General features: G+C 64.4%; 57 protein-coding genes, 1 pseudogene and 1 riboswitch (2 of these 59 only partly in view). Of the genes and pseudogenes, 26 read left to right on the forward strand and 32 right to left on the reverse strand.

What is annotated here, in order from left to right; translation table 11 throughout:
• From E5X34_RS13740 to E5X34_RS13750, 3 genes are all read right to left on the reverse strand, one after another.
• On the reverse strand, positions 1–311 hold the 5' portion of the coding sequence (locus E5X34_RS13740; protein ID WP_126064161.1) for an acetyl-CoA carboxylase carboxyltransferase subunit alpha. Its footprint begins 640 nt before the window's first position; only the first 311 of its 951 coding nucleotides appear in the window; the start codon lies at positions 309–311; its stop codon lies off the left edge, out of view.
• 101 nt (positions 312–412) lie between these two features.
• Positions 413–1,327, reverse strand: coding sequence for a site-specific tyrosine recombinase XerD (locus tag E5X34_RS13745; RefSeq protein ID WP_292565353.1), 915 nt, complete (start codon positions 1,325–1,327; stop codon positions 413–415).
• A 13-nt stretch (positions 1,328–1,340) separates the two neighbouring features.
• Complete coding sequence (locus tag E5X34_RS13750; protein WP_042643428.1) at positions 1,341–1,493, reverse strand: hypothetical protein; 153 nt, start codon at positions 1,491–1,493, stop codon at positions 1,341–1,343.
• 190 nt (positions 1,494–1,683) lie between these two features.
• Between E5X34_RS13750 and E5X34_RS13755 the strand changes: the two genes are divergently transcribed.
• Genes E5X34_RS13755 through E5X34_RS13765 form a run of 3 tightly spaced genes read left to right on the forward strand, consistent with a single transcriptional unit; the run spans position 1,684 to position 4,372 of the window.
• Positions 1,684–2,313 carry a shikimate kinase gene (locus tag E5X34_RS13755; RefSeq protein ID WP_126064163.1) on the forward strand — a complete coding sequence of 210 codons (630 nt, stop codon included), beginning with the start codon at positions 1,684–1,686 and terminating at the stop codon, positions 2,311–2,313.
• Positions 2,310–3,479, forward strand: a complete 1,170-nt coding sequence (gene aroB, locus E5X34_RS13760) for a 3-dehydroquinate synthase (RefSeq protein WP_292565357.1) — start codon at positions 2,310–2,312, stop codon at positions 3,477–3,479. The genes E5X34_RS13755 and aroB overlap by 4 nt, the downstream gene beginning before the upstream one ends.
• The gene (locus E5X34_RS13765) at positions 3,476–4,372 is read left to right on the forward strand and encodes a transporter associated domain-containing protein (RefSeq protein ID WP_292565360.1); all 897 of its coding nucleotides are present in this window, start codon (positions 3,476–3,478) and stop codon (positions 4,370–4,372) included. Before aroB ends, E5X34_RS13765 begins: the two co-directional genes overlap by 4 nt.
• A 27-nt stretch (positions 4,373–4,399) precedes the next feature.
• Here E5X34_RS13765 and E5X34_RS13770 read toward each other — a convergent pair whose 3' ends face one another.
• The 3 genes from E5X34_RS13770 to E5X34_RS13780 are packed head-to-tail and all read right to left on the reverse strand — an operon-like array spanning position 4,400 to position 9,236.
• Positions 4,400–5,944, reverse strand: a complete 1,545-nt coding sequence (locus E5X34_RS13770) for a SpoVR family protein (protein ID WP_292565363.1) — start codon at positions 5,942–5,944, stop codon at positions 4,400–4,402.
• Between the two features lie 12 nt (positions 5,945–5,956).
• Entirely contained in the window at positions 5,957–7,267 is a 1,311-nt protein-coding gene (locus tag E5X34_RS13775; RefSeq protein WP_292565366.1) for a YeaH/YhbH family protein, read from the reverse strand.
• A 19-nt stretch (positions 7,268–7,286) separates the two neighbouring features.
• Positions 7,287–9,236, reverse strand: coding sequence for a PrkA family serine protein kinase (locus E5X34_RS13780; RefSeq protein WP_042643762.1), 1,950 nt, complete (start codon positions 9,234–9,236; stop codon positions 7,287–7,289).
• A gap of 293 nt (positions 9,237–9,529) precedes the next feature.
• Between E5X34_RS13780 and E5X34_RS13785 the strand changes: the two genes are divergently transcribed.
• Positions 9,530–10,336 (forward strand): alpha/beta hydrolase, encoded by an 807-nt coding sequence (locus E5X34_RS13785; RefSeq protein ID WP_292565369.1) that lies wholly within the window; start codon positions 9,530–9,532, stop codon positions 10,334–10,336.
• Here the strand turns inward: E5X34_RS13785 and E5X34_RS13790 are convergent, their stop codons facing one another.
• Positions 10,337–10,639 carry a BolA family protein gene (locus tag E5X34_RS13790; RefSeq protein WP_127865739.1) on the reverse strand — a complete coding sequence of 101 codons (303 nt, stop codon included), beginning with the start codon at positions 10,637–10,639 and terminating at the stop codon, positions 10,337–10,339.
• 136 nt (positions 10,640–10,775) lie between these two features.
• Between E5X34_RS13790 and E5X34_RS13795 the strand changes: the two genes are divergently transcribed.
• The 4 genes from E5X34_RS13795 to E5X34_RS13810 all read left to right on the forward strand — a co-directional run bounded on the left by E5X34_RS13795 (position 10,776) and on the right by E5X34_RS13810 (position 15,475).
• Positions 10,776–11,399: a J domain-containing protein gene (locus E5X34_RS13795; protein ID WP_042643766.1), complete on the forward strand. Its 624-nt coding sequence runs from the start codon at positions 10,776–10,778 to the stop codon at positions 11,397–11,399.
• A 123-nt stretch (positions 11,400–11,522) separates the two neighbouring features.
• Positions 11,523–12,509, forward strand: coding sequence for a cobaltochelatase subunit CobS (cobS, locus tag E5X34_RS13800; RefSeq protein ID WP_292565373.1), 987 nt, complete (start codon positions 11,523–11,525; stop codon positions 12,507–12,509).
• 54 nt (positions 12,510–12,563) lie between these two features.
• Complete coding sequence (gene cobT / locus E5X34_RS13805) at positions 12,564–14,462, forward strand: cobaltochelatase subunit CobT (protein ID WP_292565376.1); 1,899 nt, start codon at positions 12,564–12,566, stop codon at positions 14,460–14,462.
• Positions 14,459–15,475, forward strand: a complete 1,017-nt coding sequence (locus tag E5X34_RS13810) for an esterase-like activity of phytase family protein (protein ID WP_292565380.1) — start codon at positions 14,459–14,461, stop codon at positions 15,473–15,475. The genes cobT and E5X34_RS13810 overlap by 4 nt, the downstream gene beginning before the upstream one ends.
• Positions 15,476–15,503: 28 nt before the next feature.
• On the opposite strand, the gene E5X34_RS13815 is transcribed toward E5X34_RS13810, so the two are convergent.
• The 5 genes from E5X34_RS13815 to rpmB all read right to left on the reverse strand — a co-directional run bounded on the left by E5X34_RS13815 (position 15,504) and on the right by rpmB (position 20,214).
• Positions 15,504–16,313, reverse strand: a complete 810-nt coding sequence (locus E5X34_RS13815) for a hypothetical protein (protein ID WP_292565383.1) — start codon at positions 16,311–16,313, stop codon at positions 15,504–15,506.
• A 218-nt stretch (positions 16,314–16,531) separates the two neighbouring features.
• The gene (locus E5X34_RS13820; protein ID WP_292565385.1) at positions 16,532–18,307 is read right to left on the reverse strand and encodes a GtrA family protein; all 1,776 of its coding nucleotides are present in this window, start codon (positions 18,305–18,307) and stop codon (positions 16,532–16,534) included.
• 86 nt (positions 18,308–18,393) lie between these two features.
• The gene (locus E5X34_RS13825) at positions 18,394–19,065 is read right to left on the reverse strand and encodes a hypothetical protein (RefSeq protein WP_292565387.1); all 672 of its coding nucleotides are present in this window, start codon (positions 19,063–19,065) and stop codon (positions 18,394–18,396) included.
• A gap of 58 nt (positions 19,066–19,123) precedes the next feature.
• Positions 19,124–19,810, reverse strand: coding sequence for a queuosine precursor transporter (locus E5X34_RS13830; protein WP_292565389.1), 687 nt, complete (start codon positions 19,808–19,810; stop codon positions 19,124–19,126).
• A gap of 107 nt (positions 19,811–19,917) precedes the next feature.
• Positions 19,918–20,214: a 50S ribosomal protein L28 gene (gene rpmB / locus E5X34_RS13835; protein ID WP_040989302.1), complete on the reverse strand. Its 297-nt coding sequence runs from the start codon at positions 20,212–20,214 to the stop codon at positions 19,918–19,920.
• 257 nt (positions 20,215–20,471) lie between these two features.
• On the opposite strand from rpmB, the gene E5X34_RS13840 reads away from it, so the two are divergent.
• From E5X34_RS13840 to E5X34_RS13850, 3 genes are all read left to right on the forward strand, one after another.
• On the forward strand, positions 20,472–21,263 hold the full coding sequence (locus tag E5X34_RS13840) for a DUF3108 domain-containing protein (RefSeq protein WP_292565391.1): 792 nt from the start codon (positions 20,472–20,474) through the stop codon (positions 21,261–21,263).
• 87 nt (positions 21,264–21,350) lie between these two features.
• Entirely contained in the window at positions 21,351–22,238 is an 888-nt protein-coding gene (locus E5X34_RS13845; protein WP_292565394.1) for an EamA family transporter, read from the forward strand.
• Positions 22,235–22,912 carry a lysoplasmalogenase family protein gene (locus E5X34_RS13850; RefSeq protein ID WP_292565397.1) on the forward strand — a complete coding sequence of 226 codons (678 nt, stop codon included), beginning with the start codon at positions 22,235–22,237 and terminating at the stop codon, positions 22,910–22,912. The genes E5X34_RS13845 and E5X34_RS13850 overlap by 4 nt, the downstream gene beginning before the upstream one ends.
• Positions 22,913–22,952: 40 nt before the next feature.
• Here the strand turns inward: E5X34_RS13850 and E5X34_RS13855 are convergent, their stop codons facing one another.
• The 3 genes from E5X34_RS13855 to gloB form a co-directional block, all read right to left on the reverse strand.
• Positions 22,953–23,246 carry a hypothetical protein gene (locus E5X34_RS13855; RefSeq protein WP_292565400.1) on the reverse strand — a complete coding sequence of 98 codons (294 nt, stop codon included), beginning with the start codon at positions 23,244–23,246 and terminating at the stop codon, positions 22,953–22,955.
• Between the two features lie 102 nt (positions 23,247–23,348).
• Positions 23,349–23,777, reverse strand: a complete 429-nt coding sequence (locus E5X34_RS13860; protein WP_292565404.1) for a cupin domain-containing protein — start codon at positions 23,775–23,777, stop codon at positions 23,349–23,351.
• A 42-nt stretch (positions 23,778–23,819) separates the two neighbouring features.
• A complete protein-coding gene (gene gloB / locus E5X34_RS13865) occupies positions 23,820–24,587 on the reverse strand; it encodes a hydroxyacylglutathione hydrolase (RefSeq protein ID WP_292565407.1) in 768 nt (255 codons plus the stop codon).
• Between the two features lie 137 nt (positions 24,588–24,724).
• Between gloB and E5X34_RS13870 the strand changes: the two genes are divergently transcribed.
• The 3 genes from E5X34_RS13870 to E5X34_RS13880 all read left to right on the forward strand — a co-directional run bounded on the left by E5X34_RS13870 (position 24,725) and on the right by E5X34_RS13880 (position 28,285).
• Positions 24,725–25,501, forward strand: a complete 777-nt coding sequence (locus E5X34_RS13870; RefSeq protein ID WP_292565409.1) for a methyltransferase domain-containing protein — start codon at positions 24,725–24,727, stop codon at positions 25,499–25,501.
• Between the two features lie 101 nt (positions 25,502–25,602).
• The gene (locus E5X34_RS13875) at positions 25,603–27,426 is read left to right on the forward strand and encodes an ABC transporter ATP-binding protein/permease (RefSeq protein WP_292565411.1); all 1,824 of its coding nucleotides are present in this window, start codon (positions 25,603–25,605) and stop codon (positions 27,424–27,426) included.
• A gap of 58 nt (positions 27,427–27,484) precedes the next feature.
• Positions 27,485–28,285 (forward strand): DUF1194 domain-containing protein, encoded by an 801-nt coding sequence (locus E5X34_RS13880; protein WP_292565414.1) that lies wholly within the window; start codon positions 27,485–27,487, stop codon positions 28,283–28,285.
• Between the two features lie 14 nt (positions 28,286–28,299).
• Here the strand turns inward: E5X34_RS13880 and E5X34_RS13885 are convergent, their stop codons facing one another.
• The 3 genes from E5X34_RS13885 to E5X34_RS13895 all read right to left on the reverse strand — a co-directional run bounded on the left by E5X34_RS13885 (position 28,300) and on the right by E5X34_RS13895 (position 31,268).
• Positions 28,300–29,229, reverse strand: a complete 930-nt coding sequence (locus tag E5X34_RS13885) for a glycosyltransferase family A protein (RefSeq protein WP_292565417.1) — start codon at positions 29,227–29,229, stop codon at positions 28,300–28,302.
• Between the two features lie 258 nt (positions 29,230–29,487).
• On the reverse strand, positions 29,488–30,102 hold the full coding sequence (gene metW / locus E5X34_RS13890; RefSeq protein ID WP_292565420.1) for a methionine biosynthesis protein MetW: 615 nt from the start codon (positions 30,100–30,102) through the stop codon (positions 29,488–29,490).
• Entirely contained in the window at positions 30,099–31,268 is a 1,170-nt protein-coding gene (locus tag E5X34_RS13895; protein WP_292565422.1) for a homoserine O-acetyltransferase, read from the reverse strand. Before E5X34_RS13895 ends, metW begins: the two co-directional genes overlap by 4 nt.
• 94 nt (positions 31,269–31,362) lie before the next feature.
• Positions 31,363–31,440, reverse strand: a riboswitch (SAM riboswitch).
• Between the two features lie 155 nt (positions 31,441–31,595).
• Here E5X34_RS13895 and E5X34_RS13900 point away from each other — a divergent pair.
• From E5X34_RS13900 to E5X34_RS13915, 4 genes are all read left to right on the forward strand, one after another.
• A complete protein-coding gene (locus E5X34_RS13900) occupies positions 31,596–31,850 on the forward strand; it encodes a hypothetical protein (RefSeq protein ID WP_292565425.1) in 255 nt (84 codons plus the stop codon).
• On the forward strand, positions 31,847–32,278 hold the full coding sequence (locus E5X34_RS13905; RefSeq protein ID WP_292565428.1) for a hypothetical protein: 432 nt from the start codon (positions 31,847–31,849) through the stop codon (positions 32,276–32,278). The genes E5X34_RS13900 and E5X34_RS13905 overlap by 4 nt, the downstream gene beginning before the upstream one ends.
• Before the next feature lie 192 nt (positions 32,279–32,470).
• A complete protein-coding gene (gene hisC / locus E5X34_RS13910) occupies positions 32,471–33,574 on the forward strand; it encodes a histidinol-phosphate transaminase (protein WP_292565431.1) in 1,104 nt (367 codons plus the stop codon).
• 5 nt (positions 33,575–33,579) lie between these two features.
• On the forward strand, positions 33,580–34,515 hold the full coding sequence (locus E5X34_RS13915; RefSeq protein ID WP_292565433.1) for a prephenate/arogenate dehydrogenase family protein: 936 nt from the start codon (positions 33,580–33,582) through the stop codon (positions 34,513–34,515).
• Between the two features lie 119 nt (positions 34,516–34,634).
• Here E5X34_RS13915 and E5X34_RS13920 read toward each other — a convergent pair whose 3' ends face one another.
• Together E5X34_RS13920 and E5X34_RS13925 are read right to left on the reverse strand one after the other, a co-directional pair.
• Positions 34,635–35,579 carry a sugar kinase gene (locus E5X34_RS13920; protein WP_292565436.1) on the reverse strand — a complete coding sequence of 315 codons (945 nt, stop codon included), beginning with the start codon at positions 35,577–35,579 and terminating at the stop codon, positions 34,635–34,637.
• Between the two features lie 7 nt (positions 35,580–35,586).
• The gene (locus E5X34_RS13925) at positions 35,587–36,585 is read right to left on the reverse strand and encodes a DUF2125 domain-containing protein (RefSeq protein WP_292565438.1); all 999 of its coding nucleotides are present in this window, start codon (positions 36,583–36,585) and stop codon (positions 35,587–35,589) included.
• 116 nt (positions 36,586–36,701) lie between these two features.
• Between E5X34_RS13925 and E5X34_RS13930 the strand changes: the two genes are divergently transcribed.
• The 3 genes from E5X34_RS13930 (at position 36,702) to E5X34_RS13940 (ending at position 39,047) form a co-directional block, all read left to right on the forward strand.
• Positions 36,702–37,223: a gamma-glutamylcyclotransferase gene (locus tag E5X34_RS13930; protein WP_292565439.1), complete on the forward strand. Its 522-nt coding sequence runs from the start codon at positions 36,702–36,704 to the stop codon at positions 37,221–37,223.
• A 115-nt stretch (positions 37,224–37,338) separates the two neighbouring features.
• Positions 37,339–38,286: an aldo/keto reductase gene (locus tag E5X34_RS13935; protein ID WP_292565441.1), complete on the forward strand. Its 948-nt coding sequence runs from the start codon at positions 37,339–37,341 to the stop codon at positions 38,284–38,286.
• A 140-nt stretch (positions 38,287–38,426) separates the two neighbouring features.
• On the forward strand, positions 38,427–39,047 hold the full coding sequence (locus E5X34_RS13940) for a LysE family translocator (protein ID WP_292565443.1): 621 nt from the start codon (positions 38,427–38,429) through the stop codon (positions 39,045–39,047).
• 4 nt (positions 39,048–39,051) lie between these two features.
• On the opposite strand, the gene E5X34_RS13945 is transcribed toward E5X34_RS13940, so the two are convergent.
• Positions 39,052–39,846, reverse strand: coding sequence for a 1-acyl-sn-glycerol-3-phosphate acyltransferase (locus E5X34_RS13945; protein ID WP_292565444.1), 795 nt, complete (start codon positions 39,844–39,846; stop codon positions 39,052–39,054).
• An 81-nt stretch (positions 39,847–39,927) separates the two neighbouring features.
• Positions 39,928–40,830, reverse strand: coding sequence for a LysR family transcriptional regulator (locus E5X34_RS13950; protein ID WP_292565447.1), 903 nt, complete (start codon positions 40,828–40,830; stop codon positions 39,928–39,930).
• 101 nt (positions 40,831–40,931) lie between these two features.
• Here E5X34_RS13950 and E5X34_RS13955 point away from each other — a divergent pair, with 101 nt between their 5' ends.
• Entirely contained in the window at positions 40,932–41,552 is a 621-nt protein-coding gene (locus tag E5X34_RS13955) for a pyridoxamine 5'-phosphate oxidase family protein (protein ID WP_292565449.1), read from the forward strand.
• Here E5X34_RS13955 and E5X34_RS13960 read toward each other — a convergent pair.
• From E5X34_RS13960 to ftsE, 3 genes are all read right to left on the reverse strand, one after another.
• Positions 41,549–42,277, reverse strand: coding sequence for a YdcF family protein (locus E5X34_RS13960; RefSeq protein ID WP_292565451.1), 729 nt, complete (start codon positions 42,275–42,277; stop codon positions 41,549–41,551). The genes E5X34_RS13955 and E5X34_RS13960 overlap by 4 nt on opposite strands.
• 157 nt (positions 42,278–42,434) lie before the next feature.
• The gene (locus E5X34_RS13965; protein WP_292565454.1) at positions 42,435–43,421 is read right to left on the reverse strand and encodes an ABC transporter permease; all 987 of its coding nucleotides are present in this window, start codon (positions 43,419–43,421) and stop codon (positions 42,435–42,437) included.
• Complete coding sequence (gene ftsE, locus E5X34_RS13970) at positions 43,414–44,073, reverse strand: cell division ATP-binding protein FtsE (RefSeq protein WP_040998894.1); 660 nt, start codon at positions 44,071–44,073, stop codon at positions 43,414–43,416. The genes E5X34_RS13965 and ftsE overlap by 8 nt, the downstream gene beginning before the upstream one ends.
• Positions 44,074–44,253: 180 nt before the next feature.
• On the opposite strand from ftsE, the gene E5X34_RS13975 reads away from it, so the two are divergent.
• The 3 genes from E5X34_RS13975 (at position 44,254) to E5X34_RS13985 (ending at position 46,065) form a co-directional block, all read left to right on the forward strand.
• Entirely contained in the window at positions 44,254–44,889 is a 636-nt protein-coding gene (locus tag E5X34_RS13975; protein WP_292565457.1) for a hypothetical protein, read from the forward strand.
• Positions 44,890–45,067: 178 nt separating this feature from the next.
• The gene (gene hpt, locus E5X34_RS13980; protein WP_095816886.1) at positions 45,068–45,610 is read left to right on the forward strand and encodes a hypoxanthine phosphoribosyltransferase; all 543 of its coding nucleotides are present in this window, start codon (positions 45,068–45,070) and stop codon (positions 45,608–45,610) included.
• An 83-nt stretch (positions 45,611–45,693) separates the two neighbouring features.
• Positions 45,694–46,065, forward strand: a complete 372-nt coding sequence (locus tag E5X34_RS13985) for a response regulator (protein ID WP_126081027.1) — start codon at positions 45,694–45,696, stop codon at positions 46,063–46,065.
• Here the strand turns inward: E5X34_RS13985 and E5X34_RS13990 are convergent.
• Entirely contained in the window at positions 46,048–47,001 is a 954-nt protein-coding gene (locus tag E5X34_RS13990; RefSeq protein ID WP_292565460.1) for a DMT family transporter, read from the reverse strand. The two genes, E5X34_RS13985 and E5X34_RS13990, sit on opposite strands and share 18 nt — an antisense overlap.
• Before the next feature lie 210 nt (positions 47,002–47,211).
• On the opposite strand from E5X34_RS13990, the gene E5X34_RS13995 reads away from it, so the two are divergent.
• Entirely contained in the window at positions 47,212–48,096 is an 885-nt protein-coding gene (locus E5X34_RS13995; RefSeq protein ID WP_292565462.1) for a LysR substrate-binding domain-containing protein, read from the forward strand.
• 74 nt (positions 48,097–48,170) lie between these two features.
• On the opposite strand, the gene E5X34_RS14000 is transcribed toward E5X34_RS13995, so the two are convergent.
• The 6 genes and pseudogenes from E5X34_RS14000 to argH form a co-directional block, all read right to left on the reverse strand.
• A complete protein-coding gene (locus E5X34_RS14000) occupies positions 48,171–48,545 on the reverse strand; it encodes a glyoxalase superfamily protein (protein WP_292565465.1) in 375 nt (124 codons plus the stop codon).
• A 32-nt stretch (positions 48,546–48,577) separates the two neighbouring features.
• The gene (locus E5X34_RS14005) at positions 48,578–51,166 is read right to left on the reverse strand and encodes a TIGR02302 family protein (protein ID WP_292565467.1); all 2,589 of its coding nucleotides are present in this window, start codon (positions 51,164–51,166) and stop codon (positions 48,578–48,580) included.
• Positions 51,167–51,280: 114 nt separating this feature from the next.
• Positions 51,281–52,221, reverse strand: a pseudogene (locus E5X34_RS14010) (threonine/serine dehydratase).
• A gap of 29 nt (positions 52,222–52,250) precedes the next feature.
• Positions 52,251–53,519 carry a diaminopimelate decarboxylase gene (lysA, locus tag E5X34_RS14015; RefSeq protein ID WP_292565470.1) on the reverse strand — a complete coding sequence of 423 codons (1,269 nt, stop codon included), beginning with the start codon at positions 53,517–53,519 and terminating at the stop codon, positions 52,251–52,253.
• A gap of 54 nt (positions 53,520–53,573) precedes the next feature.
• On the reverse strand, positions 53,574–53,780 hold the full coding sequence (locus E5X34_RS14020; protein ID WP_127253283.1) for a lipoprotein: 207 nt from the start codon (positions 53,778–53,780) through the stop codon (positions 53,574–53,576).
• A 120-nt stretch (positions 53,781–53,900) separates the two neighbouring features.
• On the reverse strand, positions 53,901–54,683 hold the 3' portion of the coding sequence (gene argH / locus E5X34_RS14025) for an argininosuccinate lyase (protein ID WP_292565473.1). 618 nt of this gene lie beyond the right edge of the window; only the last 783 of its 1,401 coding nucleotides appear in the window; its start codon lies off the right edge, out of view — the gene reads right to left on this strand; the stop codon is at positions 53,901–53,903.

Consider the following 54,683-nt stretch of genomic DNA (forward strand, 5'->3'; position numbering starts at 1 on the left):
CGGGCGAAGCCGCCGACGATCGCCTGGTCGTCGCCGAAATTGCGGTCGCCCGCCAAGGGCGTGAAATCGGTGAACAGCCCTTTGATGTAGTCGACGCAATGCGGGCGGTCGGGATGGCGCGCGACCTGCACCTTTTGCCAGGGGGTGAGCGCCTTGTAGAGGTCGCGCAAGGCGTCGCGCGAACGCTTTTCCAGCCGGCTGATCTCTTCGGCGACATCGACCGCCTCGCCGTTCTCGGCAAGCTTCTTCAGCTCGAGGATCTTGAGCTCCAGATCCTGCACCGGCTTTTCGAAGTCGAGGTAGTTGTACATGCTTGAGCGGACCGATCCGTCGGAAGGCGAAATGGCTGGCGGAACCGCTGAAATGCCGGCTCCGGGCGGTGGAACGTCGCCCTCACATAGCGATATGAGGCCTAGTCGGCAAGCGGATGATGATCGTTGACCAGCCGCACCAGCCGCTCCTCCAGCACATGGGTGTAGATCTGCGTGGTCGAGATGTCGGCATGGCCAAGGAGTTGCTGAACGGCTCTGAGGTCGGCGCCGTTCTGCAGGAGATGGCTGGCAAAAGCATGGCGAAGCACATGCGGCGAGATTTTCGCCGCAGCTATCCCCGACCGAGCGGCCAAGCCCTTGAGATCGCGGGCGAAAACCTGCCTGGAAAGATGGCCGCTGTCGGAGGAGGCGGGAAACAGGAACGGGCTCTCGGCAAAGGCCGGGCGCTCGGCCCTTGCGGCAAGCCAGGCGCGCATGGCCGCGCGCGCCTTGGCCGACAGCGGCACCATGCGTTCCTTGTCGCCCTTGCCGCGCACCATGAAGAAGCGGTCGTCGCGCAACGCCACCGTCACCGGCAGGCCGACCAGCTCCGACACGCGCAGGCCCGTGGCGTAGAGCACCTCGACCAGCGCGTGCAGGCGCAACGCCGCCATCCGGTCGCCATCCGGACCAGCTTCGCCGGCTTCCTGCGCCGCCCGGTCGAGCAGGCGGCCGGTCTCGGCCTCGCTCATCGTCTTCGGCAGCGGCCGGCCCTTGCGCGGGCTGTCGAGCGTGCCGGTCGGGTCGTCACCGCGCAGTCCCTCGGCGTAGAGGAATTTGAAGAACTGGCGGACCGCCGACAATTTGCGCGCCTGCGAGGTCGGCGCGAAGCCGCGCGCGGCAATTTCGTCGAGATAGGCGCGGATGTCGGCCGATCCAGCGCCCGCAAGTCCGCCCTTGATCGCTTCGGAAGCGTCCTCGAGGTCGCGGCGGTAGGAGGCAAGCGTGTTCTCGGCCGCCCCCCGTTCGGCGCTCATCATTTCGAGGAAGGCTTCGATCCGGGCGGCGCTGTTCATCGGGCCGGGTTTGTCAGTTCTTCTTGGGGTTGAGCTTCTCGGCGGGAATGCGGATGCTCATTTCCGCTTTTTTGGGCTCCACGAACATCGCCAGCGCGAACATCGCGCCATAGGCAATGCCTGCAAGAACCGCCAGCGTCACGACGAAGCGAAACAAAGTCGGCATTCAAATTTCGCCCGTCTTGTTGTTCTGCGTTTCCAAAGCCCTGTGCCCTTATGGGACGCCAAACCGGGCAATTCAAGGACGAAGGATTCCGGTCGCCGCAGGTTTTTGCCGGAAAGGCTTTCTGGAGCTTTGTCCAGCTGTGCTTGACGTAAACGGGCTTTTGATGTCGATACGGCGCAAAGAGGCCCTGATGAACGCTCTGCCACCAAATCCGACGGACGAAGGCTGTGCCGCGCTGGTCGAGCGGCTCGGCAGCCGTTCGATCGTCTTCGTCGGGCTGATGGGGGCCGGCAAGACGGCGATCGGCCGCAAGGTGGCGACGATGCTGTCGCTGCCCTTCATGGATAGCGACCAGGAGATCGAAAGCGTCTCGCGCATGACGGTTCCGGAACTGTTCGAGCGCTATGGCGAGCCGGAATTCCGGGCGCTGGAGCAGCGCGTGATCCTGCGCCTGCTGGAGAACGGCCCGCAGGTGCTGTCGACCGGCGGCGGCGCCTTCATGAACGCGCAGACGCGCGAGGCGATTTCCGCGCATGGCATATCGGTCTGGCTGAAGGCCGATCTGGACCTCTTGATGGAGCGCGTCTCCAAGAAGCAGAACCGGCCGCTGTTGAAGAACCCCGATCCGCGCGCCGTGCTGGAAAAGCTGATGGGCGAGCGTTATCCGGTCTATGCCGCCGCCGACCTCACCGTGCCGACGCGCGACGATCGCAAGGAGATCATCGCCGGCGAAGTCGTCGCGGCGCTCTGCGCCCATCTCGGCGTCGAGGCGATCGCGACGGGCGCTACAGGCGCCACAAATGACGAGGTGCAGCCGTGAGCCATGCCGAACCGGTGAAGGTCGAGGTTGGGCTCGGCGACCGCGCCTATGACATCCTTATCGGTTCCGGATTGCTGGCGTGCGCCGGCGGGGAGATCGCGCGCCGGCTTCCCGGCACCCGCGCGGCCATCGTCACCGACGAGAACGTCGCCGCCGCGCATCTCGACACGCTGAAGGCGGGATTGGAGAAAGGCGGCATCCAGTCCGCCGTCATCACATTGCCCGCCGGGGAGAAGACCAAGAGCTTCGCCCATCTCGAGCAGGTGGTCGACGGCGTGCTCGCCGCCAAGCTCGAACGCCGCGACGTGGTGATCGCGCTCGGCGGCGGCGTCATCGGCGACCTCGCCGGTTTTGCGTCCGGCATCGTGCGGCGCGGCATGAATTTCGTGCAGATCCCGACCTCGCTCTTGGCGCAGGTCGATTCCTCCGTCGGCGGCAAGACCGGCATCAACAGCCCGCGCGGCAAGAACCTGGTCGGCGTCTTCCACCAGCCCAGGCTGGTGCTGGCCGACACCCAAGTGCTCGACACGCTGCCCATCCGCGAGTTCCGCGCCGGCTATGCCGAGCTTGCCAAATACGGGCTGATCGATCGCCCCGCCTTCTTCGCCTGGCTGGAACAGAACTGGCGCGACGTCTTTGCCGGCGGCCCGGCGCGCGTCGAGGCGATCGCCGAGGCCTGCCGCGCCAAGGCCGATGTCGTCGCCCGTGACGAGTTCGAGACCGGCGACCGCGCGCTGCTCAATCTCGGCCACACATTCGGTCATGCGCTGGAAGCCGCCACGCACTATGACGGCGCGCGCCTCGTCCATGGCGAAGGCGTCGCCATCGGCATGGCGCTGGCGCATCGCTTTTCGGCGCGGCTCAACCTGGCGAGCCCGGACGACGCGGAACGCGTCGAGGCGCATCTCAGCGCCGTCGGCCTGCCCTGGCGCATGGCCGATATTCCCGGCGAGTTGCCGGACGCCGAGGCGCTGCTTTCCTTCATCACGCAGGACAAGAAGGTCTCGCGCGGCGCGCTGACCTTCATCCTGACGCGCGGCATCGGCCAGTCGTTCATCGCCAAGGACGTGCCGCCCTCGGAAGTGCTTTCCTTCCTCAAGATGAGTCATCCCGCGGCGCTCAAGACGAGCCATCCCGAACGGTCCAAGAGGAGCCGTCCCGGATGATCGACGCCGGCTGGATTGTCGCAGCCGTCCTCGCCGCCATCGTGATCGTGGCGCTTCTGTTCCGCGCCCGCTTGCTTGCCGCTTTCGGCTACGCGCTGCGGCCGATCGAGCCGCAGCAGCGATCCGAGCGCAACGGCAAGGATCATGACAGCGACGATTCCCGTCGTGGCGGCGAAGCGGACCGCGAGGAGCGCGACCGGCTCGAGGGCCTCTTCGAGCTTGATGAGCTCGAAGTGTCGGACGTCATGGTCCACCGCACCAATATGCGCTCGGTCAATGCCGACAATACGCCGGAGGCGGTGGTGCGCGAGATCCTCACGAGTCCGCACACCCGCATGCCGCTGTGGAAGGGCTCGCTCGACAACATCGTCGGCGTCCTGCACGCGAAAGACCTGCTGAGGGCCCTCAACGAGGTCGGCAACGACTTTTCGCGGATCGACGTGATGAAGATCGCGGCGAAGCCCTGGTTCGTGCCGGACACCACCACCTTGCAGGAACAGCTCAACGCCTTCCTGCGGCGCAAGACGCATTTCGCCATCGTCGTCGACGAATATGGCGAGGTCGAAGGGCTGGTGACGCTGGAAGACATCATCGAGGAGATCGTCGGCGAGATCGCCGACGAGCACGATGTCGACATGCAGGGCGTCAAGAAAGAAGCCGACGGCTCGGTCGTCGTCGACGGCACCGTGCCGATCCGCGACTTGAACCGCGCGCTCGACTGGGACCTGCCCGACGAGGAGGCCACCACGATCGCCGGCCTCGTCATCCATGAGACACAGTCGATCCCCGAGGAAAAGCAGGCCTTCACCTTCCACGGCAAGCGCTTCGTCGTCATGAAGCGCGACAAGAACCGCATTGCGAGGTTGAGGATCAGGCCCGCCAGCGAAAGCTGACGCGTCCCGAGATTCAAGCCATGTCGCTCAGAGTTCCTTCGTCCAGCGCTCGCTGAGCGTCGCGCCGGTCCCGGCGTCGATTGCCGCCAGGCTGACCTCGTAGCCCCAGAGATTGCGGATATGGCGCAGGGTTGCGTCGCGGCTCTGGCCCTCGAGCATGATGCCGTCCTTGACCTTGTGCTGCAGCCGCAGATGCCGATCGCCCAGCAGATCCACGTCGACCACCTGGATGTCGGGGCGGCTGGCACCGATATCGTAGCTTTGCGCCAGCGCCGACCGTATCCTGGCATAGCCGCGCTCATTGTGGATCGAGGCCACCTCGTAATGCGGCTCGTCGGCGCCGTCGGCCAGCGCGAAAAGCCGCCATTTGCGAATGAGCGCCGGGCTCAGATACTGGCGGATGAAGGATTCGTCGCGGTGGTTGGCCCAGGCGTCGAGCAGGGTGTCGCGCCAGTCGCCGCGGCCGGCAATGTCCGAGAACCAGTCGCGGTCCTCGGCGGTGGGCGCCGTCGAGATGCGCTGGATATCCTGCATCATGTCGAGGCCAAGCGCATAGGGATTGATGCCGGAGTAGCGCGGATCGTCATAGGCCGGCTGGAAGACCACGTTGGAGTGGTTGCGCAGGATCTCGAGCATGGCGCCTTCGCTGATGCGGCCGCGATCGAACAGCGTGTTCATGATCGTGTAGTGCACGAAGGTGGCGCACCCTTCGTTCATCACCTGGGTTTGCCGCTGCGGGTAGAAATATTGCGCGATGACGCGCACGATCCTGACGATCTCGCGCTGCCAGGGCTCAAGGACGAGGCTGTTCTTCTCGAGGAAATAGAGCAGGTTCTCCTCCGGCAGCTTGAGCGATTTCTTCCGTTCGGCAAGGATTTCGTCCCCCGCTTCCGGCTTGCTCTTTCCCTGCGAGGGCGGCAGCGTTCGCCACAGATCGTTGAAGGAGCGCTCCTCGTATTCGAGACGCTCGCGCAGCCCCTCGCGCTGCTGCTCGGACGACAGTTTCGGTGGCCGATGGTAGCGGAAGACGCCCTGTTCCATCAGCGCGTGCGCGGAATCCAGGATCGCTTCCACGGCCGCCAGGCCATGCCGTTCCTCGCATCGGGCGATGTAGCCCTTGGCAAAATCCAGATAGCTCAAAATGCCGCCGGCATCGGTCCATTGCCGGAAGAGATGATTGTTCTTGAAGAAATGATTGTGCCCGAGCGCGGCATGCGCGGTCACCAGGGCCTGCAGGGCCATGGTGTTCTCTTCCATCAGATAGACGATGCAGGGGTTGGAGTTGATGACCAACTCATAGGCCAGGCCGCGCGCGCCCTTGCGGTAGAGAAACTCGTCGTAGAGGAAACGCTTGCCGAACGACCAATGCCGGTACATCAGCGGCATGCCGACCGAGGAATAGGCGTCGAGCATCTGCTCGGAAGAGATGACCTCCATCTGCACAGGATAGATGTCGAGGCCCAGTTCTTCGGTCCCGAGCGCCTCGATCTCGTCATAGACGCGGGACAGCTTCGCAAAATTCCAGTCCGAGCCGGAAAACAGCAGTTCGGATTTGCGCGCCTGGCTGACCATTGCCGAAACCCCTCAAGCGCTCTTGCGCAGGGCGGGCTGCCTGGCGAAGAGCTCGCGGAAGACCGGATAGATATCGGCCGGCGCGGCAATGCGCCTCATCTGGAAGTTCGGCCATTTGCCGTCGACGGCGTTATAGGCGCGCCAGAGCGACGTGCCGTTCTCGGTCGAGCCGAAGATATGGCTTTCCCGCTCGTCGATGATCTCCACATAGGCGAAATACTGGCAAAGCCGCATGAGCTTGCGGTCGAGCAGTTCGATGCAGCGCTCGGAGTCGGTGGCGAAGTTGTCGCCGTCGGAGGCCTGGGCGGCGTAGATGTTCCACTCGGCGACCGGATAGCGTTCTTCGATGATGCGGTGCATTTCCTCGAGCGCGGTGGAGACGACCGTGCCGCCGCTTTCGGTGTGGTAGAAGAACGTCTGCTCGTCCACCTCCTTGGCCTGGTGGGTATGGCGGATGAAGACGACCTCGATGCGGTCGTAGCGGCGCGTCAGGAAGAGATGCAGCAGCACGAAGAAGCGTTTGGCCAGATCCTTCTCGCGCTCTCCCATCGAACCTGAGACGTCCATCAGGCAGAACATGACCGCATTCGCATTGGGCACGGGCTGAGGATCGAAGCGGTTGAAACGGATGTCGACCGGGTCGACATAGGCAATCCGCCTGCGCCGGCGCTCGAGCCGCTCAAGCTCTTCGCGCAGCGCCGTGATGCGTTCGCGCACAGCGGCGCTTGCTTGCTTCGCTTCCAGCTCGGCGATCTGCTTGGCGATTTCGTCCACCTCCGCCTGCTTGGGACGCCTCAGCGCGATGCGGCGGCCGTGGCTGTTGCGCATCGTGCGTCCGACATTGATGTTGGTCGGCGCCCCGCTTGCGGCGAAGCCTGCCCGCCTCGGCTTGAAGCTCAGTATCTGCTTGAGGTTGAGCTTGACCAGATCCGGCAGTTCGAGGTCCTCGAAAAAAAGGTCGAGCACCTCCTCGCGCGACAGCACGAAGCGGAAGTCGTCTTCGGATTCCGCAGTCCCCGGAGCCGATCCGTAGCCTCCGCCGCCGCCAGGCTTGTCGATAAGATCGCCAGGGCTGAACGTCTTGTTGCCGGGCAGGATATGCTGGCGCCGGCCGCTTTGCCTGTCGTCGCCGAAGCTCGGTTCGTCCGTGCCCTTGCGCGGCATCGGCACGGCGTGTTCGCGGTCGAGATCGGCGATGCCGCCAGTGCGGACCTTGTCGCGAATGCTGCGCTTGAGATCCTCGCGGGCGCGCCTGAGGAAGCGCTGGCGATTGCCAAGGCTCTTGTCTTTCGGGTTCAGACGGCGGTCGATGAAGATCGGCATGGCACCGTTCGGGCGTTCCTCAACCCGCCTTGTTCACGCGCATGTACCAGTCGACCAATCGGCGCACCTGCCGCTGGGTATAGCCGCGCTCCACCATGCGCTGCACGAATTCATTGTGCCGCTTCTCCGTGACGCTGTCCTGCTTGGAGCCGAAGCTGATCACCGGCAACAGGTCCTCGACCTGGCCGAACATGCGCTTCTCGATAACCTCGCGAAGCTTTTCATAGCTCGTCCAGGAAGGATTGCGGCCATGGTTGCGCGCCCGGGCGCGCAAGGTGAATTTGACCACTTCGTTGCGGAAGTCCTTGGGGTTGGCGATGCCGGCCGGCTTTTCGACCTGCGACAGCTCCTTCTCCAGAACCTCGCGGTTAAGGATCTGGCCGGTGTCGGGGTCCTTGTAGTCCTGATCCTCTATCCAGGCATCGGCATAAGCGATGTAGCGGTCGAAGAGGTTCTGGCCGTACTCGCTGTAGGATTCCAGATAGGCTTTCTGGATCTCGTGGCCGATGAACTCGGCATAGCGGCTGGCGAGTTCCGACTTGATGAACTCGAGATAGGCGGCCTCCGTTTCCTTCGGGAATTGCTCGCGCTTGATCGCCTCTTCGAGGATGTACATCAGGTGGACGGGATCGGCGGCCACCTCCTTGGTGTCGTAGTTGAAGGTCTGCGACAGGATCTTGAAGGCGAAACGCGTGCTGACGCCGGTCATGCCCTCGTCGACGCCGGCGGCGTCGCGATATTCCTGCACCGATTTCGCCTTCGGGTCGATCTCCTTGAGGTTCTCGCCGTCATAGGCGCGCATCTTGGTGTAGAGCGGCGAGTTCTCGTGCTCGGCAAGGCGGGTCGAGACGGTGAAGCGGCTGAGGATATCCAGCACCTCGGGCGCGCAAGGACTGTTCGCCAGTTCGCTTTCGCGCAGCAGCTTCTCGTAGATCTGCCGCTCCTCGGTGATGCGCAGGCAATAGGGAACCTTGACCACGAGGATGCGGTCGAGGAAGGCCTCATTGTTCTTGTTGTTCTTGAACTGCTGCCATTCCGATTCGTTGGAATGGGCAACGACGATGCCCTGATAGGGGAAGGCGCCGAAATTCTCGGTGCCGTTGTAGCTGCCTTCCTGGGTCGCGGTCAGCAGCGGATGCAGGACCTTGATCGGCGCCTTGAACATCTCGACGAATTCGAGCAGGCCTTGCGTGGTCCGGTTCAGGCCGCCGCTGTAGGAATAGGCGTCCGGGTCGGACTGGCTGAAATGCTCCAACTGCCTGATGTCGACCTTGCCGACCAGCGCCGAGACATCCTGATTGTTCTCGTCGCCCGGCTCGGTCTTGGCGATGGAGATCTGGCGCAGCCGCGACGGCATCAGCTTGACAACGCTGAATTTCGAGATGTCGCCCTTCAGCTCATCCAGGCGCTTGGCTGCCCAGGGCGAGATCAGTCCGTTCAGGCGGCGGCGGGCGATGCCGTATTTGTCCTCCAGCAGATCGCCCATCCGGTCGGGATGGAAGAGGCCGAGCGGCGATTCGAAGATCGGGCTGATCTGGTTGCCGACCTTGAGCGTGTAGATCGGCCGCTCTTCCATCAGCTTCTTCAGCCGCTCGGCGAGCGAGGATTTGCCGCCGCCGACCGGGCCGAGAAGATAGAGGATCTGCTTGCGCTCCTCGAGGCCTTGCGAGGCGTAGCGGAAATAGCCGGCGATGCGCTCGATCGTATCCTCCATTCCGTAGAAGTCGGAAAAGGAGGGATAGATCTTTATAGTGCGGTTGGAAAAAATCCGGCCGAGCCGCTCGTCCTTGCTGGTGTCGACCAGATTCGGCTCGCCGATCGCCTCGACCATGCGCTCCGGCGCCGAGGCGTACATGGATTTGTCCTCGCGGCAGGCCAGCAGATATTGCTGAAGGCTGATCTCTTCCTGTGCCGCATTGGAATAGATCTCCGAAAACAGATCGAAGACGTCGGATTGGTTCTCGCGCATGATGCTTTGCCTCGGAGCCGATAGGCTGCCAATCGGCTCATCGCTTCATCAACCACCGGAAGGCATTGTGGTTCCCTTCATGTGAAGGAAGAGCGCACAATGCACCCCGACATTGGCCTTCGGGACACCCCGATTCGGCCTTAAATGCTCGCCTATGAACATACGTGGTGATTGCCAGCGGACGGTCAAGGAGCGGATTTGGTTTCGCACCGAAAGTTGTCATTTTTGCTTCTTAAAGGAGATGCTTGGCGAGCACCCGTGCCCGCCGGGACACAGCCTGACCCGAGATGGCGATGATCGATCGACGCAGCTTCATCGTGGCAGCCCTGGCGGCGCTGTTGCCGGCGGGGGCGTCAGCCGCCGGGCGTCCGAGCCAGCCGGAACCGCAAACCTTCGATTACGGTCCGGCCAAGCTCGACATCTACGCGCCGGCCGGAGCGAAGAACCTGCCGGTGGTCTTCTTCGTCCATGGCGGCGCCTGGCGGTTCGGCAAGCGCAGCCAGGTCGGCTCAAAGCCGGACTTCCTGCTCGCCAATGGATTCGTGTTCGTCTCGATCGACTATCGCATGCTGCCGGAAGCCGATGTCGCCACCCAGGCCGGCGATGTCGAAAAGGCCTATGCCTATGTGCGCGCCAACATCGCCCGGCATGGCGGCGATCCGGACCGCATCGTCGGCATGGGCCATTCGGCCGGCTGCCATCTGGTCGCGCTGACCGGCATGCGCGGAGGGTTGCCGGGGGTCGCCGCGCTGATCCTCGACGATACCCGGGCCTACGATCTTGCCGCGCTTTCGAGGAATGGCGGCATGGTGCGCGCCTATGCGCGTGTCTTCTCCGACCCGAAACAATGGGCGGCCCTGTCGCCGTCGAGCTATGTCGACGGCAAAAAACATCCGCCGACCTTCATCGCCTATTCGCGCGCGCCCGGGCGAGGCGAGGAGTCGAAGGCTTTCGCCGAGCGCCTGCGCGCCACCGGCACCAAGGTCACGCTGTTCGACGGCAGCGCCTATACGCATATGTCGATCAATGGCGATTTCGGAAAAGATGGCGACGCCTTGACCGCGGCGGTGCTGGCCTTCCTGAAGGCGACGGTGGCCTGATTACCAGCGCGTCTTCTCGCCGGGTGCGGCCGGTTCGATCGCCAGCGCGTGCACGCCTGCCTTCAATTCGTCGGCAAGCAATTCGTTGACGGCGCGGTGGCGGTCGATGCGGCTCATGCCGGCAAAACTCGGCGAGACAATGCGGACGCGGAAATGCGTCTCGCCGGTGCCGTCGAACGTCGCGTGATGGCCGGACTCGACATGGTGATGGCCTGCATGAAGGTGGCTTTCATTGATGACGGCGAGCCGTTCGGGCGAAAATGCGGCTTTCAGCTTGTCTTCCATCTTGGCCTGTATGGACATCAGGGCTTCCCTTCACCACATATGCGGCACAGCCGCAAAATCTTGTATTTCGACCGCTTTTAAGCCGCGATTCAGCGGTTAGGGCGATCATCGGCGAAATGTCAATTCTTGTTTCGCATATGCGAACAGCCCATAAATGGGTGAGATGAAAGCGTATCCCAAATATTTCGAAAAGATCCGGATCCGGCCGGAGAAGGACGCCGAGCTGAAGTCGCGCGCGCCGGTCTGCCAGTGGGACGGCTGCAACGAGGCCGGCACGCACCGGGCGCCGGTCGGGCGCCTGAAGGAAGGCGAGTATTTCCGCTTCTGCTTCGACCACGTGCGCGAATACAACAAGGGCTTCAACTACTTCTCCGGCGTGTCGGACAGCGAGATCGCACGCTTCCAGAAAGAGGCGCTGACCGGCCACAGGCCGACATGGCGCATGGGCGCCAATGGCGGCGGGACGCGCTCGGCGCCGGATTTCGCGCAGCAGCGCTCGGGCCGCGCCGGCTACTACAACCGCATGCGCGATCCGTTCAACCTGTTCGGCTCAGGCGCGCGCGAGCCGCGCGAACGCAAGGCAAAACCGCTTGAGGCCAAGGCGCTGGAAACGCTTGGCCTTGATACAAAGGCGACTGGTCAGGACATCAAGGCGCGTTATAAGGAACTGGTTAAGCGCCACCATCCGGATGCGAATGGCGGAGACAGAGGTTCGGAAGACCGGTTCCGCGATGTGCTGCAGGCCTATCGCGTGCTCAAGCAGGCAGGATTGTGCTGAGCGGCCCTACGGTCCCAAGTCTTTTCCAACTTTCATAAGGTTGGAAAAGGCTCTAAGACCGCCCCCGGACAAAATCGATTGCCGGCGAAACGCGGCGTTTCGCCCGTGGAGACGTTGATAGAGATGAACAAGGTCGATCGCGACATCGCCAACCTGCCCGACACGACGGTGTCGGTGAAGGAGAAATTCGGTTTCGACTCCAAGATGGTCGTTCCCGCCTATTCGGCGGCGACCGAGCATGTCCCGGACATCGACCCGGATTATCTGTTCGACAAGGCGACGACATTGGCGATCCTCGCCGGTTTTGCCTACAACCGCCGCGTGATGGTGTCGGGCTATCACGGCACCGGCAAGTCGACGCATATCGAGCAGGTGGCGGCGCGGCTCAACTGGCCCTGCGTGCGGGTCAACCTCGACAGCCATGTCAGCCGTATCGACCTCGTCGGCAAGGACGCCATCGTCGTCAAGGAAGGCCTGCAGGTCACCGAGTTCCGCGACGGCATCCTGCCTTGGGCCTATCAGCACAATGTCGCGCTCTGCTTCGACGAGTATGACGCCGGCCGGCCGGACGTGATGTTCGTCATCCAGCGCGTGCTGGAATCATCGGGCCGGCTCACGCTGCTCGACCAGAGCCGTGTCATCCGCCCGCATCCGGCTTTCCGGCTGTTCGCCACCGCCAACACGGTCGGTCTCGGCGACACCACCGGCCTCTATCACGGCACGCAGCAGATCAACCAGGCGCAGATGGACCGCTGGTCGATCGTCACCACGCTCAACTACCTGCCGCACGACAATGAAGTGAACATCGTGCTGGCCAAGGCCAAGCACTACCGCGACAACAAGGGCAGGGACATCGTCAACAAGATGGTGCGCGTCGCCGACATGACGCGCTCGGCCTTCATCAACGGCGACCTGTCGACCGTGATGAGCCCGCGCACCGTCATCACCTGGGCCGAGAATGCCGAGATCTTCGGCGATGTCGGCATGGCGTTCCGGCTGACCTTCCTCAACAAATGCGACGAGCTGGAGCGTTCGGTGGTGGCCGAGTTCTACCAGCGCGCCTTCGGCGAGGATCTGCCGGAGAGCGCCGCCAACGTGGTGCTGGGCTAGGCGCGCAGCTGAAGGCCTCCGGCCTCTCAGCATGAAACGCGCAGGGAATGATCAATGGCGGGTCCGGGCGACAACACGCGCAACAAGCCGAAGAACGGGTCTGAAGCGGACAGCTTCAAGCGCGCCGTCACCGTGTGCATGCGCGCCGTCGCCGGCGACAAGGATCTCGAGGTCGGCTTCGCCAAGGACCGGCCGGCGCTGGCCGGCAACCGCGCCCGGCTGCCCGAGCTGCCGAAGAAGGCTTCGCGCAACGACATCGCGATCACCCGCGGCATCGGCGATTCCATGGCGCTGAAGCGCGCCTGCCATGATCAGCGCATCCACAACAAGCTGGCGCCGGAGGGCAAGCTCGCGCGGTCCATCTTCGACGCCGTCGAGCAGGCGCGCGTCGAGGCGATCGGCAGCCGCGCCATGCAGGGCGTGGCCGACAATATCGGCTCGATGCTCGAGGACAAATACACCAAGGCGAATCTCGTCGACGTCAGGGACAAGGCCGACGCGCCGCTCGAGGAAGCGATCGCGCTGATCGTGCGCGAAAAGCTCACCGGTCGCGCGATCCCGAAGAGCGCCGAGCGGCTCGTCGATCTCTGGCGCCCCTGGGTCGAGGAAAAGGCGGGCGGCGACCTCGACGGCCTCTCGGCCAAGCTCGAGGACCAGCAGGCCTTTGCCCGCGTCGTGCGCGACATGCTGGTTTCCATGGAGATGGCCGAGGAACTCGGCGATGATCAGGAAACCGACGACTCCGAGGAAAACGAAGAGAACGAGCAGCAGGGCGAGGAACAGAGCGAGGAAGGCGGCGAGGAGGATTCCGGCTCCGAGCAGTCGCAGTCGGAAGATGCCGAAGCCTCCGCCGACGAGGAAGAGTCGGCCGAGACGGAGGCGACCGACGCCACATCGGACGACCTCTCCGACGAGGACGATTCCGACGCCGAGACGCCCGGCGAAGCCAAGCGCAACGACAACCCGTTCCTCAATTTGCCGAAAGAGATCGACTACAAGGTCTTCACCACCGCCTTCGACGAAACGGTGGGGGCCGAGGACCTTTGCGAGGAAGAGGAGCTCGACCGGCTGCGCGCCTTCCTTGACAAGCAGCTCGCCAACCTGTCCGGCGTCGTCGGGCGGCTCGCCAACCGGCTGCAGCGCCGTCTGATGGCGCAGCAGAACCGCTCCTGGGATTTCGATCTTGAGGAAGGCTATCTCGATCCGGCGCGCCTCGTGCGTGTCGTCATCGATCCGATGCAGCCGCTGTCCTTCAAGCAGGAGCGCGACACCAAGTTCCGTGACACAGTGGTGTCGCTGGTGCTCGACAATTCGGGCTCGATGCGCGGCCGGCCCATCACGGTCGCGGCGACCTGCGCCGACATCCTGGCGCGCACGCTGGAGCGCTGCGGCGTTTCGGTGGAGATCCTCGGCTTCACCACCCGCGCCTGGAAGGGCGGGCAGGCGCGCGAGAAATGGCTGAAGGACGGCAAGCCGCCGAATCCCGGCCGGCTCAACGACCTGCGCCACATCATCTACAAATCCGCCGACCATCCATGGCGGCGCGCTCGGCGCAATCTCGGGCTGATGATGCGCGAGGGCCTGCTCAAGGAAAACATCGACGGCGAGGCGCTGCTTTGGGCGCATAACCGGCTGATCGGCCGGCCCGAGCAGCGCAAGATCCTGATGATGATCTCGGACGGCGCGCCGGTCGACGATTCCACGCTCTCGGTCAATCCGGGCAATTATCTGGAGCGGCATCTGCGGGCGGTCATCGAGCTGATCGAGACCCGCTCGCCGGTCGAGCTTTTGGCTATCGGCATCGGCCACGACGTCACGCGTTACTACCGCCGCGCCGTCACCATCGTCGATGCCGAGGAACTGGCCGGGGCCATGACCGAACAGCTCGCCTCGCTGTTCGGCGAGGAAAGCGCGCGCGACACGCGCCGCGGCGGCCTGCGGCGCGCCGGATGATCTTTTCGGGGCGGCGTGCGCGGCGGACGCTCTTCGCCTGCGTGCTGACCTGGGCCTCGCCGGCCATTGCAGCCCAGAGAGCTCCTGTCGAGACCGTCGAGATTTCGGCGCGGCCGATCACCCAGTTCCATACCGGCCACGACCAGACGCGGTTCGGACCGTTCGAATTCGTCGGCGGGCTGGAGATGACCTCGCCGGCGCGCGATTTCGGCGCGCTGTCGGCGCTTCGTTTCTTGAAGCCGGGCAGCGACTTCATCGGGGTCGCCGACGCCGGCTTCTGGTTCTTCGGCACGATCGATCATGACGCCGGCAAGCGACCCTCCGGTGTCAAGAATTTCCGCATGCAGAAGATGGTCGATGCTTCGGGCCGGCCGATCGACCGGAAATGGAAGGTCGACGCGGAAGGGCTCGCGGTGAAGGACGGCACAGCCACCGTCGGCTTCGAGCGCGACCAGCGCGTCGCCCAGTTCAAGATCGACCCCGACAATATGAAAGCGCCGATCAGGCAGCTCGACTATCTGGTTCCCGCCCAGGAGCTGCGCCAGAACCGCGGCTTCGAGACCGTCGCCCATGCCAATCCTTACGGCCAGCATGCGGGCGGGCTGGTCGTGGTCTCGGAGAGGAGCCTCGACAAGGCAGGCAATGTCTACGCCGCCATTATCGAAGGTCCGCACAAGGGCGTCTTCACCATCAAGCGCAACGGCGATTTCGACATCACCGACGGAGCCTTCCTGCCGGACGGCGACCTGCTGCTGCTTGAGCGGAGTTTTTCCATCGCGCGCGGGGTGAAGATGCGGCTGCGGCGCATCTATGGCGAGAGCGTCGAGAAGGGCGTGGTCGCCGACGGGCCGGTGCTGATGGAAGCCGACATGGGCTACCAGATCGACAATATGGAAGGGCTCGACGTCTGGACCCGCGAGGACGGCGCGCTGATGGTGTCGCTGGTATCCGACGACAACCATTCGATCCTGCAGCGCAGCCTCTATTTGGAATTCATCCTGCACCAGGACTGAGCAAGACCGGCGGGTGAGCGCCGGGAGGTTACCGGCTGACGTGGCGGACTTCGTTCATCACGAAATTGGCGGCGCGCTTGCTCCGATTGCGGATCTTGAGTGTCGCTGTGTTGTCGACGAAATAGGTGTGAAGGATGCTGTCGCGGGTGCGGACTTCTGGTCCGACAGTGTCGACCGCGTGCCAGGTGTCGGTGCCGACCGCAAAGGCGTAGCCGGTGTTCGGCGAAAACGACATCCGGTGCGAATTCTCGAAACGCCCGTCCGGCATGCGCTCGGCGAAGCGGGTGCCGATATGGTTGATCGAGTCGTCCTCCGGCAAATAGAACTGGACCGTGATGCCCTTCCATTTCGTGTCGGTGTGGAAGCCGATCTTGTAGCCCGCCACGTCGCGCGTCAGCATCGGCACCGGATACATGCCGACCTTCATGAAATCCGAGCCGAACCGGCGCTCCAGGCCCGGGGCAAGGCGGCGCATGAAGGCATCCTTCAGTTCCGGCGCGTGCAATGCCTTGCCGACCAGGGCCCAGACGGCCCGTTTCTCAGCTGGCAGATGGCGGATATATTCGGGATAGAGATCGATCTTGATCCGTGTTGCGGTGCCGTCGGCCTTGATATTCACCTTGTTGCGCCCCTTGAGCGCCCGATATTCGCGCGCCTCGGGCATCGCGGCGCGCATGCGCTGATAGAGGTCCGCCGGGAAGACATCGGTCATTTCCAGGTGCCAGAACGGCTTTTCCACGAAGGTGGCGCGGTTCACCGCCGCCACCATGTGGGAGACAACATGCTGCAGCGTTTGTCTGGCTGATGCTGGCGCCGCCGCGCCGTCTATGACCGACATGGATAACCCTTCCCCATCCCAAGGACCCGAACCCAAATTTCTTGAATAGATATATCGCTGCCCAGGCGGAATGCTAACCAAAGCACAGGCTGGATTGCAATGATCCACGGACTGACTTCAATTGCGGTTTCCAAATCACCAGGTGATGTTGCATCGGCACAAAGCAAGGGCGTTGCAAGGCACCCGGCGACCATGCTGATTTGGCCGCAAGCCGATATTCAACGGACCTTGTAGATCTCGATCGGCTTGCCCGCTGTCGACTGGTCCAGTTCAAGCCATGCCGGCAGGTCGCCCCGCAGCAACGCCGCGGCAAGGCCATCCGGCGCTTCCAAGCCCAGCGATATCTCTTCCGTGTTGCCGCGGCAGATCGCGATCAATCCCACTCGCTCGCGCTGGATGACGGCGCGGGCTGCCTCCGGCGTTCCCATGAAAGCGTCGAGCATGGCGAGATTGCCGCCGACATTGCGGTGGTAAGGGCCGGCCAGCGCCCGGTGGCCGGTGAACATCAATATCCCCGAGCCGAGATTGGACGAAGCAAGCACCGTCGTCGCCGGCAAGGCGGCCAGATCGCGGAAGTCGTCCGGCTTGCCGCAGGTCACGGCATGATCGGGATCGGAATTGATCTGCTGCGGCGCCTTCTGGACCACGGATTGCGCCGCCACCGCTACCCCGGCCCAGGTCGCATTGAGCGAGACCAGCCACGCCATGACGATGGCGGTGGAGATCCGCCAAGAGGGCGCGGCGCTGGCCCTGAGGCGGATTTGCGCGATCCAGGCCGAGAGCGGCAGCACGGCGAAGGCGACAGAGAAGGTCGAGCCGCGCACCTGCCAGAGGCTGACGCCGAAGGCGACGACAAGCAGGATGGTGGCAAGCATCTCCTCGCGGCGCAGGCGACGGCTTCGCAGCTGAAAGCCGATCAGCAGGATCGCGATGAAGGGCGTCACATAGCGCGCCGCCATCAGCTTGGGCTGGTGGATGGCGACGCTCCAGAAGGGCTGCGCTTCGGCCACGTCGGCCAGCCAAAAGGTGCGGATGCGCTCGTCCATGCCCGCATAGGGCGATGCCAGGCACTGCGGGAAGGCTGCTTTCACAGTCACCGCGACCACCGCGGCCAGCGCCAGCATCGAAACGAACCGTGCCTGGACCGTCGATACTGTCAATGTCGAGGCGATCGCGAGGCCGAAGCCGGAAACTGCCGCAACCGCGAACTGGAAGGACGAGAAGGCGTCGCATTGGGCAACGCCCCAGTCGGAGGGCCGGATGGTCGCCACGAAGGCCAGCAAGGCGACACCCGCAAATCCAAGGCCGAAGCCTCGCGCGCTGGCGCGCTCCTTATCGTCGAGGATGAACAGGACCGCGGCGCAGATGCCGAGCGTCGCCACATAGGGAGCGGTTTCCATGCCGACAGCGAGCGTCAGGCCGGCGCAAATGCCCGACAGCAGGGCGGCAGGCCGCCAGAAGGGCGCTTCCATCAGAAGCCAAAGGCTGGCCGCCGTCAGCAGCAGCTGGACATTGTGATGATCGATCACGCCGGGGCTGTAGACCATCAGGAAGAAAAGCGCGGCCGTCGACAGGATGAGCGACGGCAACGCGACGTCGGTGCCGGCGAAGCGCCGAGAGGCGCGCATGAGCACGAATATGGTCAGCCCGTAAAGCGTGGTCGGCCAGATGATCTGCGCTGCCCTTTCGGCGGTGGCGGTGCTGGCGCCCACCGCGTCGAAGGCCATGACAAGCAATGCGAGCGGCGCATCCACCAGCCGGGACCAGTGCATGACGAAGCCGCCCGCCGTGCCCATCCTGTATTGATGGAGATCGAACCAGCCCTGGCCGGCGAGCAGGTCGCGGACCTCAACCAGCCGCAGCATGCTATCATTGTCGGCGCCATAATTCGCAAGGGTGGGGAAGCCGGAAACCGCGTTGATCGTCAGCACCACCAGGGTAGCGCATGCCGCAAGCAGGAGATCATTTTTCCAACCGGTGGCGTGCACGGTCATGGTGGTTGCGAAGCCTTGGAGAATTTTCGCGATCCTGCACCATCAGCCGTAACAAAGCGTAAAGCCGCCGTGGCAATCCTCTCGGATCACGGAGCCTTGCTTGCAACCCAGATGACGTGGCGGGCGCCGCGCTTGCCGTGGGCGCGCGTGTTGACCTCTTCGACCGCGAAGCCTGCCTGCTTCAGCCGCCGGGTGAAGCCGCCGTCCGGTCCCTGCGACCAGACCGCCAGCACGCCGCCTGGTTTCAATGCGGCGCTAGCGGCGGCCAGCCCGGCCGCGTCATAGAGAGAGTCATTGCCCTTGTAGACGATGCCCTCGGGACCGTTGTCGACGTCGAGCAGGATGGCGTCCCAAGCGGCTTTCTGCGTCCTTATCAGCTGGCCGACATCAGCCTCGCGAATGCCGACGCGAGGATCGTCGAGGCAGCCGCCGAAGATCGTCGACATCGGCCCACGCGCCCAGCCAACGACCGCGGGGACAAGCTCGGCGACAGTGACGGCATCGCCATCGAGCGCGGCGAGAGCGGCGCGCAAGGTGAAGCCCATGCCCAGCCCGCCGATGAGGATGCTTGGCCGCTTGCGGCCGGCGATCCGCTCGCAGGAAAGCCTGGCGAGCGCCTCCTCGGAGCCGCTGAGGCGGCTGTTCATCAGCTCGTTGGTGCCGAGCATGATCGAGAATTCAGTGCCGCGCTGCTTCAGGCGCAATTCCTGGCCGCCATCGGGCGTGCGGGCCGAATCAAGCTGAACCCAGGGGATCACGGTCTCTCTTTTGACTTGAGCATGATCTTTTCCAAAAACCGAGTCCCACTTTTTGGGATCATGCTCCGACGGCGACCGCCGGCTGGCTCCACCGCGCGGCGAGCAGCCGGTAGGGGATCAGCGCCACGACGGCGATGATGAGCTTCACCGAAAGGTCGCCAAGCGCCCAGGAGACCCAGCGCATCGTCTCAACCGGCAGCACGCCCATCAGCGGCGCGGTCTCCAGCGCGAAACTGTCATTGGGGCCGGCAAAGGCGAAGGCGGCGGAAAAGGCGACGCCGAAGAAGACGAGCGTGTCGAACACCGAGCCGACCAGCGTGCCGACGATCGGCGCGCGCCACCAGCTCTGCCGGCGCAGCCGGTTGAAGACGGTGACGTCGAGCAATTGCGCGGTGAGGAAGGCAGCGCCGGAAGCGGCCGCGATGCGCACCAGCCGATCGGCGGCGGTCTCGAACTCGATCAGGCCATGGCGGAACAGGAAGGGCGGGACCAGGATCGAGCAAGTCACCGCAGTCATGAAGCCGACGAACACCACCTTGCGCGCCACGGCCGGGCCGTAGCGGCGGTTGGCGAGGTCGGTAACCAGGAAGGAGAAGGGATAGGTGAAGGCGCCCCAGGTGAGCAGGTCGGCGAGCGACAGGCCGCCAATCTGACCCTGCATCGGGAACTGCACGAGGATGTTGGAGGCCACGACGACAAGCGCCATGGCGGCCACGAAGGGCAGGTATCGCGTCAGGAAATACATTTTTTTATCCTGGGTAATGGAACCAGCCGAGCGTCAAGGCGACGCTCGCTCATATCCGAGCACCGGTCTGGCCGGTGCCCGAGGCGGTCGTCCCGCGCCCGAACGCTTTAAGCGGCCGACTGCTCGGCAAGCTTCTTAGCGATCTGCTTCTTCAGCAGACGAGCGCGCTGCGACAATTCCTTGACGTCCGCCTTGACCAGGAAGGCGTCGAGGCCACCGCGATGCTCGACCGAACGCAGCGCGTTGGCCGAAATGCGCAGCCGAACATTCTGGTTCAGCGCTTCGGAAATCAGCGTCACATTGACCAGGTTCGGCAGGAAGCGACGCTTGGTCTTGTTGTTGGCGTGGCTCACATTGTTGCCGGTCTGGACTGCCTTGGCAGTGAGTTCGCAGGTGCGGGACATTTGTCTAACCTTCAGTTTCTAAACCTGCCAAACCATTCTGCCCGCGCCAGGCGGCGCGCGGTCTCGGTCAGGCGGCCTTTGGAAAAGTTGGCGTTCCATAGTGGCATTTCGCCATTGCGTCAAGCTCCGGCACGTCGCCTGCCGTCGGGCGCGCTCCATATAAAGGCCGGATTTCATACTATAAGCCCTTCGCGAAGGGATATGCTAGGCTGGAGCCGTTGCGTTCTGGCCGAACCGCAAGGGATTCGCCAGCCGCCATGCTCCGTCCACCTCATGCATTCGCCACCCTTCTTGCCCTTGCCGTGCCGGCAACAAGCTTCGCCGCCACGGCCCCGCAATCCTTCAAGGGCGAATATACGGTGTCCTATCTCGGCCTTTCGATTGCCAGGGCGTCCTTTTCAAGCCGCTATGTGGGCGATACCTACGCCATCAACGGCACCGTCTCCGCCGCCGGGCTGGGCAGGCTGTTCGACGACACGAAAGGCACGATTTCGTCGAAAGGCATCATTTCCGACAAGCGGATGACGCCACAGGCGTTCAGGGCCGACTATACGTCCGGCAAGAAGTCCTCCATGGTCGACATCCGCTTCAGCAACGGGGCGGTCTCCTCCACGCAAGTCGTTCCCGCTCCAGGGAAACGCGATCCGAAGAGCTGGGTGCCGATCGGCGACGGAGACCTGAAATCGGTGCTCGATCCGATGGCCGCGACCGTCATCCATGCCGACAGCCTGGACAAGGTCTGCGGACGCACGGTCAAGTTCTATGATGGCGAGATGCGCGCCGACCTGACACTGACCTATGCCTCCAGGGGGTCGATCGCGGTGCCGGGCTACAAGGGCGACACGGTGACCTGCAAGATGGGCTTCGAGCCGGTGGCGGGCTATCGCAAGGGACGCAAGGCGCTAAACTACCTCAAGAACAAGAGCCGCATGCTGGTGACGTTTGCACCGGTCGGTCAATCCGGCGTATATGCGCCGATCCGCGCCACGGTTGGGACCCAGATCGGTCCGCTGACCATCAGCGCCGGACGGTTCGAAGCGGTAAATTAATTCAGTTTTACGCAATTCCGGACGGAAAACCGCAAGGCACTTTTCCTGGAATTGCTCGAGGCGCCGCCGCGCGCCGGCAGGGGAGATATGGGGCGCGCAACATTGATCGGGTTTTCGGCGGTCGCCATGTGGGCGCTGCTGGCGCTGCTCACCGACGCCTCGGGGCAGGTGCCGCCATTCCTGCTGTCGGCCATCACCTTCGCCATCGGCACCTGCGTCGGGCTGGCGGCCCGGCTGGTGATGCCGGCGCCCGACCGCAGTGAGAAGATCCCGCCACAGGTCTGGGTGATCGGCATAGCCGGCCTGTTCGGCTACCATTTCTTCTACTTCACGGCGCTGCGCAACGCGCCGGCGGTCGAGGCGAGCCTGATCGCCTATCTGTGGCCGCTGCTGATCGTGCTGGGTTCCGCGCTGATGCCAGGCGAGCGGCTGGCCTGGAACCATGTCGTCGGCGCGCTGCTCGGCCTTGCCGGTACCTTCCTGATCGTCACCAAGAGCGGCGGGCTGGCCTTCGACGCGCGCTATGCCTTCGGCTACGCGATGGCCGCCGTCTGCGCGCTTTTGTGGTCGTCCTATTCGCTTCTGTCGCGGCGCTTCCCATCGGTGCCGACCTCCATCGTCACCTGGTTCTGCGCGGCCACGTCGGTGCTTTCGCTGGTCTGCCATTTTCTGCTTGAGAAGACCGTGCTGCCCGACGGCCCCGGACAGTGGCTGGCGGTGATCGGGCTCGGCCTGATGCCGGTCGGCGCGGCCTTCTACGCCTGGGACATCGGCGTCAAGCGCGGCAACATCCAGGTGCTGGGCGCCGCGAGCTATGCCGCGCCGCTGTTGTCGACGCTGGTACTGATCGCCGCCGGCGTCGCCGAGCCGTCGCTGCGCATCCTTGCAGCCTGCGTGCTCATCACCGGGGGTGCCGCGCTGGCCGCGAAGTCTCTGCTGATGCGCAAGCCGGCGGTCAAAGAGGTGAACGCATGATGCCGTTTCCCGGCGGCATCGAGGCCAACGCCAACGCGACGCTTCTGTTTTCGTTCGTCGCGGCCGTGATCTACGCCTTTGCGCTCGACATGCCGCCGAAATGGACGCGCACGGCGGCAAAGACGCTTGCCGTCGCCTTGCTGGCCGTGCTTGCCGCCATGCAGGGCGGTCCGCTGCTGCTCGTCGCGGCGCTGGGCTTGAGCGCCATCGGCGACGCCTTCCTGTCGCGCGACGGCGACAAGGCCTTCCTCGGCGGGCTGGCGAGCTTCCTCGCCGGCCACATCGCCTATGTCGCGCTGTTCTCGCAGGCAGGTGGCGGGCTCCGACTGTTGAGCGCCGAATCCTGGCGGGGCGCGATCGCGCTCACCATGGCTGCATTCAGCATCGTCATGCTTGCCGCGCTCTGGCGCTGCGTCGGCCCGCAACTGCGCATCCCGATCGCCGTCTATGTCGCGGCGATCCTCGCCATGGGCATTTCGGCGCTCACCAGCGGCAGCGCATGGGTCATCGCCGGCGCGGTGCTGTTCATCGCTTCGGACGGGTTGCTGGCGACCGAGCGCTTCCTGCTCGCGGCGATCTCGCCGCAGCGCCTGTGGATGCGCTACGCGGTCTGGGTGCTTTATTACGCCGCCCAGCTGGCGATCACGCTGGGGTTCTTGTTGGGTTCGTCTTAATCCTTCGTCGCGAGTTCGATGGATGGCAGCAAACTGATGCTCATCGCAGCAATATGGAACGGAGTGTCAGGTATGTCATGTATAAGGATGCACCGAGGGCGATGAAAAAAAGCGCGGCGAACAAGCGCCTTTGAAGCGTTGGAGATTGCTTCCATTCCTGAAAAAGTCTCCAAGACCAGAAGATCAGGCAGGCTTCAAAGAACGTGCTCATTACAAACAGCGCGACAAATACGCTCTTCGGAAAAATAGCTCGCGACAGAAGACCTACTACGCCAATCGCGACAAAGACAGCAATGAGTGCTTTGTTTCGCCTGGGCAGCCGATGATCATTCATCTCGACACGTCCCTGGAATTCTTTTAACGGTGCTTATCCGGATCATCCAACATGCTGGCAAGCATTGGTTGCACCACAGTTAATGGGGCATGTCTTTCGGTATCACGTCGGCGGCTGCCAGCCCGGCTCGGCCAGCTCGAAGGCCGCGAAATCGAAGCCCGGCGCCACGGTGCAGCCGACCAGCGTCCATCCACCTAAGCTGCGCGCCGACTGCCACCAGCCGGCCGGCACGACGACCTGCGGCCGCTCGCCCGCGGCGAGGGCCGTGCCAAGCACCTGCTCGATGACCACGCCTGCGCCCTCCTCATGCATCGACAGCGCCAGCGGCGCGCCGGCATAAAAATGCCAGACCTCGGCGGCGTCCTTCACCCGATGCCATGCCGAAAGCTGACCTTGCTCGAGGAGGAAGTAGATCGCGGTGGAATGACCCCGCGGGCCGCCGGCGGCGTCGCGAAACGTCTCGGCATACCAGCCGCCTTCCGGGTGCGGCGCGAGGCCAAGCGTGGCGATGATCTCGGCGGCGCTGGTCATTGGCGGTCTTTGGTTCGATGCATGTCGCTTTATGCGGTGGAGTTAGAAATTATCCTTGCGCTTGCGGATCTCGGCAAACACCTCGGCGTCGCCGGCTTTCTCCATGCCGAGATGCTTGCGGATCGCCGGATCGTGCCAGCGCAGGAACGGGTTGGTCGACAGTTCCTCGCCGATGGTCGTCGGCAGCGTCGGCTTGTTGTCGGCGCGCAGCGCCTCGATCCTCGCCGCGCGCTGTCTCAGCAACGGGTTGCCTGGGTCGACCGTCACCGCGAAGCGAGCGTTGGCAAGTGTGTATTCGTGGCCGCAATAGATGGCGGTTTCCGCCGGCAGCGCCGCCAGCTTCTTAAGCGATTCATACATAACCGGCGGCTTGCATTCGAACAGGCGGCCGCAACCCAGCGCGAACAAAGTGTCGGCGGTGAAGGCCACTTTCGAGGCCGGCAGGTGGTAGGAGACGTGGCCGGCGGTATGGCCGGGCGTCTCGATGACCTCGATCCGTTCCTCGCCAAGGCGCACGACCGAGCCTTGGCCGACCGTCTCGTCGATGCCGGGAATCTTTGCCTTCTCGGCTTCCGGGCCGATGATGCGCAGCTTGAAGTGCTCCTTGAGCGCCAGATTGGCCTCGACGTGATCGGCATGATGGTGGGTGGTGAGAATCAATGTCGGCGTCCAGCCGGTGCGCTTGATCGCCGCAAGGATCGGCGCTTCTTCCGGCGCGTCGATGATCGCCGTCTCGCCGCTTTTGGGATCGTGGACCAGCACGCCGAAATTGTCCGTGCGGCACATGAACTGCTCGATCTCTACGGCCATAGGCATCTTTCTCCATCTATCGCCGCAGACATAGGGCGGCCGGCCGCCGATGTCATCCGGGTTTATCGAACTTGGCGCGTTCGTCGAACTTGCCGCCTTTGTTGAACTTGGCAGGCTTCACGGCTACCGTCCCGCGCATGCATTCGGACATCGTCGACCTGCGTTCCTTCTACTCGTCCACGCTCGGGCGTCTCGCCGAGCGCTCAATCACCATGGCGCTGTCGTCCATCTGGGCAACCGTCCCCAACGAGCGGCTGGTCGGCCTCGGCTACACGCTGCCATGGCTGGAGCGCTTCGGCACCGATGCCGAGCGTGTCTTCGCTTTCATGCCGGCAACGCAGGGCGCTGTGGTATGGCCGGCGTCGGGACCGACGGCGACGGCGCTGGTCTTCGACGAGGAACTGCCGCTGGTCGATTCCTGCATCGATCGCGTGCTCCTGGTGCATTCGCTCGAACACGCCGAAAACCCGCGCGAGACGCTGAACGAGATCTGGCGCGTGCTGTCGCCGGCGGGCAGAGTCGTCATCGTCGTGCCCAACCGGCGCGGCGTCTGGGCGCGCTTCGAGCACACGCCCTTCGGCAGCGGCCGGCCGTTCTCGCGCGGCCAGCTGACCGAGTTGCTGCGCGAGGCGAACTTCACCCCGGCGACGTGGAGCGATGCGCTGTTTTTCCCGCCGTCGCCGCGGCGTTTCATGATGCGGTTCCACAATGTGCTGGAGCGGGCCGGCCACCGGTTCTGGCCGATCTTTTCGGGCGTCATCGTCGTCGAGGCGCAGAAGCGGCTCTACCAGGGCGTGCCGGTCGCCCAGCGCGCCTCGCGCCGCGTCTTCGTGCCGGTCTTCTCGCCACAGGGCGCGACGCGGCTCGGACGCAAGGCGGCAGACGTCGCCGCCCGACGGGTGACGCGTTCGTGATCGGTATCGCGCCTTGTCCTTTACCCCCATCGCCACCCTATCTGAGGGAAAGCTTCGCGGCGCGGCTCCGTTGATCGCGCCCGAAATCAGGGATTTCCTTTATGGCTGACCAAATGGACTACAAGCCAGGCGCCGAGCAGGCTGCGTTCTCGATCGAGACCAGCAGCCTTTCCGACCAGCTGGCCACGATACGCATGGCGCTGAAGACCTCGCCGGTGCGCCGGCCGCTTGCCTGGGTCAGCGTCGGCATCGTCGCCGTCATCATCGCGACCTCGATCGGGCAGGTTCTGCTCAACCGATGGAACCAGCCTTTCTACGATGCGCTGGCGCGGCGCGACCTCGGGGGCTTCCTGCACCAACTGATGATCTTTGCGGAAATCGCCGGCAGCCTGCTGGTGCTCAATATCGGCCAGACCTGGCTCAACCAGATGATCCGGCTAAGGCTGCGCGAGGCGCTGACGCTCGACCTCATCGATGAATGGATGGCGCCGGCCCGGGCCTTCCGGCTCGCCCATGCCGGCGCCATCGGCGTCAATCCCGATCAGCGCATGCAGCAGGATGCCGCCCATCTGTCGGATCTGTCGACCGACCTTGGCGTCGGCCTATTGCAGTCCTTCATCCTGCTGGCGTCCTTCATCGGTGTGCTCTGGCAGCTCTCTTCCGGCTTCGTCTTCCATATCGGCGGCCATTCGATCACCATACCGGGCTACATGGTCTGGGCAGCGGTCCTCTATGCCGGCATCGCGTCCTGGCTGAGCTGGCTGGTGGGCCGGCCGCTGATACGCTTCAACAGCGACCGCTACACCCGCGAGGCGGAGCTGCGCTCGTCGATGGTCCGGGTCAACGAGAATGTCGATGCGATCGCCCTGGCCCATGGCGAGGCCGATGCGAGGCGCCAGCTGGAGCTCGACCTCGGCACCGTGCTTGGCGCCATGCGGCGTATCTACAGCGCCCAGATCAACCTTTCCTGGGTCACCGATGCCTATGGCTGGATCACCGTGGTAGCCCCGATCCTCGTGGCCGCGCCCGTCTATTTCGCGGGCGACATCAGCTTCGGCGGGCTGATGATGGCGGTGGGCGCCTTCAACCAGGTGAATTCCTCGCTGCGCTGGTTCATCAACAATATCGGCGCCATCGCCGACTGGCGGGCAACGCTGATGCGCGTCGCCGACTTCCGCATCGCGCTTGGCGAAACGGACATCCTGCACGACAAGGAAAAGCGAATCGAGGTCGGCGAGAATCCGGACGGCAAGCTGACATTCGATGAGCTCGAAGTCGCCTCGCCCGACGGCTGCACCAGGCTTGCCGAGACGAGCGTCGAAGTCCATCCGGGCGAGCATGTCATGATCACCGGTGATCCGCGCGCCGGCAAGACGCTGTTCTTCCGCGCCCTTGCCGGCCTGTGGCCCTGGGGAGGGGGCCGCATCGGCATGCCCGACGGGGAGAAGCCGTTCTTCGTACCGCGCACGCCTTATTTCCCGCTCGGCTCGCTGCGCGATGTGCTGAACCACGCCGAGGGCGTCAAGATCGACGATGCCGAGATCAAGGCCGTGCTCGGCGAGGTCGGGCTGGAGCGCCTGTCGTCCCAGCTCGATCGTTCGGCGCGCTGGGAGCGTGAGCTGGCGGACGACGAGCAGCGCCTGCTGGCTTTTGCCCGGCTGGCGCTGCGGAAGCCGAAATGGGTCATCATCGACGAGGCGCTGGATACGTTGGACGGCGCGACGCTGCGGCGCGTGCTGGCGATGCTGCAGGCCAGGCTCCCGGATGCAGCAATCCTCAATATCGGGCGCGGCCTGCACAACAACCAGTTCTTCCCGCGGGCCTTCACCATCGTCAAGGACGTCTGCGGCCCGGCGCTCAAGCCTGCGCGCGTGCGCGCCGGGGCGATCGAACCGCCGCCCCAGGCGGCGCGCCGCAAGAAATAGCTTTATTTTGCCGCGATCGCCGGGAAGAATCGCCGGCGTCGACAGAACGCCTGCAGCCATGCTCGAGATGCTCAGCCTGCTTGCCTGTTTCGCCTGCGCCGAGGCGGCTTCGTTGCCCGTGCCTGACGGCGGCACGCCGGTCGATGTGGAGCTGGTGCTTGCCGTCGACATCTCGCAGTCGATGGATGAGGAGGAATTCGCGCTGCAGCGCGCCGGTTATGTCGAGGCGCTGCGCCATCGCGATTTCATCAACGCGGTGCGCTCGGGGACGCACGGGCGCATCGCGCTTGCCTATTTCGAATGGGCAGGTGTGGTGCGCGACGACGGCGTCATCGCCTGGCAGGTCATTGACGGCGAGGACAGCGCCGACGCCTTCGCCGACAAGATCGCCGCCCGGCCGTTCCGGAGCTTTCGCGGCACCTCGATCTCGGGCGCGCTGGGCTTCGGCACCGGGCTCCTTGAGAAAAGCGCCTTTTCGGCGCCCCGCCGCGTCATCGACATATCGGGCGACGGTCCCAACAATACCGGACGGCCCGTCGCCGCGATCCGCGATGCCGCCATTGCCGAGGGTATCGTCATCAACGGCCTGCCCATACTCATCAGGCCGTCGCCGAGCGTCAGCCGCCTCGACCGATACTATGCCGATTGCGTGACCGGAGGAGACGGTTCCTTCGTGCTGCCGATCTATGCGGCGTCCGACTTCTCGACCGCCATCCGCCGCAAGCTGATCCAGGAGGTGAGCGGCCTCACCGACGCCAGATCCGTTCGCGTCCAGGATGCGGCGCCCGTCGATTGCCTGCTGGGCGAGCGCCTGCGGCAGCGGTTCTCCGATCCCTATTTCCCGGAACTCGACAGATAAGATAGAGGTCCGCCTCAGACCGCGCGGGCGCCGTATTTGGCGCGGAACTCATCATAACAGTCGCGGCGCCAGCGCCGGCCGACGACATAGCCGCGCAGCAGCTGCGGCAGCGAATAGCCGAGCGCGTTTGACGAGCGGTTGGCAAGGTAGCCGGAAAAGGCCTGCTGCAGCCGGCCCTTCAATGTGTCGGCGATGATCTGGCGAGCGATCATAAAGGGCGGGACATCGGGATAGCGGTCGGCGATATAGGGATGCTTGTCGATCAGGTTGGCATAGGCCGCGACATAGCCGTCGCGCCGGCGGGAGATCGAGTTCTCCGAATTGTACTTCTTCCAGTCGATGTCTTCGGACAGCTGGGCGCCACCGCGGTGGGCAAAGCGCAGCAGAAGGTCGAGATCCTGCATGCGCGTGATGTCGCTGTCATAGCCGCCGATCGCCAGCAGCGATTCGTGCCTGGCCGTGATTGCCGAGCCGGCGATGAAAATAGTCTGCGAGACAAGGGCGCGCTGCAGCGCGCTCTTATCAAGAAAGGTTTCGCGGTTGATGCATTTGGTGCTGCGGCTGCCCTTCAGCGACAAGAAGGAGCTGATCAGGACTTCGAGTGAGGGACTCTGGTCGAAGCGCGCCAGCGTCCGCTCCAGCCGGTCCGGCAGAAAGACATCGTCCGAATCGAGGAAAGTCACCACGGGCGCCCGCGCGCGCTCGATGCCCGCGTTGCGGGCGGCATTGGCGCCGCGCCATTTGGCGCCGACATAGATCAGCCTCGGGTCGCGGATCTCGGCCAGCGCGGCGGCCGTCCCGTCGGCCGAACCATCGTCGACCACGATGTGCTCGAAGCGGGTAAGTGTCTGCGCCAGAACGCTTTTCACCGCGCGTACGACCTGACTGCGCCGGTTGTGGGTCGGCGTGATCACTGAGATCAGCGGAACGTCCTGGTTCGACATCGGGCTGCCACCGGTCGGATATGGCGCGTGTCGGATGGGTTTGATGGCTATGTTCTTGTCCCACCTGTGATTTGCGGTCGACGCTACAAAAAAGCCACCTTTGTGTCACGCCGAGCCGGCCGAGAAATGCGAAACGGGGGGCTTTTCCGCAACGTTGCGGTTTGATGGCAACACAATCGGGCTTCCGGTCCGCGGAGGCCGTCCGCCGACAAGAGCCGGCGGTGAGAATCATGCGCTCATGGAACCGACCGCGCGGCGTCAGCGTCTGAGCAGAAACACCGCTTGCTGGCCGAAGAAGTTCCAGAACCACCACGGCATCGACAGGCCGATCTTCTGGCCGTTGGCGTCGAGCGCGGTCGCCTTCTCGACGGTCGCGCCGAGCTCTTCGCACAGGTTGACGAAGTCGCGGATGGTGCAGAAGTGGATATTGGGCGTGTCGTACCAGGAATAGGGCAGGTGCTTGGTGACCGGCATCCTGCCTTTGATCAGCAGCGAGAAGCGCACGCGCCAATGGCCGAAATTGGGGAAGGAGACGATGGCGCGGTTGCCGATCCGAAGCAGCTCATCGAGCACCACCTTCGGGTTGCGCGTCGCCTGCAGCGTCTGCGACAGCACGACGAAGTCGAAGCCCTTGTCGGCATAGAATTTCAGATCCGTGTCGGCGTCGCCCTGGATGACGGAGAGCCCGCGCGCCACGCATTCGTTAACGCCGCGCTGTGACAGTTCCAGCCCGCGGCCATCGACCTGCTTGGTCTCCTGCAACAGTTCCAGAAGCAAGCCGTCGCCTGAGCCGACGTCGAGGACGCGCGACTTGGCCGGAATGAGATCGGTGACGACTTCGAGGTCGACACGCTGGGCGCGGTTGACGCTCATAGGCTGAGCCCCCTTGCGCGTGCTGCCGAACCGATGAAGCCGTTGATGGCCGCGAACAGCTCCGGCTCGTCGAGCAGGAAAGCGTCGTGGCCGCGATCCGTCTCGATCTCGACGAAGGAGACGGAAGCGCCCGCCGCGTTCAAGGCATGCACGATCGAGCGGCTCTCTTCGGTCGGGAACAGCCAGTCGCTGGTGAAGGAAACCAGGCAGAAGCGCGTCCTGGTGCCGGCGAAGGCATCGGCGAGGCGCCCGCCGTGATCGGCGGCAAGGTCGAAATAGTCCATCGCGCGGGTCAGATAGAGATAGGAATTGGCGTCGAAGCGGTCGACGAAGGTCATGCCCTGGTGGCGCAGATAGCTTTCGATCTGGAAATCGGCGTCGAAGCCGAAGGTGAGCGCCTCGCGGTCCTGCAGGTTGCGGCCGAACTTGCGGTGGAGCGCGGCTTCCGAAAGATAGGTGATATGGGCGGCCATGCGCGCGACTGCGAGCCCCTTTTCCGGCCGCTTGCCGAACTCGAGATATTTGCCGCCATGCCAGTCCGGATCGGCCATGACCGCCTGCCGGCCGACCTCGTGGAAGGCGATGTTCTGCGAGGAATGGCGAGCGCCGGTGGCGATCGGCAGTGCCGAGAAGACCCGCTCCGGATAGCTCGCCGCCCATTCCAGCACCTGCATGCCGCCCATCGAGCCGCCGAGAACGCAAAACAGCTTTTCGATGCCGAAATGATCGACCAGCATCGCCTGCGCGCGCACCATGTCGCGTATGGTGATGATCGGCAGGTCGAGGCCGTAAGGCTTGCCGGTCGCTGGGTTGGTCGAGGCCGGGCCGGTCGAGCCGAGGCAGCCGCCGATGACGTTTGCGCAGATGACGAAGAAGCGGTTGGTGTCGATGATCCTGCTGGGACCGATCAGCACTTCCCACCAGCCCGGCTTGCCGGTCACCGGATTGGTGTTGGCGACGTGCTGGTCGCCAGTCAGCGCATGGCAGACGAGGATGGCGTTGGAGCGCGCGTCGTTCAAGCTGCCGTAGGTCTGATAGGCGATCTGGAAAGGCGAGAGCAGCGTGCCGGCGTCGAGCTTCAACGGCTTGTCGGGGCCGAACTGCAGCACCGGGCTCGACGGATGGTCGGCCTCGTCGTTGGTTCTTGCAGCGCGCTGAGCGGCCATGTCCGTCCTCATCCTGTCCCGCATCTGTCCGACACGATGCGGTGTCCGGCCGGCGGCGGACAACAAAAAACCGGCTTGCCGTCGCAAAGCCGGTTACAGGTTGCAAACGGCCCTTTAGCGAGTTGTTTAACGTGGCTGCAAGCCGACCGGCCAAATCACCACGGAAGTTCATAGCTCTTCTACGTCTGCGTTATGCGAACGTCAACGGCGGTGTTCCGGTGAACCCATCTTGCGTAATTTATGTAGATTACACATATTGCGTGACAGATAACGGTTCGATCTGTTTCACTCACTTCACCGGCTCTTTTTTATCGGATGGAGGCAGATATGCCACGCAACACCGCGGTTCCGGCAAGTGACTTCGCCCGAAATTTTGCGAAATATCAGGACGAAGCCATCGCCAAGAAAGTCATCAACGTGACCAGTCATGGCCGGATTGTCGGAGCGTATCTCTCTGCCGCCGAGTTCGCGCACTACGAATTGCTGAAGCGCCGGGAGCGCGAAATCCTGACCGTGGGCGATCTCGATGAGGACACGATCGCCTCCATCGAATCTGCCGAATATGGCGTGGAACCGAAGTGACGCTGCCGGTTCCAAGGCCAGGTCTTGTCATTCGCTATAGTTTTCTTTGGAGTACCGAACATGACCGGGGCGGTATCGAAGGCGCGAAGGATCGCCCCTGCGCGATCGTTGTCGCTACGCCACGCGATGCGGACGGTCACATCCACACCATAGTCGCACCGATTACCCATAGCCCGCCACCGGACAATTCCGCGTCGATCGAGATTCCGCCGACAGTGTGCCGGGCCCTTGACCTCGACGGCGGCCGGCATTGGCTGCGCCTTGATGAATTGAACCGGTTCCTTTGGCCCGGCTACGATGTTCGACCGCGTTCCGACGGCAGTTACGCCTATGGAATGCTGCCGCCGGCTTTGTTCGAGCAACTGCGCCGAGGGATTTTGCAGCTTCAGCAGACGCGCAAGACCCGGGTTGTCAGCCGCGACGATTAACGCCGTGCCCGGCTGGAGCGCGGTGTCGAAACGCGTCCGGGCCACGCGCTTCAAGCCCTTGTTTTAATGCGTGTCGTTGTCCCGGAAACCGCGGCACACTTCGCGGCGATATGCAGTAGGCCTCTCGACATTGCCGATCACGGCTTGTATTTCCGCTGCGGCCTTCAAAGGCCCTCTCGACGGATTTGTGACATGAAGCAGGATCAGCCCCGTCCGACGCCCCGCGCGGGCATCATGGACATCGAGGCCTATGTGCCGGGAAAAAGCACCGCGCCGGCCGGCGTGACGAAAGTCTACAAGCTGTCGTCGAACGAAAACCCGCTCGGCCCCTCGCCGAAGGCGATCGAGGCCGCGCGCGAGGTGGCGGCGAAGCTCGACGTCTATCCCGACGGGACCGCCCGGCGGCTGCGCGAGGCGATCGCCGAGGTGCATGGGCTGAACCCGGCGAACATCATCTGCTCCAACGGCTCGGACGAAATCCTGGGGCTTCTGGCGCAGACCTATCTGGCACCTGGCGACGAGGCCGTGTTCACCGAACACGCTTTCATGGTCTACAAGATCTACATCCAAGCGGCGGGCGCCAAGCCGGTGGCGGTGAAGGAAACCGACGAGCGCGCCGATGTCGACGCGATCCTCGCCGCGGTCACGCCCAAGACGCGTATCGTGTTCCTTGCCAATCCGAACAATCCGACCGGCACCTACCTGCCATTCAGCGAGGTGCGGCGGCTGCATGCCGGCCTGCCGAAGAACGTCCTTCTGGTGCTTGATGCGGCTTACGCCGAATATGTGCGGCGCAACGACTATGAAGCCGGCATCGAGCTTGCCGGCAGCGCCGAGAACGTGGTGATGACGCGCACCTTCTCCAAGCTCGGCCTTGGCGGCGCGCGCGTGGGCTGGATGTATGGGCCGGCGCATATCGTCAATGCCATCAACCGCATTCGCGGCCCCTTCAACGTCAACGCTACCGCGATCGAGGCCGGCATCGCCTCGATTCGCGACCGCGCCCATATCGAGCGCAGCGTGACGCATAACGAGAAATGGCTGGGCTGGCTCAGCGCGGAGCTCATCGGGCTCGGCCTGCGCGTCACGCCCAGCGTCGGCAATTTCGTGCTGATCCATTTTCCCGACGACAGGAAGCATTCGGCTGCGGCTGCGGACGATTACCTGAGCGCCCGCGGCTATATCCTGCGCCGCGTCACCGGCTACGGTTTTCCCAACGCGCTGCGCATGAGCGTCGGCACAGAGGAAGCCAACCGCGGCGTCATCGATGCGCTGAAGACCTTCCTGAAAAGCTAGACACCATGGCATCACCGATGTTCGAGAAAATAGCGCTGGTCGGCATCGGCCTGATCGGCTCGTCGCTCGCCCGCGTCATCCGCCGTGAAGGCCTGGCGCGTCATATCGCCATTGCGACGCGCAGCGCATCGACGCTGAAGCGGGCCGAGGAGTTGGGCCTTGGCCATTCCTACACGACGGAGGCAAAAGACGCGGTGCGCGATGCCGATCTCATCATCGTCTCGGTCCCGGTCGGCTCGTCGGGCGAGGTCGCGGCCGAGATCGCGCCGGCGCTGAAGAAGGGCGCCATCCTCACCGATGTCGGCTCGACCAAGGCTTCCGTCATCGCGCAGATCGAGCCGCACGTGCCGGAAGGCGTGCACTTCATTCCCGGACATCCGCTGGCCGGCACGGAAAAGTCCGGACCCGATGCGGGCTTTGCCGATCTCTTCGAGAACCGCTGGTGCATCTTCACGCCGCTGCCGGGCACCGATCCCGCCGCGCTCGAGACGCTTTCGGAATTCTGGCGCCGCTGCGGCTCCAACATCGATACGATGGACCCGCAGCATCACGACATGACCTTGGCGATCGTGTCGCACCTGCCGCACATCATCGCCTACAACATCGTCGGCACGGCGGACGATCTGGAAGCGGTGACCAAGAGCGAGGTCATCAAATATTCCGCCTCCGGTTTCCGCGATTTCACCCGCCTTGCCGCCTCCGATCCGACGATGTGGCGGGACGTGTGCCTGCACAACAAGGACGCGATCCTGGAGATGCTGGCGCGTTTCTCGGAGGATCTGGCCTCGCTGCAGCGGGCGATCCGCTGGGGCGATGGCGAAAAGCTCTTCGACCTCTTCACCCGCACCCGTGCCATCCGCCGCTCGATCATCGAGGCCGGCCAGGATATCGACGTACCGGATTTTGGCCGGCAGGCGGTCGAGCATCCCAAAGGGAACTGATATTCAGGTGAGGCCGGCCTGCGAATGCCGGCTTCCTGCGCTTCCGGTGCTCACGTACTTAAGTACGCTCCGCTCCGGTTCTCGGAAGCCACCATTCTCGAATCGGCCTGACCTGAATCTCAGCTCCCTTTGCCTTCTCTGGCTGGCGGCCAGTGCGTTGCCATCATGGCGAGCGTCTCGGCTCTGTCCGGCGCGCCCAACCTGCCGCCGAAGCGCAGGCATTTGAGCGCGGCTGCGGCGCTGGCGAAGCGGAGGGCCTCTGCCATCGGCATGGCTTCGGCGAGGCCGACGGCAAAGGCGCCGTGGAAAACGTCGCCGGCGGCGAGCGTATCCACCGCCTTGACCTTCGGTGCCTCGACATGGCGCACGCGTCCGGTCGCCCGGTCGTGCCACCAGGTGCCGGCCGCGCCGCCGGTCACCGCGACGAAGGCATCGGTGCGCGAGGCAAGGTCGGCGCAGGCGCTTTCCGGGTCGAGCGCATGGCCGCAGACGATGCGCGCCGCAGGCTCGGACGCGACGATATGCGAGGCCAACGGCAGAAGCCGCTCCAGCACCTCGACGGGTGCTGTATCGGCATCCAGGATCGCCGGACGGCCGATCGATCGGGCCGCGCTCAGAGCGAGCGCCGCCGCGCTCGGCCAACGAACGTCCACCAGCACGGTATCGAAGCCGGAGAGGTCGGCGAGCGGCAGCGTTTCAGGATCGGCCTGCGCCTTCTTGTCGTAGAAGGGGACGATGATGCGCTCGCCATGCGCATCCACCACGATCGCGGCCAGCGCCGAACGCGCGCCGGCAACACGGCGGATAAGACTGCAGTCGATGCCTTCGGCCTTGATGTCGGCGATCAGCTGGTCGCCGACCGGATCGTCGCCCGCGCTTGCCCATAGCGAGACCTCGGCGCCGAGGCGATGCGCGGCGCAGGCGGCGCTCGTCGCCATGCCGGAAGCGATCTGGAGGCCGTCGCTGGCGATGAACTTGCCCTGATCGGCGGGCAGCGTCTCGACTCGGAGAATGGTGTCGAGGGTGAAGGCGCCGACGCTGAGCAGTCTGACCGGCTTCGCCATCGTCGTGTTACTCGAGCGGCTTGATCTTGCCGAGCGGAATGAAGCCGAGCGAAGCCTTGCCCTTGACGATCTTCAGCGGCATCGACGGTTCCTTCCCCAGCATCGCCAGGGCAGCAAAACCCTGCTCGATTTCGCTTTTATGCTCGGGAACCGCCCCGGCGAGGATGGCCGCCACCGCTTTCGGGTCCTTGAGCTTGATCATCAGGTCCCCGTCGACCAGCCCTTCCGCATCGACGGAGACCGGTCCTGATACGGTGATGCGCGCGGTTCCCGACGACAGGTCGAGTCTGGCGATCTCGATCGACTGGCCGCGCAGGCTTTTCGGGGGGGCCTCGATCAACGCCACGCCGTTCTTCAGCGTCACGTCGCCGCTGCCGTCCAGCGCCGGCAGCACGCGTCCCTCGATGGCATCCGCATTAATCTCCAGATCGCCGAAGCTGCCGACATAGTTGATGTCCTGGCCGGCTGGCTGCAATTGCCCGGCCGCCTTGCCGGCGCTGAACAGCTGCATCGGATCCGTGTCGTCCTGCGGGTCGGTCTGACCGTTCAGGCCTTCGGCCTGCAGCGAGACACTGCGCGGCAGCGGCCACCACACTTTGACATTGGCCTGCAACTGATCCCAGTCGATCCAGAGCGGCGGCATGCCGGGCGCCATCGTCCGCAGCGGCCCGCGCAGGTCGGCGACCGGCGACAAGAGGCCAGTGATGCCAGCGACGGCGTTGAAGCTCCCGGTTGAGGCGGCAACCTTCCGGGCGTCGTCCTCATAAGCGATGTTGTCGCAGGAGACCGTGAAGCTCATCGGATAACCGCTGACGGTAAGATTGGCGCAGCCGGCGGCGATGCCCTTGCTGCCCAGCTGCGCCACCGCCTGGTCGGCCTCGGTCTTGAGCCTTTCGGCGAGATAGAACCAGCCGCCGCTGTAGATGGTGAACAGCACGACGATGAACGCCGCAAGCCAGAACAGCCGGCGGCGGGGTTTGGGCGATCGCTCGTCACTTGACGTCATGCTGCGGCTCTCGTTAACCCCAGCGTGGAGGCGTTTGCTTCATGCAAACAAGCGGGGACAGAAGAAGTACTCTCCGGTGCGGTGTCGTTCACTCGAATGCGATCAGGCTTGGCGATATGGGCGATTTTTGGGTTTTTGGCTATGGGTCGCTGATCTGGCGGCCCGGATTCGCCCATGTCGAGACGCGCCGCGCCCGGCTTTACGGCTATCGCCGCTCGCTTTGCGTCTATTCCTTCGTGCATCGCGGCACGCGCGGCCGGCCCGGCCTTGTGCTCGGCCTCGACCGAGGCGGCTCCTGCATCGGCCTCGCCTACCGAGTTCCCGGCAATCTGCGCGACGAGGTGCTCTCCTACCTGCGTGAGCGCGAGCTGGTGACCAGCGTCTATCTCGAACGCGTGCTGGATGTCCGGCTGAATGGCGGCGGTTCGGTCGAGGCGGTCGCCTACATCGTCGACCGGCGGCATGAGCAATATGCCGGCGCGCTCGATGCCGGTCACGCAGCAAAAATCGTTCGCGGCGCCGTCGGCCAGTCGGGCCGGAATGAGGACTATGTCTTGAGCACGCTCGAGCACCTCGAGGCGCTCGGCATCCGCGATCACTGGCTGGAGGAGGTGGGCCGCAAGGTCGCGCCTTCGTGAGTGCTGGTCCGATCAAAAAGCAAAACCATGCCTTTGACCTCGGCCGGCCACGACCTAGCTTACCGGCAACCCCGTCCCTGGGTATCAAGCCCTTCCATCATCACGGAGATCAGCCTTGCAGAAACGTCGTCTCGGTCGCACCGACCTTTCCATCGCGCCGCTGGTCCTGGGCGGCAACGTCTTCGGCTGGACTGCCGACGAGAAGACCTCCTTCGATCTGCTCGACCGGTTCGTCGGGGCTGGCCTGAACGCCATCGATACGGCCGATGCCTATTCGCGCTGGGTTCCCGGCAACAAGGGCGGCGAGTCGGAAACCATCATCGGCAATTGGATGAAGAGCCGCGGCAACCGCGACAAGGTGGTCATCATCACCAAGGTCGGCTCGGATATGGGCCAGGGTAAGCGCGACCTCTCCGCCGCTTATATCGAAAAGGCGGTCGAGGCATCGCTCAAACGGCTGCAGGTCGATGTCATCGACCTCTATCTGTCGCACTGGCCGGACCCGGCCACGCCTTACGAGGAAACGCTCGGCGCCTATCAGCGCCTGCTGGAAAAAGGCAAGATCCGCTATCCCGGCTGCTCCAATCTCGATGCCGGCCAGCTGCGCGCGGCGCTCGACGTGGCCAGCCTGCGCAGCCTCCCGCGTTACGAGGTGCTGCAGCCTGAATACAATTTGTACGATCGCTCGTCGCTTGACGGACCGCTGCTCGATCTCTGCAAGGCCGAGGATATCGGCGTCATCACCTATTTCAGCCTGGCCAAGGGATTCTTGAGCGGCAAATACCGCAGCAAGGCCGATCTCGGGCAAAGCGCACGCGGCGAGGGTGTGGCCGGCTACCTCAATGAGCGCGGCATGCGCATCCTTTCCGCGCTCGATGCCGTGGCCGAGCGCCATTCGGCCAAGCAGGCGGAAGTGGCGCTGGCCTGGATCATCGCGCGGCCGGGCATTACCGCGCCGATCGCCAGCGCCACCACGCCGGCCCAGATGGACAGCCTGATCCGCGCCGCATCGCTCACGCTTTCGGCGGACGATATCGCGGCGCTGGACCGGGCCAGCTCGTAAGGCGTGTTGATCTTCGGGTGAGGCTGGCCTGATCCGAAACTCAATTCGCCTTAGCGCAGTCGACGCCTCGCACGATCGTCCAAGACGGCCATGACGATCCTTCCTAAATCCCGTCGCATCGCGGCAGGAGGAGGATCGGTATGGCTGGTGGTGTTCTGGGCGATGCACAGCCTTGGCAACAAGTGCTAGCGCTTGTCTTGGCAGCGACGGTCGTGATGGGCAGCCCCGGACCGGCGACGATCAGCGTGACCGCCGTCGGCGCGGCTTTTGGCCTGCGCCCCTCGCTGGGTTATACGTCTGGCGTGGTGCTCGGCACGATCGCCGTGCTTCTGGCGGTGGCGGCCGGAATTTTCGGCCTACTGGCCTCAGTGCCGGGAGTGGCGTCGGTGCTGGCGATCCTTTCGGCGGCCTACATCCTTTATCTCGCCTTCAAAATAGCGACCGCGCCGCCACTGGCCGAGCGCGGGAGCACGACGACGAAGCCCGATTTTCTCGGCGGCTTCACGCTCGCGGTCGCCAACCCGAAGGCTTATGTGGCGATCGGCGCCGTGTTCGCCGGCGCCGCATCGCAGGCCGATAGGCTGGGCGTTTCCACCAGGCTGCTGGTGCTTGCCGCGATGATCGTCGCCATCCATGTGGTCTGGCTGCTCGCAGGAACGGCTTTCGCGCGCTTGCTGCGCCATCCGCTGGCGTCGCGGATCATCAATCTGGTGTTTGCCGGGACGCTGGTGCTGACGACTCTGCTGGCGGCCCTGCGGTAGCCGATCAGCTCTTGGGGGTTACGCCGAGCTCCGCCAGCCGCTTGACCGCCGTCGGCGGCATGGGCGGCGGGTTCGGCGCCTGAGCGGCCTCAACGAGCATCTGGTCGCAGGCGGCTTCGGTCTCGCCGATCAGCCGCCGCATGAATTCCTCCTTGCCGAGCCCTGGCGGGATCGGCGGCAGGAAGCGGGCCTTGATGGTGCCCGGATAGCGCAGGAACTTGCGGCGCGGCCAATAGAGGCCGGCGACATGGGCGACCGGCACCACGGGCACGCCCAGCTGCGTGTAGATCTCGACGATGCCGTATTTGTAGGACGGCTCGGCGCCCGGCGGGCGGCGCGTGCCTTCGGGGTAGATGATGAGCTGGCGCGGATTGCGGTCCATCTCCTGCCTGGTCGCGACGACGACGGCCTTCAGCGCTTTCGAACGGCTGCCGCGGTCGACCGGGATCATGCGCATCTTCATGATGTACCAGCCGAAGAAGGGGATCCAGGTCAGCTCGCGCTTCAGGATGTAGAGCGCGTCGTCGAGATAGGGGAAGAAGGCGATCGCGTCCCAGAAGGACTGGTGCTTCGGCGCCAGGATGAAGGACCCTTCCGGCAGGTTCTCGACGCCTGTGATCTCGCTCTTCGTCGCGGCGATCTTGTCATAGAGCCACATCGAGGTGCGCGACCAGAATTTCGGCACGAACCAGGCACGGTGGCGCGGCGCCAGGAAATAGAAAGGCGTCCAGAAGATCATCTGGACGATCAGGCTGAGATAGAAGACGAAGTTGAACGCCAGCGAGCGGATGATGAGCATGCAAGGGGCCCGTGAGGAAGTGTGCGTTGGTTACACCAAGCGGCGGCAAAAAGGAAACGGCACGGTGGTCGAATGCCGGCCCTACAAAGACCTTGTCAGCCGCTCCTTCAGGCGCGGCGCGGCGAAATCGAGGAAGGCGCGCAGTTTCACCGGCAGCCGGCCCTGGCCGGCATGAACCAGGCTCACCGGCCAGGGCGGGGGCTCGAACGGCTCCAACACGACCCGCAGCGCGCCCGCGCGTACCGCAACATCCGCTTGGTAGGAGAGCACCTTCGTCAGGCCGAGCCCGGCAATCGCCGCATCGATCGCCGCCTCGGCGGTGTTGATCTGCAGGCGTGAGCGGACCGGGACCGTGGTTTCCGCCTTGCCCGCTCCGAAACTCCATGTCGCAGGCGCAGCGAGACCTTCGAAGGTGATGCAGCTGTGGCCGGCAAGCTCCGGCGGTTTCTCCGGCGTGCCATGCATGGCGAGATAAGCGGGGCTTGCGCAGACGATGCGGCGGATCGAGCCGACGCGGATCGCAACCATGGCCGAATCCGGCAGCTCGCCGATGCGCAGGGCCAGATCGATATGCTCCTCGACCAATTGAGTGATCCGGTCCGACAAGGTCAGGCGGACGTCCACCTGCGGGTACAAGGCGAGAAAGTCGGTGATCACCGGCAGCACATGCAGGCGGCCGAAGACGACCGGCGCCGTGATGACCAGCTCGCCTGTCGGGCTCGAATATTCGCCGCCAGCGGTGCGCTCGGCCTCGTTCACCTCGTCGAGAATGCGGCGGCAGGCGATGACATAGGACTGGCCGGCATCAGTCAGCGCCAGGCGCCGCGTCGAGCGGTTGAGCAGGCGCGTCCCCAAGTGCTTCTCCAGCTCGGAGAGCTTTCTGCTGACGGTTGCCAGCGGCACGCCGGCGCGCCTGGCGGCGGCGGAAAGGCTGCCGGCCTCCGCAGTGGCGACGAACAGGGACATGGCGTCGAGGCGGTCCATCATTCTTCCTGAATATGGAAGGATAGGTTGCAGATATGCCATCTACATCCGATTTTCGGAAGAGACTATTTAACGTGCGATCCTGTCCGAGGAACGCCAGCATGAATGAATTCACCAGCGACGTCGCCTTCACACCGACCGTCAAGGCCATCCAGTCGCGCAAGGGATCGCGCGATTCCTATGCGCGCGTCGAGCAGCGCGGCGGCTGGCGGGCCACGATCACGCCGGACCTTGCCGCCTTCGTCGAAGCGCAGACCAGCGTGTTCCTGGCGACGGCAAATGCCAATGGGCAGCCCTATGTCCAGCATCGCGGCGGGCCGGCCGGCTTCCTCAAGGTGCTGGACGAGCACACGATCGGTCTTGTCGATTTTTCCGGAAACCGGCAGTTCATCACCCAGGGCAATCTGCAGGACAACGACCAGGCCTTCCTGTTCCTGATCGACTATATGCTCAGGCAGCGCATCAAGATCTGGGGCAGGGCACGGGTCGTTGAAAATGACCCGGAGCTGACGGCGAAGCTGATGCCTGCGGACTACAAGGCAAAGCCGGAGCAGGCGATCCTGTTCACGCTCACGGCCTGCGATGCCAATTGTCCGCAGCACATACCCCAGCGTTTCGAGGCGGCGGATGTTGCGGCGGCGCTCGCCGAGCGCGATCGGCGTATCGCCGGCCTTGAGCAGGAGATTGCCCGCTTGCGCGGAAATGCGGCGGCTAAGGTCTAGTTCTTCACCGCAGTCGATGCTTCGGCAAGCGTCATACCCTCGGGCGTCGTGCGAAGCGGCAGGAGGCCGCGCGCCAGCGACAGCACATATTTGCTGTATTCGGTCAGCAGCACGCGCAGCGCTTCCGGCTTGGTCAGCCAACCGCCATTGCCGAGATTGGTGTTGACCACCGGGTACGGTTCGAGGCGCGCGCCATGCAGCAGCCGGCCCATCTCGAGCAGGCTGCGCGGCATGTGGTAATTGTTGGTGACGATGATGATGCTGCCATAGGCGTGGTTTTCCACCCATTTGGCGCTTTCCTCGGCATTGCCGATGGTGTCGAGCGCAGCACGGTCGATATCGACACAGCAGGAGAAGAGCCGCTTATCCCCTCTCATCGCCGCCTGCAGCTGACGTTTGGTGGCCGACGGATGGACGCCGCTGATCAGCAGCCGTTCGCCCTTGCCGGACGCCAGCAGGTCCATGGCGGCGTCGAGCCGCGACTGCCCGCCGGTGAGCACGATGATGGCATCGGCCCTCGCCGGATCGAGCGGGGTCGTCATGTGGCTGACCTTGTCGGCGAACCAGCCGAAGCCGCCGGCAAAAAGCACCAGCGCGGCGAGAGCGACTAAACCGCAGACGCGCAGGGCGAGCCGCAGACGACCAAACCTGGCGGGGGCGGCGGCGCGCGCACGCACTGCCGGCATCCGTCCAGCCGTCTCGATCTGCTCCCGCGCTTCCATCATCCCCAGGTTAATCCTGAAAGCTTCTAATGGTTAACTCCGAAATGCGGCCTTTGATAGGTGAGGCGGCGCACTTTGCGTTACGGCATCTGCCCAACCCGTGATCGTTGCCTTGTTTGTATGCAACGCCTTGCGCTGGCTTTCGGCTGGAGCTCATCGATCAGCCCGCATCCGGCTGGCGAACGTCGATGTCGCTGAGATAGGCGACGACGGTCGCGTGCGAGGTGGCGGCGGTCAGCGCGCCGATCACAAGCACCATCAGGCCGACGCCGAAATAGCCGGCGGAGCCAATGGCGAAATTGCCGAATAAGGCGGTCGCCTGGTCGGCCTCGGGCGTCGCCATGTTGCGCGACGACCACCAGGAAAAGACGATGAAGACGACGATCGCGAGCGCACCGCCGGCGGCCGCTCCCTTCATGCCGGTGACCAGGAAATGCCAGCGGAATTCGCGTGCGATGAAGCGCGCCTCGGCGCCGACGAAATGCAGCACCTCGATGATGTGGCCATTGCCGGCCATGGCGCCGCGCGTGGCGAACACCACTGTCAGCACCGTCGCCGAGAGCATCAGCGCCAGAACGGCGATGCCGATCGTCACCGTCGTGTGCGCCATGGCGACGAGGCGGTCGACCCAGGTGCGGTGATCGTCGAGCGCGGCGCTCGGGATCTTGGGCGTGATGGCCGCGCGCATGGCGGCAAAGTCCGGCGGGCTGGCCTCGTCGATGGTGACGATGATGAGGCGCGGCACCGGCAATTCGTCGATGTTGAGGCCGCTGCCCAGCCATGGCTCCAGAAGACGCGCGGTGGCGTCGCGGTCGATGATCTTGGTGCCCTTTACGCCGGGGAATTCGCTGGCGATCTGCGAGGCCTGCGCGAGCGCCGCCTCCATGTCGAGGCCGTCGGCCGGCTTGATCTGGATCGTCGCCTCGCGCGAGATCTGGTTCTCCCAGACCGAGGCGGTGTCGCGCACCAGCGTCACCGCGCCGAAAGTGAGGCAGGACAGGAAGGTCATGATGGCGATGACCAGCACCAGCGCCCGCCCGGCGATGTTCTGCGCCGGCACGATCGGCGCCGTCTTGCGCTGGACGCGCCGGACCGTCACCGGCGCCTCGGCTTCATCCTGGAGGTGATCGGCCGGAAAGTCAGTCATAGACGTCCAACCTTCCGCCGGCCAGAATCATGCGGCGCGCATCGACCTGCTCCATCAGGCCGAGGTCGTGGGTGGCGATGACCACCGCGGTGCCCAGCCGGTTGAGCTCGATGAAGAGTCTCAGCAGCCGGCGCGCCAGCGGCGGATCGACATTGCCTGTGGGCTCGTCGGCCAAAAGGATCTCCGGCTGTTCGATCAAGGCTCGCGCGATCGCGGCGCGCTGCTTCTCGCCGCCCGACAGCACCGGCGGCAGCACATGCATGCGGTCGCCGAGGCCGACCCATTTCAGCAGCTCGGTGACGTCGGTGCGGTAGCTCGCCTCCTCGCGCCCGCGCACGCGCAGGGGCAGCGCGACATTCTCGTAGGTCGTCATGTGGTCGAGCAGCCGGAAATCCTGGAACACCACGCCGATGCGGCGGCGCAGCAGCGGCAATTCGCTGCGCGAGATGCGCGACCGGTCCTTGCCGAAGATGGTGATCAGGCCGCGCGTCGGCTTCAGCGACATGAACAAAAGGCGCAGCAACGTCGTCTTGCCGGCGCCCGAGGGGCCGCTCAGGAACTGAAAGGAGCGCTCCGGAATGTGCAGGGAGATGTCGCGGAGGATTTCCGGACCCATGCCATAGCGGAGGCCGACATTTTCGAAGCGGATCACGTTCGGCGACCTGAAACTTTCGGCGGCGACGCGCCACAATCTACATTAACAGACCATCGGCCGGCATGGTTAACCGCCGGTTAATTTTTCAACGATCGGTACTCGTGAAGGCCATTCCGGTGGGGAAGCGTTAACCAATTCCGTTTACGCAAAAGAAACGAAGACTGCACTGGTGCCGTAATGGCTGAGAACAGAACCGCGCGCCCCGTTTCCGGCGAAATCATGACCGGCCCGGCAACAAATGCCGCGCCGGAGCGCGCCATGTCCAATGCGGCCGACATCGTCGATGCCGACTATGTGGTGCTGCCGCGTTTTGGCGCGCATCCGGAGCGGTCGCCGCCCCAGCCGCAGATCCCGCCGACCCCGTCGATCGAAGGCATGGGCATGCTGCGCAGGCCGGAACCCGCGCCGTCGCGGCCCTCACGTGGCGGACCGATGTTCTGGATCGCAGGCGTCGGCATAGCACTCGCCTCTTTCTGGGTGTCGGGCGGTCATGCGCTGGTCCGGCACAGTCCGTTCTGGGTGACCGCCGGGCCGGCGAGCGCGCTCACCATTTCCGGCGTGACGTCGCGCATCGATGCGTCGGGCCTGAAACCGGTGTTGTTCGTCGATGGAGAGGCAGCCAATGACGGTGTGACATCGCAAGCATTGCCGCCGCTCGAAATCCGCGTCACCGACAATAACGCCAACATCATCCGCTACAGGCTGGGGACATCCAACCGCTCGCTGGCGCCCGGCGAAAGATTCGGCTTTTCCAGCCGCCTCGATGTGCCTAGAAACGGCGTCAGGACAGTCTCAGTAATCTTCGCCGGCTAGGTATACCGATATTCAGGTGAGGCCGGCCTGCGAACGACGGTTTCCTGCGCTTCCGGTGCTCACGTACTTCAAGTACGCTCCGCTCCGGTTCTCGGAAGCCATCGTTCTCGACTCGGCCTGACCTGAATCTCGACACACCTAGCGCCTGGCATCCCAGGTGATTCTGAAGGACGAAAGAATGCCAGTTGTACGCGGCAAGGACATCGAGGTCCTGTTTTCGGCGTCGGCGATCGCGCGCCGGAATCTCGAGCTCGCCAAGGAAATCGCCGGGCGCGACTATCACGACCTCTTGGTGATATCGATCCTCAAGGGCTCGTTCGTTTTCGCCGCCGATCTCATCCGCGCCATGCATGATGTCGGGCTGTCGCCGGAAGTCGAGTTCATCTTCATCTCGAGCTATGGCGCAGGCACGACGAGCGGCGAGGTCAGGGTGCTGCGCGACATCGATAACGAGGTCGCCGGCCGCGACGTGCTGTTGATCGACGACATACTGGAATCCGGCAAGACGCTTTCCTACACCCGCGACCTGATGCTGTCGCGCGGCGCCAAGAGCTGCGCCATCGCGGTGTTGCTCGACAAGCGTATGCGCCGCCAGACCGCGCTCAATGCCGACTATGTCGGTTTCGACTGCCCGGACTATTTCGTTGTCGGCTATGGCATGGATGTCGCACACGCGTTTCGCGAGCTGCCGTTTGTCGGGGTGGTGAAGGGCGACGCCTGAAGAGGCGGGTGGGTCAATCCGAAAAGCCGCCGATCGTTAGAATTTTCAGAAAACGTCAACGTTTCGGCGGCATCTATCTCGGCATGGCAAAGCTTCTGATCGTCGAGGACGATGAGTCCGTCCGCACCCTCGCCGCCCGCGCTCTGGAGCGCGACGGCCATGATGTCACCGTCGCCACCGATGGGTCGCAAGGGCTGGACGCGATCCGGCAGGCCCGCGGCGGCTACGATCTGGTGGTGTCCGACATCCGCATGCCGGAGATGGACGGCATCGAGATGGCGACTGCCGCCGCAAGAGAGTTCCCGACGCTGCGGATCATGCTGATGACCGGCTATGCCGACCAGCGCGAGCGCGCCGAGGAGCTCAACGGCATCATCCTCGATGTCGTGCAGAAGCCGTTCACGCTTGCCGAGATCCGCGCTCGCGTCGGCAAGGCGTTAAGCTGCTTCGCTTGAGACCGCACCTGCCGCGGGTGCTGAGCTTCGCCGGCGCTCGCCGGTGAGCGCAAGCAGGCCGGCGCCGATGATCAGCGCCGCGCCGAGCACAGTCGTTTCGCGCGGCACTTCGGCGAAGAACAGGAAACCCCACAGCGGCGACCACAGGATGCCGGTGTATTCGAAGGTGGCGACGCGGTTGGCCGGCGCCATGCGGTAGGCCTGCGACAGCAGGATCATGCCGGCGGAAGCGACGAAGCCGCAGGCGGCCATCTTCAGGAAATCCGGCATCGTCGGCCACACCCATGGCCGCACCAGGAATTCAACGCTCGGATGCGCCGCGTGGGTGATGCCGGCGAGATGGAAGACGGTCGCGACCGCGACTGCGCCGCTGAGATAGGCGCCGTTCTGGTAGAAGGCCATCACGGTCGACGATTCGGTGTCGCCGATGCGGCGCGCCATCAACTGCGAAAAGCCGTAGAGAAAGGCCGAGCCCAGCGACAGCAGCGCCGCCCAGTCGAACACGCCAGCGCCCGGGCGCACCATCACCAGCACGCCGACAAGGCCGATCAGCACCGTCGCCAGCGTCTTCCAGGAGACACGCTCGCCGAGATAAGGTCCGGCCATCGCCATGATGAACAGCGGCGCCATGAAATAGAGCGCCACCGCGTCGGCCAGGGGCAAGGCCGCGATCGCGAGATAATAGACCGTATAGGACGAGAACTGGATGAAGGCGCGCAGCGTCAGCAGGCCGAAGCGCTTCGACAGCACCGCCTTCAGGCCGACGTCGGCCTGGACGATGACGATCAGGATCGGCAGCGCGACAATGGCGCGGATCGCCATCACCTCGGTCACCGGATAACCGCCCGACACCGCCTTCACCAGCGGATCCTGCAGCGAAAAGACCAGCACGCCGAGGCAAAGGCTCAGAATGCCAAGCACCATCCGGTTCTGCATCAGTCTCGGCCCCCCGCGAGCCGTAATGTATCAGCAAAAAGAACCCGCTACCGTTTTCAGGCAGCGGGCACGAGTGAGGACTCTTCAATCGGTCCGCGGCCGATTTCGCGGTCGCATATCCAATGGGTGTGGCAACTATCCTGCGGCGTTTGACATGTTGCAAACGAATTGGAATGATGCCAGCAATCAGATTTTCTTATGGCGAATTCGATGAGACCAGTCCTCGACAGCGACCTCCTGCGCACCTTCGTGGCGGTGGCCGAAACCGGCAATTTCACGCGCGCGGCGGAGAAAGCCGGGCGCACGCAATCGGCCGTGTCCATGCAGATGAAGAAGCTGGAGGACATGGTCGGCGACAATCTGTTCGAGCGCGGCTCGCGCGGCGTGGCGCTGACGCGCCGTGGCGGCGAGTTGATCGCCAATGCGCGCCGGATCGTCTCGCTGCTCGACGAGACGGCTGCCTCGCTGGTGGCGCCGCCGCTTGGCGGGCTGGTGCGCATAGGCATCCCGGCAGAATATGGCCGCTCGATCCTGTCGCGGGCGCTGGGCGAATTCGCCAAGCGCCATCCGCGCGTCGAGGTCACGGTGCGCTACGCCCATTCGGATTCGCAGGTGAGGGCGCTCGCGGCCGGCGAGCTCGATCTCGCCGTGGTGTTCGAATGGGAGGGCTCTTCCGGCGGCGAGGTGCTGATGCACGACCCGACGGTCTGGGTGACGTCGACGCTGCACCGCATGCATGAGGAACGGCCGGTGCCGATCGCGCTTTACAGCCGCAACGGCTGGTGCCGCGACTTCGCCATCAAGTCGCTGCAGCAGCGCGGCCTCGACTACCGCGTCGCTTACACCAGCGACACCAATGGCGGCCTGACGCTCGCGGTGACATCCGGTCTGGCGATCGCGCCCATCTCGCGCAGCAACATCCCGCCCGATTGCCGCGAACTGACGGCCGCCGACGGCTTCGGCGACATCGATTCCTCCAATGTCGTCTTGCATCGCAATCCGCTGGCGACCGGCGAGGCGATCGACGGCATGGAAAGCGCCATTCGTGACGCCTTCATGCTGACAAGGCAGGCATCGGTTACGGCCGGCCTTTGAATTCTGGAACTGCGTTTGTTTTGGAGCGGTTTGCCGTTTCGCGGTAACTCAGAGCCGCTTCGCCTCGGTCCGGCTTATCGCTCCGGCATGTTCTCATAGAAAGTGAGCCGATTGCCGAACGGGTCGCCGACTGTGACTTCCCATGTCCGCCATGGTGTCTCTTCCAATCCCGGCCCGGCATAGCGGTATTTCTTCGCCGTCAGTTCGCGATGAAGCGCCGCGATATCGGCGGACTCGACGCGAATATGGGTACCCGGCGAGCCGTCGCCGTGATGCTCGCTCAGATGCAGTTCGCAGCCGTCGCGGGCGATGCCCATGTAGAGCGGCGCGTTGTCGTCGAAGCGATGTTCGAACCGCACCTCGAAACCGAGGAAGTCGAGATAGAATTCGCGCGCCTTGGCGATGTCGAACATGCGCAGGATCGGGGTCACGGTTCCAAGCTTGGGCATGGCGGCGGCAATCCGGGATGGTGTAGGCGAGCTTATTTCAGCTCCAGCAGCCGTTCGAGATAGCTGCGCTCGATGTCGGGGCTTAGCGCATTACCGAGCCGCTTGCGGATCGCGTCGAGGATCTGGCGTGCGCGCTGGACGTCGATCTCGTCGGGAACCTTGACCGAGGTGCCGTCATCGGGGCCATTGGTGGCGCGCGGCCGTCCCAGCGGGTCACGGTCGGCATTCTGCTCGCGACCGCCCTGCTCGCTGCCCCCCTGGTCCCCCTGCATGGCCTGCATCTGCTTCATCATGTCCTTGGCGCCGCGGCGCAGCGCTTCCAACGCACGGCCCTGGTGGCCGACGGCCTGGTCGCCATCGCCCTGGCCGAGCGATTGCTCGGCATTGCCCATCGACTTTCCAGCTTCGCCAAACCCCTCATTGGGCTCCATGCCCATGCCTTCGAGGCCCTTCTTCAACTGGTCGAGCTCGCTCTGCAACTGGCCCTGGCCTTCCTGCAACTGCTTCAGCGCATCGGCGAGGTCCTTCGGCGACATTTTCGGTCGTGCCAGCGGATCGCGGTCTTGGCCGGGACCCGGCCGCTGCTGGTCATTGGGCTGGCCCTGTTCGCCATCCTCGCCAAGCTGCTGCTGCTCGCCGCCTTCGCCACGCTGACCGCGCTGCATCTGGTCCAGGCGGAAGGTGTCGTTCATCATCTCCTGCTGGCGACGCATGATGTCGCCGAGCTTGTCCATCTGCTGACGCAGCTCGCTGTCCTGCTCGCCGCCCTGCTGCTGGCGGCCGGCCTGCAGGTTGTTCATCATGTCCTGCAGCTCGGAGAGAAGCTGCTGGGCCTTGTCGCGATCGCCGGATTTGGCCAGGTTCTCGATCTGATCCATCATGCGGTCGATGTCGCTCTGGCGCAGCTCGCGGCCGTTCTGCTGCATCTGCGGCGCGTTCGGGTTCTGCTGCGCGCGCTGGGCGAATTCCTGCAGGAACTGGTTCATCGCCTCGCGCAGTTCCTTCATCGCCTTCTCGATCTCCTGATCGCTGGCGCCATTCTTGATGGCGTCCTGCAAGGCCTGCTGCGCCTGGCGCAGCCGCCGCTCGGCGGCCGAGAGATTGCCTTCCTCGATGCCGAGCGCGATCTCCCAGAGATAGGAGACGACGTTGCGCAGCTGGTCGTCGTTCTCGGAAAGCTTCAGCCGGCTTCTGGCGCTCATGATGGCGAGATAGTTCGACATGTTGTCGAACGTATCCTCGGGCCGCAGCGTGATCGCATCCATCAGGTCGAGAACGCGCGGCTTGGCGTTGGTATCCAGCGCCAGCAGCCGGCGCTGCTCGATCACCGCGCGGGCCAGCGGGTTGGCGAAGGGCCGCTCAGGCATCACGAGCGTCTTGGTTTCGCTGGTCGCGGTGTGGCCGGCATCGTCGGTGACGCTCAGCTTCAGCTTGATGCCGCTGCCGGCCCAGACATGCTCGGTCAGGTCCTTGGTCGTCTTGGCCGCGTTCGTCTTGCCGCCGCGGCGCGGCAGGGTCAGCGGCAGGTCCGGCGGGCCGTAGAGCGGATGCGCATTGACGGCCGGCGGATCCGACAGCTCGAAAACGGCCTTGGCCGAGGCGGCGCCGTAATCGTCATCGATCTGGTAGTTCAGCTCCATGGAGCCGTTGACGGCGCGCTTCGGCTCGCCGACGAAGCGGATCGCCGGCGGCTTGTCGGGAATGATGGCGAAGGCCCAGTGGCCGAGATCGCTTTCGGCGGATTTCAGCGTCAGCGTGCCGTTGGTATCCAGCTTGCCGGAGAACTGGCGCACTTTGGGCACGGCCTGGCTGGCAGGCGCGGGGCCTTTGGGCGCCGCGGGCTCGATGGCGCGCGCATTGCCGTCTTGATCGGCGTAGCTCAATGTTTCCTCGCCGGAACCGCCGGTGACGCGCAACGAAACGTCGCTGCCTTGCGGCACGGAGAAGGTCTGGACCGCCTGGTTGGCGTCGGCGGTCAGGAACAGCGGCGCCTTGCCGGTATAGGCGGGCGGCGTCACCCAGGCGTCGATGCGCGGCGGCACGGTATCGCGCGCGGCGCGGACAACGAAGCCGTCGCTGACCCTGCCGCCGAAGGGTCCGAAGGAGAAGGCCAAAGCGATGACGAACAGCAGCCCCGCCACGGCGCGCAGGCCCCAGCGATCGTAGTCCGGCACGCGGCTGCGCGGCCGGTCGGCGCCGAGGCTCGACAGCCGCTCGGCCATCCGCTTCTGGTGCTCGCGCCACAAAGCCTGCGAGAAGATGCTCTCGGCGCCGCTGGGACGATCGGTCTGCACCTGCACCGGGCTGTGCAGCAATTGGTTCGCCGCCTCGATGCGCCTGTCGATCTCGTCGGCAGAGGGCATGCGGAAGAAACGCAGCGGATAGAGCGCCGCGACCCCGGACAGGGAGAACAGCACCAGGAGGCCGATGCGCGCTGCGTCGGGCAGACGCGGGAACAGGCCGAACCAGGAAAAGCTGAGAAACAGGCTAATGACGATCAACAGCGGCAGCACGAGCGGCCAGCCGCGCTCGAAGACCATCGAGGCCCGCGTCGCCAACCGGCTGAGCGCCAGGCGCAAGGCCAAGCCGCGTTCGCCGCTGGAAATAGGTCGTTCCGTCATCGGCCCTTCCTGCCCGGGCACAACAGCCCGGACGTCATCACCAGAAGGATACCAACAAACACGGCAAAGGCGAGGCGGGTTCCAAAAACGTGAAGCGGTTTTGCCGGGTTATGATCAGAAATTGGCGGGATTCGTGTTGGAACCGCAGACCAGGACCGCCACGCGCTCGCCCTCCGCGGGCACATAGCGCCCGGAAAGCATGGCGGCGAAGGCCGCGGCGCCACCCGGCTCGGCGATGATTCGCACGCGGTCCCACAGCGCCTTCTGCGCAGTAATGATGTCGTCGTCGCTGACCAGGATAGAGCGCTCGACGAAGGCTTCGGCGATCGGAAACATCATTTCGCCGACGCGCTTCGGCGCCAGCGAATCGGCGGCAATGCCTTCGGCCGGCGCATCGACCGGCTCTCCGGCCTCCAGCGCGCGATAAAGCGTCGGCGCGCCCTCGGGCTCGATGGCGACGATGCGGATGCGACCCGCGAACCAGGCGGCTATGCCGCCGATCAGGCCGCCACCGCCAACGGCGACCAGCAGCGTGTCGATCTCGGGCAGATCGGCCTCGATCTCCAGGCCGAGCGTGCCCTGGCCGAGCAGCGTTTCCTCCTGGTTGAAGGCGTGGATCTGCAGCGCGCCGGTCTTTTTGGCAAAATCCTCGCTGGCGGCCAGGGCCTCGGCATAGCGCGCGCCGCCGACGACCAGATCAGCGCCATAGCCACGGATGCGCGCGAGCTTGGCCGGCGGGCTGACCTCGGGCACGAAGATCGTGGCCTTGTGGCCGAGCTTCATGGCGGCGTAAGCGACGGCCGCACCGTGATTGCGCCCGACGCAGCGACCACGCCAGCTTCCGGCACCGGCCGCGTAAGCAGGTTGGTGAAGGCGCCGCGCGCCTTGAAGGAACCGGAATGCTGCAGGGATTCAAGTTTCAGGTCGACCGGAAAGGCGGGACGGCCGAAATCCGCCATGTCGACGCGCATGACCGGCGTATGGCGGATATAGGGGCGGATGCGCGGCTCCACGGCGGCGATGCGCTCGCGCGTGATCGTCTTTTTCTCCAGCATGGCTTGCTCCTTAAGGCGTCGCCGCTCGGCTACTTCAGCCAGTCGGGAACCGAATCGAGCCCGATCAGGTCCTCATAGGTCTGGCGCGGCCGCACGACATGGAAGCGGTCGCCGTCGACCAGCACCTCCGGCACCAGCAGCCTGGTGTTGTAGGTGCCGGCCTGCACCGCGCCATAGGCGCCGGCGGTTGAGACGGCGATCAGGTCGCCGGCCTTCAGCCTGGGCAGGTCGCGGTCATGGCCGAGGAAGTCGCCGGTCTCGCAGACCGGGCCGACGACGTCGACCTTCATGCGCGGCGTCGAGGCGGGCGGCTGCACCACCGGCCGGATGTCGTGGAAGGCGTCGTAGAGCGTCGGCCGGATCAGGTCGTTCATCGCGGCGTCGACAATAAGGAAATTCCTGGCGTCGCCTTCCTTCACATAGATGACTTCCGACACCAGGATGCCGGCATTGCCGACGATCAGCCGGCCTGGCTCGAACATCACCTTGAGGCCGAGCCGGGTGACGTGCTTCCTGACGATCTCGGCATAGGCGTCGGGCAAAGGCGGCGGGCTGTTGTCGACGCGGTAAGGAATGCCGAGGCCGCCGCCGAGATCGACATGCTCGATCGCATGTCCGTCGGCGCGCAGCGCGCCGACCAGCTCGACCAGCAGCGCGAAGGCATCGTCGAAAGGCTGCAATTCGGTGATCTGGCTGCCGATATGCGTGTCGATGCCGGTCACCTTGATGCCGGGCAATTCGGCCGCGCGAGCGTAGACCTGCCGCGCGCGCTGCCACGGGATGCCGAACTTGTTCTCGGCCTTGCCGGTCGAGATCTTCTTGTGTGTCCTGGCATCGACATCCGGATTGATGCGCAGCGAGATGGGCGCCACCTTGCCGAGCGCCACGGCGCGCGCCGACAGAAGTTCGAGTTCAGGCTCGGATTCGACATTGAAGCACAGAATGCCGGCGGAGAGCGCGAAATCCATCTCGCGCGCGGTCTTGCCGACGCCGGAAAACAGGATCTTGCTGGCCGGGATGCCGGCGGCCAGGGCGCGGCGCAGTTCGCCTTCCGAGACGACGTCGGCGCCCGCGCCCTGCCTGGCCAGCGTCCTCAACACGGCCTGGTTGGAGTTCGCCTTCATCGCGTAGCAGACCAGTGCGTCGAGGCCGGCGAAGGCCTCTTTGAACACGCGGAAATGCCGGGTCAGCGTCGCCGTCGAATAGCAGTAGAAAGGCGTGCCGACCTCGGCTGCTATATCGGGGATGGCGACTTCCTCGGCATGGAGCACGCCGTCGCGGTAGTCGAAATGGTTCACGAGGGTTGGTCCCGGAAAGTTGGAGCGTGGTGAGATCGAGCGATCCCGTCGGCTCTAGAGCAGTGGATCGAGGATGAACTTCCTGTCCTTGACCGGTTTCTCCGGCTCGGGCGGCACCGGCTGCTTGGCTTTTTCCGCATCCTTGCGCGCCTGCTCGGCTGCCTCGTAAGGCGTGTCGAGCCCGGTCTTCCTGCCGCAGGCCGTGACGGTGACAACCGCCGCCAGCAGCGCCAGCGTCACCAAAATCCTGCTACGGGTCATCGATCCATCCGTTTGAAAACTGTTTCCTGTGCCGCCGCTTTTAGCCGAGTTTTCGGCACTTTGCATCCGGGCAATTGTTTTGATGCATGTCGTTGTCTATGCACTTCTGGGCGACAGGCATTAAGCCTTGGCGAGCCGCTTTTTCCAGTAGCGGATCTGCTTTCGCACTTCCGACGGCGCGGTGCCGCCGAAGCTCACCCGGCTCTTCACCGAATTCTGCACGGCAAGCACCGAGAAGATGTCGTCGGTAATGCCAGGATGGATGGAGCGCAGGTCCTCCAGCGAGAGCTTCTCCAGGGCGACCTTCTTCTCCTCGGCGAGCGCCACGGCGCGGCCGGTGACATGATGCGCCTCGCGAAAGGGCAGGCCCAGATTGCGCACCAGCCAGTCGGCGAGGTCGGTCGCGGTGGCGTGACCGGCGCCGGCGGCCTTCTTCATGGCGGCGGCGTTGACGGTCATGTCGCGCACCATGCCGGCGGTCGCCGCCAGCATCAGGTCGAGCGTCTCGGCGGCGTCGAAGACCGCTTCCTTGTCCTCCTGCATGTCCTTGCCATAGGTCAGCGGCATGCCCTTCATCACGGTCAGCAGGCCGACGAGATGGCCGCTGACGCGACCGGTCTTGCCGCGCACCAGCTCGGCGGCGTCCGGGTTCTTCTTCTGCGGCATGATCGAGGAGCCGGTGGAGAAGGAATCCGACAGACGGATGAAGCCGAATTGCGGGGTCGACCAGATGATGATCTCCTCGGCGAGCCGGGAGAGGTGCGTCGCGCAGATCGCGGCGAGGCTGAGGAATTCGAGCGCGAAGTCGCGGTCCGAAACACTGTCCAGCGAATTGCGCGTCGGCTCGCGGAAACCGAGCGCCTTGGCCGTCATGTGGCGGTCGATGGAAAAGCTGGTGCCGGC

Origin of the sequence: Mesorhizobium sp. (assembly GCF_004963255.1) — a bacterium.
Taxonomy (GTDB): domain Bacteria; phylum Pseudomonadota; class Alphaproteobacteria; order Rhizobiales; family Rhizobiaceae; genus Mesorhizobium.

Coding starts and splice junctions, on each gene's coding strand:
- E5X34_RS13940 (WP_292565443.1), top strand. CDS start 38,427: ATGGCTGGTGGTGTTCTGGGCGATGCACAGCCTTGGCAACAAGTGCTA.
- E5X34_RS13880 (WP_292565414.1), top strand. CDS start 27,485: ATGCTCGAGATGCTCAGCCTGCTTGCCTGTTTCGCCTGCGCCGAGGCG.
- E5X34_RS13810 (WP_292565380.1), top strand. CDS start 14,459: ATGATCTTTTCGGGGCGGCGTGCGCGGCGGACGCTCTTCGCCTGCGTG.
- E5X34_RS13925 (WP_292565438.1), bottom strand. CDS start 36,585: ATGACGTCAAGTGACGAGCGATCGCCCAAACCCCGCCGCCGGCTGTTC.
- E5X34_RS13820 (WP_292565385.1), bottom strand. CDS start 18,307: ATGACCGTGCACGCCACCGGTTGGAAAAATGATCTCCTGCTTGCGGCA.
- E5X34_RS13985 (WP_126081027.1), top strand. CDS start 45,694: ATGGCAAAGCTTCTGATCGTCGAGGACGATGAGTCCGTCCGCACCCTC.
- E5X34_RS13750 (WP_042643428.1), bottom strand. CDS start 1,493: ATGCCGACTTTGTTTCGCTTCGTCGTGACGCTGGCGGTTCTTGCAGGC.
- metW (WP_292565420.1), bottom strand. CDS start 30,102: ATGAGCGTCAACCGCGCCCAGCGTGTCGACCTCGAAGTCGTCACCGAT.
- E5X34_RS14020 (WP_127253283.1), bottom strand. CDS start 53,780: ATGACCCGTAGCAGGATTTTGGTGACGCTGGCGCTGCTGGCGGCGGTT.
- E5X34_RS13790 (WP_127865739.1), bottom strand. CDS start 10,639: ATGTCCATACAGGCCAAGATGGAAGACAAGCTGAAAGCCGCATTTTCG.
- E5X34_RS13775 (WP_292565366.1), bottom strand. CDS start 7,267: ATGCCGATCTTCATCGACCGCCGTCTGAACCCGAAAGACAAGAGCCTT.
- E5X34_RS14005 (WP_292565467.1), bottom strand. CDS start 51,166: ATGACGGAACGACCTATTTCCAGCGGCGAACGCGGCTTGGCCTTGCGC.
- E5X34_RS13755 (WP_126064163.1), top strand. CDS start 1,684: ATGAACGCTCTGCCACCAAATCCGACGGACGAAGGCTGTGCCGCGCTG.
- gloB (WP_292565407.1), bottom strand. CDS start 24,587: ATGGCCGTAGAGATCGAGCAGTTCATGTGCCGCACGGACAATTTCGGC.
- E5X34_RS13830 (WP_292565389.1), bottom strand. CDS start 19,810: ATGTATTTCCTGACGCGATACCTGCCCTTCGTGGCCGCCATGGCGCTT.
- E5X34_RS13920 (WP_292565436.1), bottom strand. CDS start 35,579: ATGGCGAAGCCGGTCAGACTGCTCAGCGTCGGCGCCTTCACCCTCGAC.
- hpt (WP_095816886.1), top strand. CDS start 45,068: ATGCCAGTTGTACGCGGCAAGGACATCGAGGTCCTGTTTTCGGCGTCG.
- E5X34_RS13960 (WP_292565451.1), bottom strand. CDS start 42,277: ATGATGGAAGCGCGGGAGCAGATCGAGACGGCTGGACGGATGCCGGCA.
- rpmB (WP_040989302.1), bottom strand. CDS start 20,214: ATGTCCCGCACCTGCGAACTCACTGCCAAGGCAGTCCAGACCGGCAAC.
- E5X34_RS13860 (WP_292565404.1), bottom strand. CDS start 23,777: ATGACCAGCGCCGCCGAGATCATCGCCACGCTTGGCCTCGCGCCGCAC.
- E5X34_RS13780 (WP_042643762.1), bottom strand. CDS start 9,236: ATGCGCGAGAACCAATCCGACGTCTTCGATCTGTTTTCGGAGATCTAT.
- E5X34_RS13845 (WP_292565394.1), top strand. CDS start 21,351: ATGGGGCGCGCAACATTGATCGGGTTTTCGGCGGTCGCCATGTGGGCG.
- E5X34_RS13995 (WP_292565462.1), top strand. CDS start 47,212: ATGAGACCAGTCCTCGACAGCGACCTCCTGCGCACCTTCGTGGCGGTG.
- E5X34_RS13850 (WP_292565397.1), top strand. CDS start 22,235: ATGATGCCGTTTCCCGGCGGCATCGAGGCCAACGCCAACGCGACGCTT.
- E5X34_RS13815 (WP_292565383.1), bottom strand. CDS start 16,313: ATGTCGGTCATAGACGGCGCGGCGGCGCCAGCATCAGCCAGACAAACG.
- E5X34_RS13765 (WP_292565360.1), top strand. CDS start 3,476: ATGATCGACGCCGGCTGGATTGTCGCAGCCGTCCTCGCCGCCATCGTG.
- E5X34_RS13840 (WP_292565391.1), top strand. CDS start 20,472: ATGCTCCGTCCACCTCATGCATTCGCCACCCTTCTTGCCCTTGCCGTG.
- E5X34_RS14000 (WP_292565465.1), bottom strand. CDS start 48,545: ATGCCCAAGCTTGGAACCGTGACCCCGATCCTGCGCATGTTCGACATC.
- E5X34_RS13915 (WP_292565433.1), top strand. CDS start 33,580: ATGGCATCACCGATGTTCGAGAAAATAGCGCTGGTCGGCATCGGCCTG.
- E5X34_RS13870 (WP_292565409.1), top strand. CDS start 24,725: ATGCATTCGGACATCGTCGACCTGCGTTCCTTCTACTCGTCCACGCTC.
- E5X34_RS13785 (WP_292565369.1), top strand. CDS start 9,530: ATGATCGATCGACGCAGCTTCATCGTGGCAGCCCTGGCGGCGCTGTTG.
- E5X34_RS13975 (WP_292565457.1), top strand. CDS start 44,254: ATGGCTGAGAACAGAACCGCGCGCCCCGTTTCCGGCGAAATCATGACC.
- E5X34_RS13990 (WP_292565460.1), bottom strand. CDS start 47,001: ATGCAGAACCGGATGGTGCTTGGCATTCTGAGCCTTTGCCTCGGCGTG.
- cobT (WP_292565376.1), top strand. CDS start 12,564: ATGGCGGGTCCGGGCGACAACACGCGCAACAAGCCGAAGAACGGGTCT.
- E5X34_RS13885 (WP_292565417.1), bottom strand. CDS start 29,229: ATGTCGAACCAGGACGTTCCGCTGATCTCAGTGATCACGCCGACCCAC.
- E5X34_RS13770 (WP_292565363.1), bottom strand. CDS start 5,944: ATGGTCAGCCAGGCGCGCAAATCCGAACTGCTGTTTTCCGGCTCGGAC.
- E5X34_RS13950 (WP_292565447.1), bottom strand. CDS start 40,830: ATGGACCGCCTCGACGCCATGTCCCTGTTCGTCGCCACTGCGGAGGCC.
- E5X34_RS13945 (WP_292565444.1), bottom strand. CDS start 39,846: ATGCTCATCATCCGCTCGCTGGCGTTCAACTTCGTCTTCTATCTCAGC.
- E5X34_RS13895 (WP_292565422.1), bottom strand. CDS start 31,268: ATGGCCGCTCAGCGCGCTGCAAGAACCAACGACGAGGCCGACCATCCG.
- E5X34_RS13930 (WP_292565439.1), top strand. CDS start 36,702: ATGGGCGATTTTTGGGTTTTTGGCTATGGGTCGCTGATCTGGCGGCCC.
- hisC (WP_292565431.1), top strand. CDS start 32,471: ATGAAGCAGGATCAGCCCCGTCCGACGCCCCGCGCGGGCATCATGGAC.
- E5X34_RS13745 (WP_292565353.1), bottom strand. CDS start 1,327: ATGAACAGCGCCGCCCGGATCGAAGCCTTCCTCGAAATGATGAGCGCC.
- E5X34_RS13855 (WP_292565400.1), bottom strand. CDS start 23,246: ATGAATGATCATCGGCTGCCCAGGCGAAACAAAGCACTCATTGCTGTC.
- E5X34_RS13965 (WP_292565454.1), bottom strand. CDS start 43,421: ATGACTGACTTTCCGGCCGATCACCTCCAGGATGAAGCCGAGGCGCCG.
- E5X34_RS13955 (WP_292565449.1), top strand. CDS start 40,932: ATGAATGAATTCACCAGCGACGTCGCCTTCACACCGACCGTCAAGGCC.
- E5X34_RS13875 (WP_292565411.1), top strand. CDS start 25,603: ATGGCTGACCAAATGGACTACAAGCCAGGCGCCGAGCAGGCTGCGTTC.
- cobS (WP_292565373.1), top strand. CDS start 11,523: ATGAACAAGGTCGATCGCGACATCGCCAACCTGCCCGACACGACGGTG.
- E5X34_RS13795 (WP_042643766.1), top strand. CDS start 10,776: ATGGGTGAGATGAAAGCGTATCCCAAATATTTCGAAAAGATCCGGATC.
- E5X34_RS13900 (WP_292565425.1), top strand. CDS start 31,596: ATGCCACGCAACACCGCGGTTCCGGCAAGTGACTTCGCCCGAAATTTT.